Annotated in this window: 47 protein-coding genes; 17 read left to right on the top strand and 30 right to left on the bottom strand. The window is 63.8% G+C overall.

The window, feature by feature from the left end; all coding sequences use genetic code 11:
* Window positions 1-160: 160 nt before the first annotated feature.
* Both ACNFCI_RS21415 and ACNFCI_RS21410 read right to left on the bottom strand, forming a co-directional pair.
* The gene (locus ACNFCI_RS21415; RefSeq protein WP_084854559.1) at window positions 161-721 is read right to left on the bottom strand and encodes a response regulator transcription factor; all 561 of its coding nucleotides are present in this window, start codon (window positions 719-721) and stop codon (window positions 161-163) included.
* Window positions 718-1,977: an ATP-binding protein gene (locus ACNFCI_RS21410; protein WP_084854560.1), complete on the bottom strand. Its 1,260-nt coding sequence runs from the start codon at window positions 1,975-1,977 to the stop codon at window positions 718-720. The genes ACNFCI_RS21415 and ACNFCI_RS21410 overlap by 4 nt, the downstream gene beginning before the upstream one ends.
* 201 nt (window positions 1,978-2,178) lie before the next feature.
* Here ACNFCI_RS21410 and ACNFCI_RS21405 point away from each other — a divergent pair, with 201 nt between their 5' ends.
* The 13 genes from ACNFCI_RS21405 to ACNFCI_RS21345 all read left to right on the top strand — a co-directional run bounded on the left by ACNFCI_RS21405 (window position 2,179) and on the right by ACNFCI_RS21345 (window position 17,768).
* Window positions 2,179-2,895, top strand: coding sequence for an SIMPL domain-containing protein (locus ACNFCI_RS21405; RefSeq protein ID WP_224456821.1), 717 nt, complete (start codon window positions 2,179-2,181; stop codon window positions 2,893-2,895).
* Between the two features lie 336 nt (window positions 2,896-3,231).
* On the top strand, window positions 3,232-4,857 hold the full coding sequence (locus ACNFCI_RS21400; RefSeq protein WP_416768189.1) for an ABC transporter substrate-binding protein: 1,626 nt from the start codon (window positions 3,232-3,234) through the stop codon (window positions 4,855-4,857).
* Between the two features lie 160 nt (window positions 4,858-5,017).
* Window positions 5,018-6,610 carry an ABC transporter substrate-binding protein gene (locus tag ACNFCI_RS21395; protein ID WP_416768188.1) on the top strand — a complete coding sequence of 531 codons (1,593 nt, stop codon included), beginning with the start codon at window positions 5,018-5,020 and terminating at the stop codon, window positions 6,608-6,610.
* 233 nt (window positions 6,611-6,843) lie between these two features.
* Window positions 6,844-8,223 (top strand): OprD family porin, encoded by a 1,380-nt coding sequence (locus ACNFCI_RS21390; protein WP_084854564.1) that lies wholly within the window; start codon window positions 6,844-6,846, stop codon window positions 8,221-8,223.
* A gap of 68 nt (window positions 8,224-8,291) precedes the next feature.
* Window positions 8,292-9,887: an ABC transporter substrate-binding protein gene (locus ACNFCI_RS21385; protein ID WP_368829962.1), complete on the top strand. Its 1,596-nt coding sequence runs from the start codon at window positions 8,292-8,294 to the stop codon at window positions 9,885-9,887.
* Between the two features lie 74 nt (window positions 9,888-9,961).
* Window positions 9,962-10,972: an ABC transporter permease subunit gene (locus ACNFCI_RS21380; RefSeq protein ID WP_196143628.1), complete on the top strand. Its 1,011-nt coding sequence runs from the start codon at window positions 9,962-9,964 to the stop codon at window positions 10,970-10,972.
* A gap of 10 nt (window positions 10,973-10,982) precedes the next feature.
* The gene (locus ACNFCI_RS21375; protein ID WP_084854567.1) at window positions 10,983-11,909 is read left to right on the top strand and encodes an ABC transporter permease subunit; all 927 of its coding nucleotides are present in this window, start codon (window positions 10,983-10,985) and stop codon (window positions 11,907-11,909) included.
* A 10-nt stretch (window positions 11,910-11,919) separates the two neighbouring features.
* A complete protein-coding gene (locus ACNFCI_RS21370; protein ID WP_084854568.1) occupies window positions 11,920-12,888 on the top strand; it encodes an ABC transporter ATP-binding protein in 969 nt (322 codons plus the stop codon).
* Entirely contained in the window at window positions 12,888-13,856 is a 969-nt protein-coding gene (locus ACNFCI_RS21365; RefSeq protein ID WP_084854569.1) for a peptide ABC transporter ATP-binding protein, read from the top strand. The genes ACNFCI_RS21370 and ACNFCI_RS21365 overlap by 1 nt, the downstream gene beginning before the upstream one ends.
* A 131-nt stretch (window positions 13,857-13,987) precedes the next feature.
* A complete protein-coding gene (locus tag ACNFCI_RS21360; RefSeq protein WP_084854570.1) occupies window positions 13,988-14,788 on the top strand; it encodes an AraC family transcriptional regulator in 801 nt (266 codons plus the stop codon).
* A gap of 64 nt (window positions 14,789-14,852) precedes the next feature.
* On the top strand, window positions 14,853-16,259 hold the full coding sequence (locus tag ACNFCI_RS21355) for an NAD(P)/FAD-dependent oxidoreductase (RefSeq protein WP_416768185.1): 1,407 nt from the start codon (window positions 14,853-14,855) through the stop codon (window positions 16,257-16,259).
* Between the two features lie 31 nt (window positions 16,260-16,290).
* On the top strand, window positions 16,291-16,632 hold the full coding sequence (locus ACNFCI_RS21350) for a cupin domain-containing protein (RefSeq protein ID WP_084854572.1): 342 nt from the start codon (window positions 16,291-16,293) through the stop codon (window positions 16,630-16,632).
* A gap of 56 nt (window positions 16,633-16,688) precedes the next feature.
* Entirely contained in the window at window positions 16,689-17,768 is a 1,080-nt protein-coding gene (locus ACNFCI_RS21345) for a polyamine ABC transporter substrate-binding protein (RefSeq protein ID WP_084854573.1), read from the top strand.
* 117 nt (window positions 17,769-17,885) lie between these two features.
* Here ACNFCI_RS21345 and ACNFCI_RS21340 read toward each other — a convergent pair whose 3' ends face one another.
* From ACNFCI_RS21340 to ACNFCI_RS21325, 4 genes are all read right to left on the bottom strand, one after another.
* Complete coding sequence (locus ACNFCI_RS21340; RefSeq protein WP_084854574.1) at window positions 17,886-19,469, bottom strand: peptide chain release factor 3; 1,584 nt, start codon at window positions 19,467-19,469, stop codon at window positions 17,886-17,888.
* Between the two features lie 209 nt (window positions 19,470-19,678).
* Window positions 19,679-22,108 carry a TonB-dependent siderophore receptor gene (locus tag ACNFCI_RS21335; protein ID WP_416768184.1) on the bottom strand — a complete coding sequence of 810 codons (2,430 nt, stop codon included), beginning with the start codon at window positions 22,106-22,108 and terminating at the stop codon, window positions 19,679-19,681.
* A 108-nt stretch (window positions 22,109-22,216) separates the two neighbouring features.
* Window positions 22,217-23,176: a FecR family protein gene (locus tag ACNFCI_RS21330; RefSeq protein WP_416768182.1), complete on the bottom strand. Its 960-nt coding sequence runs from the start codon at window positions 23,174-23,176 to the stop codon at window positions 22,217-22,219.
* Window positions 23,177-23,193: 17 nt separating this feature from the next.
* Window positions 23,194-23,736, bottom strand: coding sequence for an RNA polymerase sigma factor (locus tag ACNFCI_RS21325; protein ID WP_416768181.1), 543 nt, complete (start codon window positions 23,734-23,736; stop codon window positions 23,194-23,196).
* A 534-nt stretch (window positions 23,737-24,270) separates the two neighbouring features.
* Between ACNFCI_RS21325 and ACNFCI_RS21320 the strand changes: the two genes are divergently transcribed.
* Window positions 24,271-25,434, top strand: coding sequence for a type III PLP-dependent enzyme (locus ACNFCI_RS21320; protein ID WP_416768180.1), 1,164 nt, complete (start codon window positions 24,271-24,273; stop codon window positions 25,432-25,434).
* 41 nt (window positions 25,435-25,475) lie between these two features.
* Here ACNFCI_RS21320 and ACNFCI_RS21315 read toward each other — a convergent pair whose 3' ends face one another.
* From ACNFCI_RS21315 to ACNFCI_RS21305, 3 genes are all read right to left on the bottom strand, one after another.
* Window positions 25,476-26,006 (bottom strand): hypothetical protein, encoded by a 531-nt coding sequence (locus ACNFCI_RS21315; protein ID WP_084854584.1) that lies wholly within the window; start codon window positions 26,004-26,006, stop codon window positions 25,476-25,478.
* 160 nt (window positions 26,007-26,166) lie between these two features.
* Window positions 26,167-26,916: a tetratricopeptide repeat protein gene (locus ACNFCI_RS21310; RefSeq protein WP_416768179.1), complete on the bottom strand. Its 750-nt coding sequence runs from the start codon at window positions 26,914-26,916 to the stop codon at window positions 26,167-26,169.
* A gap of 3 nt (window positions 26,917-26,919) precedes the next feature.
* The gene (locus ACNFCI_RS21305; RefSeq protein WP_084854586.1) at window positions 26,920-27,600 is read right to left on the bottom strand and encodes a Fe2+-dependent dioxygenase; all 681 of its coding nucleotides are present in this window, start codon (window positions 27,598-27,600) and stop codon (window positions 26,920-26,922) included.
* Window positions 27,601-27,819: 219 nt separating this feature from the next.
* Between ACNFCI_RS21305 and ACNFCI_RS21300 the strand changes: the two genes are divergently transcribed.
* Both ACNFCI_RS21300 and ACNFCI_RS21295 read left to right on the top strand, forming a co-directional pair.
* On the top strand, window positions 27,820-30,102 hold the full coding sequence (locus ACNFCI_RS21300) for a TonB-dependent siderophore receptor (RefSeq protein ID WP_324814663.1): 2,283 nt from the start codon (window positions 27,820-27,822) through the stop codon (window positions 30,100-30,102).
* Window positions 30,103-30,205: 103 nt separating this feature from the next.
* On the top strand, window positions 30,206-32,761 hold the full coding sequence (locus ACNFCI_RS21295) for a PepSY domain-containing protein (RefSeq protein WP_416768178.1): 2,556 nt from the start codon (window positions 30,206-30,208) through the stop codon (window positions 32,759-32,761).
* A 120-nt stretch (window positions 32,762-32,881) separates the two neighbouring features.
* On the opposite strand, the gene ACNFCI_RS21290 is transcribed toward ACNFCI_RS21295, so the two are convergent.
* The 21 genes from ACNFCI_RS21290 to trmJ form a co-directional block, all read right to left on the bottom strand.
* Window positions 32,882-33,673, bottom strand: a complete 792-nt coding sequence (locus ACNFCI_RS21290) for an amidohydrolase (protein WP_084854589.1) — start codon at window positions 33,671-33,673, stop codon at window positions 32,882-32,884.
* Window positions 33,661-34,809: a pyridoxal phosphate-dependent aminotransferase gene (locus ACNFCI_RS21285; protein ID WP_084854590.1), complete on the bottom strand. Its 1,149-nt coding sequence runs from the start codon at window positions 34,807-34,809 to the stop codon at window positions 33,661-33,663. Before ACNFCI_RS21285 ends, ACNFCI_RS21290 begins: the two co-directional genes overlap by 13 nt.
* A gap of 213 nt (window positions 34,810-35,022) precedes the next feature.
* Window positions 35,023-36,489 carry a ribosome biogenesis GTPase Der gene (gene der, locus ACNFCI_RS21280; protein ID WP_084854591.1) on the bottom strand — a complete coding sequence of 489 codons (1,467 nt, stop codon included), beginning with the start codon at window positions 36,487-36,489 and terminating at the stop codon, window positions 35,023-35,025.
* A gap of 117 nt (window positions 36,490-36,606) precedes the next feature.
* Window positions 36,607-37,749, bottom strand: coding sequence for an outer membrane protein assembly factor BamB (bamB, locus tag ACNFCI_RS21275; RefSeq protein WP_416768191.1), 1,143 nt, complete (start codon window positions 37,747-37,749; stop codon window positions 36,607-36,609).
* Between the two features lies 1 nt (window position 37,750).
* Window positions 37,751-38,392, bottom strand: coding sequence for a tetratricopeptide repeat protein (locus tag ACNFCI_RS21270; RefSeq protein ID WP_084854593.1), 642 nt, complete (start codon window positions 38,390-38,392; stop codon window positions 37,751-37,753).
* A 40-nt stretch (window positions 38,393-38,432) separates the two neighbouring features.
* Entirely contained in the window at window positions 38,433-39,722 is a 1,290-nt protein-coding gene (gene hisS, locus ACNFCI_RS21265) for a histidine--tRNA ligase (RefSeq protein WP_084854594.1), read from the bottom strand.
* 24 nt (window positions 39,723-39,746) lie between these two features.
* Window positions 39,747-40,856, bottom strand: coding sequence for a flavodoxin-dependent (E)-4-hydroxy-3-methylbut-2-enyl-diphosphate synthase (ispG, locus tag ACNFCI_RS21260; RefSeq protein WP_084854595.1), 1,110 nt, complete (start codon window positions 40,854-40,856; stop codon window positions 39,747-39,749).
* A 3-nt stretch (window positions 40,857-40,859) separates the two neighbouring features.
* Window positions 40,860-41,939, bottom strand: a complete 1,080-nt coding sequence (locus ACNFCI_RS21255) for a RodZ domain-containing protein (protein ID WP_416768176.1) — start codon at window positions 41,937-41,939, stop codon at window positions 40,860-40,862.
* Window positions 41,936-42,697 (bottom strand): type IV pilus biogenesis/stability protein PilW, encoded by a 762-nt coding sequence (gene pilW, locus ACNFCI_RS21250; protein WP_416768175.1) that lies wholly within the window; start codon window positions 42,695-42,697, stop codon window positions 41,936-41,938. Before pilW ends, ACNFCI_RS21255 begins: the two co-directional genes overlap by 4 nt.
* 12 nt (window positions 42,698-42,709) lie before the next feature.
* Window positions 42,710-43,855 (bottom strand): 23S rRNA (adenine(2503)-C(2))-methyltransferase RlmN, encoded by a 1,146-nt coding sequence (gene rlmN / locus ACNFCI_RS21245; RefSeq protein WP_084858484.1) that lies wholly within the window; start codon window positions 43,853-43,855, stop codon window positions 42,710-42,712.
* 24 nt (window positions 43,856-43,879) lie between these two features.
* On the bottom strand, window positions 43,880-44,311 hold the full coding sequence (gene ndk, locus ACNFCI_RS21240) for a nucleoside-diphosphate kinase (protein WP_023382208.1): 432 nt from the start codon (window positions 44,309-44,311) through the stop codon (window positions 43,880-43,882).
* Window positions 44,312-44,398: 87 nt separating this feature from the next.
* The gene (gene iscX / locus ACNFCI_RS21235; RefSeq protein ID WP_023382209.1) at window positions 44,399-44,599 is read right to left on the bottom strand and encodes a Fe-S cluster assembly protein IscX; all 201 of its coding nucleotides are present in this window, start codon (window positions 44,597-44,599) and stop codon (window positions 44,399-44,401) included.
* A 9-nt stretch (window positions 44,600-44,608) separates the two neighbouring features.
* Complete coding sequence (gene fdx / locus ACNFCI_RS21230) at window positions 44,609-44,950, bottom strand: ISC system 2Fe-2S type ferredoxin (RefSeq protein WP_084858485.1); 342 nt, start codon at window positions 44,948-44,950, stop codon at window positions 44,609-44,611.
* A gap of 3 nt (window positions 44,951-44,953) precedes the next feature.
* Entirely contained in the window at window positions 44,954-46,816 is a 1,863-nt protein-coding gene (gene hscA / locus ACNFCI_RS21225; protein WP_324814681.1) for a Fe-S protein assembly chaperone HscA, read from the bottom strand.
* 43 nt (window positions 46,817-46,859) lie between these two features.
* Entirely contained in the window at window positions 46,860-47,381 is a 522-nt protein-coding gene (gene hscB, locus ACNFCI_RS21220) for a co-chaperone HscB (RefSeq protein ID WP_084858487.1), read from the bottom strand.
* An 8-nt stretch (window positions 47,382-47,389) separates the two neighbouring features.
* Window positions 47,390-47,713: an iron-sulfur cluster assembly protein IscA gene (gene iscA, locus ACNFCI_RS21215; RefSeq protein WP_084858488.1), complete on the bottom strand. Its 324-nt coding sequence runs from the start codon at window positions 47,711-47,713 to the stop codon at window positions 47,390-47,392.
* A gap of 39 nt (window positions 47,714-47,752) precedes the next feature.
* The gene (gene iscU / locus ACNFCI_RS21210; protein ID WP_084858489.1) at window positions 47,753-48,139 is read right to left on the bottom strand and encodes a Fe-S cluster assembly scaffold IscU; all 387 of its coding nucleotides are present in this window, start codon (window positions 48,137-48,139) and stop codon (window positions 47,753-47,755) included.
* Window positions 48,140-48,185: 46 nt separating this feature from the next.
* Entirely contained in the window at window positions 48,186-49,400 is a 1,215-nt protein-coding gene (locus ACNFCI_RS21205; protein ID WP_084858490.1) for an IscS subfamily cysteine desulfurase, read from the bottom strand.
* Between the two features lie 42 nt (window positions 49,401-49,442).
* Window positions 49,443-49,934: a Fe-S cluster assembly transcriptional regulator IscR gene (iscR, locus tag ACNFCI_RS21200; protein WP_084858491.1), complete on the bottom strand. Its 492-nt coding sequence runs from the start codon at window positions 49,932-49,934 to the stop codon at window positions 49,443-49,445.
* A gap of 168 nt (window positions 49,935-50,102) precedes the next feature.
* Window positions 50,103-50,888, bottom strand: coding sequence for a serine O-acetyltransferase (gene cysE / locus ACNFCI_RS21195; protein ID WP_416768174.1), 786 nt, complete (start codon window positions 50,886-50,888; stop codon window positions 50,103-50,105).
* Window positions 50,889-50,894: 6 nt separating this feature from the next.
* Window positions 50,895-51,665 (bottom strand): tRNA (cytosine(32)/uridine(32)-2'-O)-methyltransferase TrmJ, encoded by a 771-nt coding sequence (trmJ, locus tag ACNFCI_RS21190; protein WP_084858493.1) that lies wholly within the window; start codon window positions 51,663-51,665, stop codon window positions 50,895-50,897.
* A 150-nt stretch (window positions 51,666-51,815) separates the two neighbouring features.
* On the opposite strand from trmJ, the gene suhB reads away from it, so the two are divergent.
* Window positions 51,816-52,634 (top strand): inositol-phosphate phosphatase, encoded by an 819-nt coding sequence (gene suhB, locus ACNFCI_RS21185; protein ID WP_416768173.1) that lies wholly within the window; start codon window positions 51,816-51,818, stop codon window positions 52,632-52,634.
* Window positions 52,635-52,801 lie beyond the last annotated feature (167 nt).

The raw sequence follows: 52,801 nt of genomic DNA, 5'->3' as shown, positions 1-52,801 counted from the left end.
TCCAGCAGCTCTTTGGGGATTTTAGGCAGGTCACGCAGGGGTTTCTTTTTGGTTGGCATACATGCACCTCTTACTCATGTTATGCCCGAACACAAAATTTCTGACACCCTCGAGCAGCCCCATCACCGCCCCCCAACCACTGAACGCCCCGGTGAGTCGATCAGCGCCGCACAGGCCGCTTCTGCAACTTGCGCTGCAGCGTACGCCGGTGCATCCCCAGCGCACGCGCCGTCGCCGAGATGTTTCCATCATGCTCGGCCAGTACCCGCTGGATGTGCTCCCACTGCAACCGATCCACCGACATCGGATTCTCCGGCACCAGCGAATCCAAGTCCGCATGCTCGGACAACAACGCCGCCAGGACATCGTCCGCGTCCGCCGGCTTGCACAGGTAGTTGCAGGCCCCGCGCTTGATCGCCTCGACCGCGGTGGCGATGCTGGAATACCCCGTCAGGATCAGCACACGCATCTCCGGGTCCAGCTCCAGCAGCTTGGGCAGCAGCACCAACCCCGAATCGCCATCCATCTTCAGGTCCAGGGTGGCGTAGTCAGGCACGTCCTGCTTGGCCAGCACCAAGCCCTCCTCGGCACTGGAAGCGGTGCTCACGCGGAAGCCGCGGCGGCTCATGGCCCGCGCCATGACACGGGTGAAGGTGGCGTCGTCGTCCACCAGCAACAGGTGCGGCAGCTCTTCGCCTTCGACCAGGTTTTCTTCGCTCATCGTTCATCTCCTCGCTTGCCATGGGGCAGGCGCAGCTCGGTGAGGGTGCCGCCCTGTTCATGACTATAGAGTTTCACCGAGCCGCCAGCACGGGTCACGCTGGCCTTGCTCAGGAACAGGCCCAGGCCGAAGCCTTTGCCCTTGGTGGTAAAGAAGGGTTTGCCGATCGCCTCGGCAATCGCCACGGGAATGCCTGGCCCGTGGTCACGAATGCTGATGATGATGTCCTGCTCGTCCCAGTCCAGCTGTACTTCCAGGTCGTCTGGGCAGGCATCGGCGGCATTGTTCAGCAGGTTCAACAGTGCCTGGGTCAGGTCCGGTGGTGGCGTCAGGCGTGGTACCGCGCCGTCGCGCAGGCGCTGGAAGCGGTACGTGGTCTCCGGCCGCATCAGGTGCCAACGGTTGAGCGCCTCGTCCAGCCAGGCGGTCACCTCCTGCTCCACCACGCTCATCCGGCGGTTGGCTTCGGCCGCGCGCACCAGCTGCTGCAAGGTCTCCTTGCACAGCTTGACCTGATCCTGGAGCACCTCCAAGTCTTCCTGCAATTGCGGGTCGGTATGGTCCTGGCGCATCTCGTTGAGCAGCACGCTCATGGTCGCCAGTGGCGTACCCAGCTCGTGGGCGGCGCCTGCCGCCTGGGTGGCCACCGCCAGCAGTTGTTCGTCGCGCAGGCTCTCTTCACGCCGGTCGGCGCGCAGCTTTTCCTGGCGGCGCAGCTCCTCGGCCATGCGCGCGGCGAAGAAGGTGATCACCCCGGCGGCCAGGGCGATGCTCAGCCACATGCCGTAGACCTGCATCTTGTCCCGCGCCATAGGCAAGGTCTCGAGCGGGTAGAACTGCACCAGCAGCAGGCTGTAGGCCACCAACGCGATGCCCGACAGCACCAGCGAGTAGATCCATGGCAAGGTCACCGCGGCAATCGCCAGCGGCACCAGGTAATAGGAAACGAAGGGGTTGGTCGAGCCCCCCGAGTAATACAGCAAGGCGCTGTGGATCAGCAGGTCGCAGGCCAGTTGGAAGGCATATTCCAGCTCGGTGACCGGCAACGACAGACGCAGGCGCAAGGCCGTGAACGCGCACAGCAGCGACGAAAGTGCCAGCGTCGCCGCCAGCGACAGCCAGGGCAACGGCAGCAGCTCGGTCCAGTAGGCCACGCCTACGGAACCGGCCTGGGCGGCCAGGACCAGGATGCGGATGAAGGTCAAGCGCCAGAGGTTCTGGCGGGTAGCGGACAGCGGGTGAACGGCAGCGAGCATGAGCTCTCCTGATGAGTGCTCCAGGACAATCGCCTGGAGTATACCGAAGCCAGGCACCGCACAGCAGCAATGCGGCAAAGCGCCACACTTTGTCACAGGTTCATGATGGCACTTAGGAACCCACTACACTGTTGCCGGTCTGATGGGCCATGCGTGGCAAGGACATCGCCCCCACGCTTTCTTTTTGCCAAGGAGTCAACCATGCAATTACCTCGTCGCAGCACTGCGCTGATCCTGTCCTGTGGCCTGTTGGCCAGCCTGCCGGCGCTGGCAGCCGAAGCGCCCCGCTACAACCAGGTATCGCTGCGCGCCGAAGTCAGCAAGGAAGTGGCACGCGACCTGATGGTCGTGACGCTCTACAGCGAAGCCCAGAACAGCGACCCCGGCAAGCTGGCCAAGGAAATCACCGAGACCATGAACAAGGCCGTGCAGCAGGCGCGCCAGGTCAAGGATGTGAAGATCAGTCAGGGCAGCCGCAACAGCTACCCGGTGTACGACAGCAAGGGCCAGAAGATCACCGGCTGGCGCGAGCGCGCGGAGCTGCGCCTGGAAAGCGCCGACTTCCCTGCCCTGTCCAAGCTCACCGGCGAACTGCTGCAGGACCTGAAGATGGGCGGCATGGATTTCTCCATCGCCCCGGCCACCCGCAAGGCCAGCGAAGACGCCCTGCTCAAGGACGCCGTCGATGCCTTCAAGGCCCGCGCACAGCTGGCCACCGAGGCATTGGGTGGCAAAGGCTACAAGGTGGTCAGCCTGAACCTCAACAGCAGCGGTTACCCACGCCCCTACCTGCGTAGTGCGCCGATGGCCATGAAAGCCATGGCGGCCGACGAAGCAGCCCCAGCGCCGGACATCGAGGCCGGCACCAGCGAAGTCAGCATGAATGCCGATGGCCTGATCGAAGTACAGATGCCCTGATCGGACCTATAGGCGAAGCGACAGGTGCAACGCTTGTCGCTTCTCTGTTTACCCACATTGCTGGAACTGTCAGTTCCAAAAGACCTTTCCCACAGCGTTTAAAGCACTTTCCTATTGACTTGCAAATCAACAAATAAACGGCAAATTGCTGGCAAAAAACCATCGCAAACGTACAACTTGCGGCAAAGTTACATGGATGCGACATCCATGTACGTTGGTCCCACTATTTTGACGCCAACTATCCTTCTGCCTGTTGCATTGGCAATCTCGCCTGCATAAGTATCCGCAAGTCGGCTCACGAGGCCACCTCAATCGAAAAAGAACAATGAGGCCACCATGCTAAAACACGCAGTCATTCCGTTTCTGGTCGGCGCAGGCTTGCTCGCCGGCGCACCTTCCGCACTCGCAGCCACCAACCTGGTGTTCTGCTCCGAAGGCAGCCCTGCCGGCTTCGACCCCGGCCAATACACCACCGGAACCGACTTCGATGCCTCGGCTGAGACCGTCTTCAACCGCCTGACCCAGTTCGAACGCGGCGGTACCGCCGTCATCCCGGGCCTGGCCACCAAATGGGACGTTTCCGAGGATGGCAAGACCTACACCTTCCACCTACGCGAAGGGGTCAAGTTCCACAGCACCGACTTCTTCAAGCCGACCCGCGAATTCAACGCCGACGACGTGCTGTTCACGTTCAACCGCATGCTCGACAAGAACCACCCGTTCCGCAAAGCCTACCCCACCGAATTCCCTTACTTCACCGACATGGGCATGGACAAGAACATCGCCAAGGTGGAGAAAATCGACGATCACACCGTCACGTTCAGCCTCAACCAGGTCGACGCCGCCTTCATCCAGAACCTGGCCATGAGCTTCGCCTCGATCCAGTCCGCCGAATACGCCGATCAGTTGCTCAAGCAGGGCAAGGCCGCCGACATCAACCAGAAGCCGATCGGCACCGGCCCGTTCGTGTTCAGCAAGTACCAGAAAGACGCCCAGATTCGCTTCAAGGGCAACAAGGACTACTGGAACCCCGACGACGTGAAGATCGACAACCTGATCTTCGCCATCAGCACCGACGCCTCGGTGCGCATGCAAAAGCTCAAGAAGAACGAGTGCCAGGTCACCCTCTTCCCACGCCCGGCGGACATCGAGCCGCTGAAGAAGGACCCGAAGCTGCAGATGCCTGAACAGGCCGGCTTCAACCTCGGCTACATCGCCTATAACGTGATGGACAAGGTCAAGGGCAGCAACGAGCCCAACCCCCTGGCCCAGCTGAAGGTGCGCCAGGCCCTGGACATGGCGGTGAACAAGCAGCAGATCATCGAGTCGGTGTATCAGGGCGCGGGCCAACTGGCGGTCAACGCCATGCCACCGACCCAGTGGTCCTACGACACCACCATCAAGGATGCCAAGTACGATCCAGAGAAGGCCAAGCAGTTGCTCAAGGAAGCCGGCATCAAGGAAGGCACCGAGATCACCCTGTGGGCCATGCCGGTGCAGCGCCCCTACAACCCCAACGCCAAGCTGATGGCTGAGATGCTCCAGTCCGACTGGGCCAAGGTCGGCATCAAGGCCAAGATCGTCAGCTACGAGTGGGGCGAGTACATCAAACGCTCCAAGGGCGGCGAACAAGGCGCCATGCTGATCGGCTGGAGCGGTGACAACGGCGACCCGGACAACTGGCTGGGCACCCTCTATGGCTGCGATGCCATGGACGGCAACAACTTCTCCAAGTGGTGCTACAAGCCCTACGACGACCTGATCAAGCAAGCCAAGGCCACCCCCGACCAGGCCAAGCGCACCGAGCTGTACCAAAAGGCACAGCACATCCTCAAGGAACAGGTACCGATCACGCCCATTGCCCACTCCACCGTCTACCAGCCGATGAGCGCCAAGGTGAAGGACTTCAAGATCAGCCCCTTCGGCCTGAACTCCTTCTACGGCGTGAGCGTGGAGAAATAGCGCCAGCCCCTGCGCCGCAGGCTTGACGGCCTGCGGCGAACCCAGCGCCACGAACGCAATCAGCAACCAGCGCCCTCCTGATGCCACCCGCATCGGGACAGGACCCCTGTTGCCGCGATTCAACCCATTGCGGCGAAAACAGACGGAAAAAGGACTCGCCATGCGCCACGCCACACTCCTCAGCACCCTGCTCGGCCTCGGCCTGATGACCCAAGCCCCTGCCCTGCTCGCCAAGAATCTGGTGTTCTGCTCCGAAGGCAGCCCCGCCGGCTTCGACACCGCCCAGTACACCAGCGCCACCGACAACGATGCCGCCGAACCGATCTACAACCGCCTGGTCGAGTTCGAACGTGGCGGCACCGCTGTCCAGCCCGGCCTGGCGACCCGTTGGGAGGTCTCCGAAGACGGCCTGCGCTATACCTTCCACCTGCGCGAAGGGGTGAAGTTCCACGGCAACAAGACCTTCACCCCAAGCCGCGACTTCAATGCCGATGATGTGCTGTTCACCTTCAACCGCATGCTCGACAAGAACCACCCGTTCCGCACGGCCTACCCGACCGAGTTTCCCTACTTCATCAGCATGGGCCTGGACAAGAACATCGCCAAGGTCGAGAAGACCGGCCCGCTGACCGTGGTATTCACCCTCAACAGCGTCGACGCCGCGTTCATCCAGAACCTGGCCATGAGCTTCGCCTCCATCCTCTCCGCTGAGTATGCCGACCACCTGCTGGCCCAGGGCCGCCCCAGCGACATCAACCAGAAACCAATCGGCACCGGTCCGTTCGTGTTCCAGCGTTACCAGAAGGACTCGCAGATCCGCTACAAAGGCAACAAGGACTACTGGGCGCCGGAGGACGTGAAACTCGACAACCTGGTGTTCTCCATCAACATCGACCCCTCGGTGCGTATCCAGAAGCTGCGCCGCAACGAATGCCAGGTCACCCTGCATCCGCGCCCGGCGGACCTGCCGTCGGTCAAGGCCGACGACAAGCTGCAGGTGTTGCAAAAGCCTGGCTTCAACCTCGGCTACATCGCCTACAACACTCAGCATCCGCCCTTCGACCGTCTTGAGGTGCGCCAAGCCATGGACATGGCCGTGAACAAGCAGGCGATCATCCAGGCCGTGTACCAGGAGGCCGGCCAAACGGCAGTCAATGCCATGCCGCCGACCCAATGGTCCTACGACACCAGCATCCAGGACGCCAAGTACGACCCGGAAAAAGCCAAGCAGTTGCTCAAGCAGGCCGGGGTCAAGGAAGGCACCGAGCTTACCCTGTGGGCCATGCCCGTGCAGCGGCCCTACAACCCCAATGCCAAGCTGATGGCCGAAATGCTCCAGGCCGACTGGAGCAAGCTCGGCTTCAAGGTGCGCATCGTCAGCTACGAATGGGGCGAATACCTCAAGCGCATGAAGAACGGCGAGCACGACATCGCCCTGATCGGCTGGACCGGCGACAACGGTGACCCGGACAACTGGCTGGGCACCCTGTACAGCTGCGATGCCATCGGCAGCAACAACTATTCCTTCTGGTGCGACCCGCAATACGACACGCTGGTCAAGAAAGCCAAGCAGGTCACTGACCGCGAGCAGCGCACCCAGCTCTACCAGCAAGCCCAGCAACGTCTCAAGCAACAGGTACCGATCACTCCGGTGGCCCACTCCACGGTCAACCAGCCGATCAGCGCCAAGGTCAACGACTTCCGGGTCAGCCCCTTCGGGCGTAACGACTTTTCCGGTGTGAGTGTCGACTGACCGGACCGCGACCCGCGAACCGGCCGAATCCATCAAAGCGCCGGCCTGGCGAGGGCTTCGCCCTCGATCGCGGGGGCGAGCCCGCTCCTACACGGTCTGCGCCAGCAGCCTGATCTACCGGTTCCCCGAATTTGCCCGGCGATCCCGCGGCAAACCTGGCAGTACCGCTGTACCGCAACATGCCCGGCCCACAAGGCACGGGAATAACTAGAAAACAGAAAGGGAGCTTCACCTTGAGACGTACAACCATCACCGCACTGGCCCTGGCCATAAGTGCAGTTTCCACCGCGGCACAAGCCGACCCTGTCAGCCAGGACTTCGTGCCCATCACCCTGAAGTCCAGCAGTGAGCAGGCCGAGGCCAGCGGCTTTCTCGAAGGCCAGAGCCTGACCGGCAGCACGCGCAACTGGTACGCCCGGGAACGCGCCACCCGCGCGCCGCTGTTCAAGTACTACAAGAGCGACGGCACCCGCCACGCCACCCACAGCCGCGACAACTGGGTGCAGGGCACCATCCTCAACTACAGCTCGGGCTTCACCCAGGGCACCGTGGGCTTCGCCGTGGAAGCCGCCGGTTACAATGCCATCGCCCTGGAACGTGGTCGCGCCGCCGTGGCCGGGCCGAACAACCGTACACTCACCCATAGCGACGGCGACGTGATCGGCCAGTGGAGCAAGATGGGCTTGGCCAACGTCAAGGCGCGGGTGTCCAACACCACCTTGACCGTCGGTCGCCAGACGGTCGATACCCCGATGATGGCCTACATCGGCAACCGTGCGCTGCCGTCGAGCTTCCAGGGTGCCTTCCTGCACAGCGCCGAATTCGACAACCTGTCGTTCGACCTGGGCACCTTCGACCGCGTCTCGCCACGTACCGAACAGAGCCTGAGCAAGTTCCGCAGCGAGTACAGCGCCACTGGCGTCGAAACCGACCGTGCCAGCACCATCGGGGTGAACTACCAGCCGTTCAAGAGCCTGAACACCAGCCTCTACGCCACCAAGGTCGAGGATTTCTGGAACCAGTACTACTTCGGCGCCAACCATGTGCTGGGCGACAGCGCGGTGCTGAGCCTGACCACGGGCCTGAACTACTACAAGACCGTGGACGCCGGCAGCCGGAAGATGGGCCAGATCGACAACGACACCTACAGCCTGTCGTTCGGCCTCACCCACCAGGCCCACACGCTGTCCGCCTCCTGGCAGCAAGTCAACGGCAACGAGTACTTCGACTACCTGCACGAGACCAACGGCATCTACCTGGCCAACTCGCTGCTGTCGGACTTCAACGGCCCCAACGAGAAATCCCTGCAGATCTCCTATGTGCTGAACATGGCGCCCTACGGCGTGCCGGGGCTCAAGTTCAACGTGTACAACGCGCGCGGCTGGGGCATCGACGGCACCCATTACCGGGGCACTGCGTATGACGTCAATGGCATGGACGGCGAGACCCATTATGAATGGGGCATCGGCACCAGCTACGCGGTACAGAGCGGGCCGCTGAAAGACACCAGCATCCGCGCCACCTACACCGCGCACCGTGCCAGCAAGGCCCAGGCCGATGGCAGCCTGGACGAGCTGCGTATCGTCACCACCATTCCGTTCAACATTCTCTGAGCCAGGATGCCCGGCCCGCCCCGTGCGGGCCGCGGCAACTATGCTGGAACAATTTGCAGGGAGGTTCCATGACATCGCTACCGCTACGTGCCGCCCTGGCGGCCGTCATCCTCGGCGCCGCGACTCACCTTGCGGCCAAGCCGCTGGTGGTATGCACCGAGGCCAGCCCGGAAGGCTTCGACATCGTCCAGTACACCACCGCGGTCACCGCCGATGCCGCGGCCGAGACGATCTTCAACCGCCTGGTCGACTTCAGGCCCGGCACCACCGAGATCCAGCCAGCCCTGGCCGAACGCTGGGACATCAGCCCGGATGGGCGGGTCTACACCTTCCACCTGCGCAAAGGCGTCAAGTTCCATACCACGCCCTACTTCACGCCGACCCGCGACTTCAACGCCGATGACGTGCTGTGGAGCCTGAACCGCCAGCTGGACCCGAACCACCCCTGGCACGACAAGACCAGCGTCGGCTTCCCCTACTTCGAGAGCATGGCCTTCAAGGACCTGCTCAAGTCGGTGGAAAAAACCGACGACCACACCGTGGTGATCACCCTGACCCGACCGGAAGCGCCCTTCCTGCGCGACATGGCCATGGCCTTCACTTCGATCTACTCCGCCGAATATGGCGATCAGTTGCTCAAGGCCGGCAAGACCGGCGAGTTGAACAGCAAGCCGGTAGGCACCGGGCCGTTCATCTTCCAGCGCTACAACAAGGACGCCCAGGTTCGCTACAAGCCCAACCCGGACTACTTCCGTGGCAAGCCCCCAGCCGATGCCCTGATCTTCGCCATTGCCACAGACAGCAACGTGCGCCTGCAGAAACTGCGCGCCAACGAATGCCAGATCGCCCTGTATCCCAAGCCGGACGACGTGCCGGCGATCAAGGCCGAACCAACGCTCAAGGTCGCCGAGATCGATTCGTTGGTGACCAGCTACATCGCCATGAACACCCAACACAAGTACCTGAGCGATGTTCGCGTACGCAAGGCGATCAACATGGCGCTCGATCGCCAGCACCATATCGACCAACTGTTCGGCAAGGGCAACGCGACCGAGGCAGTCAATCCATACCCGCATACCATGCTGGGCAACAACGTGATGATCCAGAACCCGCCGCGCGACCTCGACAAAGCCCGGGCGCTGTTGAAGGAGGCCGGTGTACCGGAAGGCACCGTGATGACCCTCTTCACCCGCAACGGCGGCGGGCCGACCAACCCCAACCCGCGGCTCTCCGCCGAGATGCTGCAGGCGGACCTGGCCCAGATCGGCATCAAGCTCGATATCCGGGTGATGGAGTGGGCCGAGATGCTGCGACGCGCCAAAGCCGGCGAGGCCGACATGGTCTCCACCGGATGGGCCAGCGACAACGGCGACCCGGACAACTTCCTCGGCCCCCTGCTCAGCTGCGAGGCGGCGAAGAACGGCGAGAACTATGCCCGTTGGTGCAACGAGAAGTTCCAGGAACTGATTACCCGCGCGCGCACCCTCAGCAGCGACGAAGAGCGTGGCTGGGTCTATGCCGAGGCCATGAAGGTGTACGATGACGACCAACCCTGGATCAATATGGCCCACCCGAAGACGTTTACCGCCCTGCGTGACAACGTGGAGGGCTATGTGATCAACCCGCTGACCAACAACAACTTCGCCACCACCAAGGTGAAGTAGAACAACAACGACCGCCGGCGCCCCACGAGGGACCCGGCGGCACCGCCTGACCGGCTGATGAGGTACACCCGACGATGTTGAGTTTTATTGCCCGGCGCCTGGGCCTGCTGATTCCGACCTTCTTCGGTATCACCTTGCTGACCTTCGCGCTCATACGCCTGATCCCCGGCGACCCGGTGGAAGTGATGATGGGCGAACGCAGGGTCGACCCCGAGATGCACGCCCAGGCCATGGAGCGCCTGGGCCTGAACAAGCCACTGCCGGTCCAGTACCTGGACTACATCGGCAAGCTCGCCCAGGGTGACCTGGGCGAGTCGTTGCGCACCCGCGAGAGCGTGTGGAACGAGTTCCTCACCCTGTTCCCCGCCACCCTGGAGCTGGCCTTCGCCGCCCTGCTGTTCGCCGGCATCGTCGGCCTGCTGGCCGGGGTGATCGCTGCGCTCAAGCGAGGTTCGCTGTTCGACCATGGGGTCATGGGTATTTCCCTGGCCGGCTATTCCATGCCGATCTTCTGGTGGGGCCTGATCCTGATCATGTTCTTCTCCGTGAGCCTGGGCTGGACGCCCGTCTCCGGGCGCATCGACCTGCTCTACGACATCGAGCCCAAGACCGGCTTCATGCTCATCGACACCCTGCTCAGCGAAGAGGAAGGCGCGTTCAAGGACGCGGTCATGCACCTGATCCTGCCGGCCATCGTACTGGGTACCATCCCGCTGGCGGTGATCGCCCGCATGACCCGCTCCTCGATGCTCGAGGTGCTGCGCGAGGACTACATCCGTACCGCCCGGGCCAAGGGCCTGTCGCCTTCGCGCGTGGTGTTCATCCATGGCCTGCGCAATGCGCTGATCCCGGTGCTGACCGTGTTCGGCCTGCAGGTCGGCACCTTGCTCGCCGGTGCCGTGCTCACCGAGACCATCTTTTCCTGGCCGGGCATCGGCAAGTGGTTGATCGAAGCCATCGGTGCCCGTGACTACCCCGTGGTCCAGAACGGCATCCTGTTGATCGCCTGCCTGGTGATCCTGGTCAACTTCGTCGTGGACATCCTCTACGGCCTGGCCAACCCACGCATCCGTCATCAGCGCTGAGGCCCAAGCCATGACTAGCTCGATTCCAAAATCCGTCACCCCGGCAAGCCCGGTGGACCAGAGCCTGCTCTACCCTTCCCCCTACAAGGAGTTCTGGCAGGCCTTCTCACGCAACAAAGGCGCCGTCGCGGGCCTGGCCTTCATGTGCCTGGTGGTGTTCTGCGCCGTGTTCGCCCCATGGGTCGCGCCGCACAACCCGAGCGAGCAGTACCGCGACTTCCTGCTGACCCCGCCGGTCTGGCTCGAAGGTGGAACCTGGCAGTTCATCCTCGGCACCGACGAGCTGGGCCGCGACCTGCTCTCGCGGTTGATCCAGGGCGCACGGCTGTCGCTGCTGATCGGCCTGTCGTCGGTGGTGATGTCGCTGATCCCCGGCATCCTGCTGGGCCTGCTGGCCGGGTTCTTCCCGCAGATCCTCGGCCCTTCGATCATGCGCCTGATGGACGTGATGCTGGCCCTGCCCTCACTGCTGCTGGCCGTCGCCATCGTCGCCATCCTCGGCCCAGGCCTGATCAACACGGTGATCGCCATCGCCATCGTCTCGCTGCCGTCCTACGTGCGCCTGACCCGCGCCGCGGTGATGGGCGAGCTGAACCGCGACTACGTCACCGCCGCGCGCCTGGCCGGCGCCGGCCTGCCACGCCTGATGTTCGTCACCGTGCTGCCCAACTGCATGGCTCCGCTGATCGTCCAGGCCACCCTGAGCTTCTCCTCGGCGATCCTCGACGCCGCCGCCCTGGGCTTCCTGGGCCTTGGCGTCCAGCCGCCCACCCCCGAGTGGGGCACCATGCTGGCCTCGGCCCGCGACTACATCGAACGCGCCTGGTGGGTGGTCAGCCTACCGGGCCTGACCATCCTGCTCAGCGTGCTGGCGATCAACCTGATGGGCGACGGGCTGCGTGATGCGCTGGACCCGAAACTCAAGAACGCCGCCTGAGGAGAACGCCATGTCACTGTTGCAGATCAACAACCTGAACGTGCGCTTCGGCGACGCCAACGCCGTGCCCGTGGTGGACGGCCTGGACCTTACCGTGGAGGCCGGCGAGATTCTCGCCATCGTCGGCGAGTCCGGCTCCGGCAAGTCGGTCACCATGATGGCCCTGATGGGCCTGATCGACGCCCCCGGGCGCATCACCGCCGACGTGCTCAACTTCGACGGCACCGATATGCTCAAGCTCAGCGGCCGGCAACGTCGCAAAGTGGTGGGCAAGGACATCGCCATGGTCTTCCAGGACCCGATGACCGCCCTGAACCCCAGCTACACCGTGGGCTACCAGATCGAGGAAGTGCTGCGCCAGCACCTCGGGCTCAAGGGCAAGGCTGCCCGCCAGCGTGCCCTGGAGCTGCTCAAGAAGGTCGAGATCCCGGCCGCCGAAAGCCGCCTGGACGCCTACCCCCACCAGCTTTCCGGCGGCATGAGCCAGCGCGTGGCGATCGCCATGGCCATCGCCGGCGAACCCAAGCTGCTGATCGCCGACGAGCCGACCACCGCCCTGGACGTGACCATCCAGGCGCAGATCATGGAGCTGCTGGTGAACTTGCAGAAGGAGCGCAACATGGCGCTCATTCTCATCACCCACGACCTGGCCGTGGTCGCCGAGACGGCCAGGCGGGTCTGCGTGATGTACGCAGGGCAGGCGGTGGAAGTGGGCCAGGTACCGGAACTGTTCGACATCCCCGCCCATCCCTACAGCGAAGCCTTGCTGGCGGCCATCCCCGAGCACAGCATCGGCGCCGAACGCCTGGCCACCCTGCCCGGCATCGTCCCCGGTCGCTACGACCGGCCCAAAGGCTGCCTGCTGTCACCGCGCTGCCCCTACGTGCAGGAAAACTGCCGCCAGCAGCGTCCGCCCCTCGATCCCCAGGCACACAGCCTGGTGCGTTGCTTCTATCCGCTGAACCAGGAGGTGGCGTGATGACCGTCGTCCTATCCGCCCGTGAACTGACCCGTCACTACGAAGTCTCCCGCGGCCTGTTCAAGGGCCATGCGCTGGTGCGCGCACTCAATGGCGTGTCGTTCGAGCTGGAGGCCGGCAAGACGCTGGCCGTGGTCGGCGAGTCCGGCTGTGGCAAGTCGACCCTGGCCCGCGCGCTCACCCTCATCGAGGAGCCGTCCTCCGGCTCCCTGCAGATCGCTGGCACCGAAGTGAAGGGGGCCAGCAAGGCCGAGCGCAAGCAGCTGCGCCGCGACGTGCAGATGGTCTTCCAGAGCCCCTATGCCTCGCTCAACCCGCGCCAGAAGATCGGCGACCAGTTGGCCGAGCCACTGCTGATCAACACCGCCCTGGGCAAGGCCGAGCGCCGTGAGAAGGTGCAGAAGATGATGGAGCAGGTCGGCCTGCGTCCCGAGCACTACCAGCGCTACCCGCACATGTTCTCCGGCGGCCAGCGCCAGCGCATCGCCCTGGCCCGGGCGATGATGCTGCAGCCGAAAGTGCTGGTAGCCGACGAGCCGACCTCGGCCCTGGACGTGTCGATCCAAGCCCAGGTGCTGAACCTGTTCATGGACCTGCAGAAGGAGTTCAACACCGCCTACGTGTTCATCTCCCACAACCTCGCAGTGGTGCGCCATGTAGCCGACCAGGTGTTGGTGATGTACCTGGGCCGCCCCGCGGAGATGGGCCCGAAGGAGGACATCTACGAAAAGCCCCTGCACCCGTACACCCAGGCCTTGCTGTCGGCGACCCCGGCCATCCACCCGGACCCGCTCAAGCCGAAGATCCGCATCGCCGGTGAATTGCCCAACCCGCTCAACCCACCGGATGGCTGCGCCTTCCACAAACGCTGCCCCTATGCCACCGAGCGCTGTACCAAGGAAGTGCCGGCACTGCGCCAGGTGGGTACACGGCAGGTGGCATGCCATTATGCCGAGCAGTTCCTCTAACCCCTGGATAACTGGGGCTGCTTTGCAGCCCTTTCGCGGCGCAAGGCCGCTCCTACACCCGCGATAGCGCTGGCACCGGCAGCGTCTGCCCTGGCCTTGTCACCCACGCCCCGCCAGGGCACTATCCCGCCATGACCCTCCCCGACACCCCCGAGCAAACGCCGCTCACCGCCGATACCGTGCTGCGCTACCACCTGTGTTGGAAGCACCGCGACCTCGACGGCGTCATGGCGCTCTATCATCCCGACATCCAGTACCACGACTTCTTCCAGAACCGCGTACTCGGCTTCGATGAGCTGCGCGACTATGTGCGCGCCAGCCTGCCCCATGCCGCCGGCGAGGACATCGTCCACAGCGACCGTATCCGCGTGGACGGCTGCACAGCTTTCATCCAGTACCAGGTCACGGTCCAGGGCGGCGACGGGCTGGTGGCGTTCCAGTCCAGCGAAGCGATCACCGTCAAGGACGGGCTGATCTGGCGCATCAACGAATACGCCACCCTGGTACGCCGCAACGCCAAGGGCAGCGACCGCAGCAGCCCACGACCGGCCACCAGCCGCCTTGGCCTGTCGCCCCGCCAGCTGTCCACCATGGCCCAGGACCTGGAGCATTACTTCCAGCGCCAGCGCCCCTATCTCGACCCGGAACTGGACCTGCAGCAGGTCGCCGAGGCCAGCGGCTACAGCCGCAACCAGATCTCCTACCTGCTCAACCAGGTGCTGGGGCAAAGCTTCTACCGCTACGTCAACCAGGCACGCCTGCAGCACCTGCTGGCCAGCCTGGACGACAGCTGTACACGCATGCCGGTCGATGACCTGGCCTTCGCCGCCGGCTTCAACTCGCTCTCGGCCTTCTACAAGTGCTTTCGCGAACACACAGGGCTGTCGCCCAAGGCCTATGTGAAGCAAATTTCCCTGCGTGCACGCACGTAAGACAGCCATCGCCCCGTCCCACTAGGATCGCCACAGACCTTTACGGATGTGGAGCCGCAGTACCATGCAACCCTGGCGCACGATCAGCCTCTGGCTGGACCAGCTCGACGAGCCCCCTTGCACCCGACCGGCCCTGGGCCAGGACCTGACGGTGGACGTGTGCATCATCGGTGCCGGCTACACCGGGCTGTGGACGGCCTACTACCTCAAGCGCCAGGCGCCGCACCTGAGCATCGCGGTGCTCGACGCCCATTTCGCAGGCTTCGGCGCCTCCGGACGCAACGGCGGGTGGTTGATGGGCAACCTGCTGGGCGAGGACCGGATGCTCGCCAGCCTTTCGCCGCAACAACGCCGCGCCAGCATCGAGCTGCTGCACGGTATTCCCGATGAAGTCCACGGCATCCTGCAACGCGAAGGCATCGACTGTAACTATCGCAAGGGCGGTGTGCTGTATTGCGCGGCCCGCTACCCCGAACAGGAGCGCAGCCAGCGCGCCTACCTGGACGATCTCTACCGCCAAGGCATGACCGAGGACGACTACCGCTGGCTGGGCCCAGAACAACTCGACGGCCAGTTGCGGGTGAGCAACGCCTATGGCGCGATCTACAGCCCACACACCGCGACCATCCAACCAGCCAAGCTCGTCCGGGGCCTGGCCCGTACGGTGGAGAACCTCGGCGTTGCCCTCTACGAGCACACGCCCGCCATCGACTGGCGCCCCGGTGAGGTACGCACGCCACAGGCCACGATCCGCAGCCATTGGGTGGTGCCGGCGGTGGAAGGCTACGCCGCCAGCCTGCCCCCATTGGGCCGCCACCAGCTACCGGTACAAAGCCTGCTGGTGGCGACCGAACCGTTGCCGCAATCGACCTGGGCCCGGATCGGCCTGGCCCAGGGCCAGGCTTTCAGCGAAAGCAGCCGCCAGGTCACCTATGGCCAGCGCACCGCCGACGACCGCCTGGTGTTCGGTGCCCGTGGCGGCTACCGCTTCGGCGGGCGACTGCGGGAAGACTTCAGCCTCACCGATGCCGAGATCGCCCTGCGCCGCTACCTATTCAGCGAGCTGTTCCCGCAGCTCAAGGACGTGCGCATCACCCACTCGTGGGGCGGCAACCTGGGCATGGCCCGACGCTTCCACCCGCACATGCTGTGCGACCGCCAGCGTGGCATCGCCCTGGCCGGCGGCTACGGCGGCGAAGGCGTCGGTGCCACCAACCTGGGCGGGCGTACCCTCGCGGCGTTGATCCTCGACCAGCACAACGCCCTCACCGCACAGCCCTGGGTGTACGACAACCGCCCGCTGTCGAGCCTGGCGACCTGGCCCCCCGAGCCGTGCCGCTGGCTGGGCTACAACGCGATCATCCAAAGCTTCGTGCACGAAGACCAGACCCTCGCCAACCCCGGCAGCGCCCCCTGGAGACGGCGCCTGGCCATCGCCCTTGCCGACTTCATGGAAGGCTTCATGCGCTGATTTCCCAAAACCGCCACACAGGATCCACGGTATGAGCATCACCCAGTTCAAACACACCGCCAGCGTCCCCCTGGCACACAGCAACCCTGTCGCCGCCCCGCTCGGTGAACCGGTCGCGGTCACCTCGGTGACCTGCGTCGAGCGCAACGATGGCGTCGAAACCGGGATCTGGGAGTGCACACCCGGACGCTGGCGTCGGCAGATCGTGCAGCAGGAGTTCTGCCACTTCGTCAAAGGCCGCTGCACCTTCACCCCCGATGGGGGCGAGCCTTTGCACATCGAAGCTGGCGACGCCCTGATGCTACCGGCCAACAGCACCGGCACCTGGGACATCCAGGAGACGGTGCGCAAGACCTACGTACTGATTTTCTGATTCACCAATCGCCTGCCGCCCTTCGATAACAACAAACCAAGCAAGGTATACCGGACATGCGCACGCTTCTTCTCGCCCCCCTGATGCTCGCCGCCTGCGCGGCCAATGCCACCGACTCGGTGAAGATCTACAACTGGTCCAGCTACATCGCCCCCGATACGCTCAAGCAGTTCCAGCACGCCACCGGCATCGTCCCCACCTACGATGTGTTCGACAGCAACGAGACCCTCGACGGCAAGTTGATGACCGGTAATTCCGGCTACGACGTGGTGTTTCCCTCCAACCATTTCATGGCCCGGCAGATCCAGGGCAAGGCGCTGAAGAAGCTCGACAGAAGCCAGCTGCCCAACTGGCACAACCTCAACCCAGTGCTGCTCAAGGCCCTGGAAGTCAACGACCCGGGCAACCAGTACGGCTTCCCATACCTGTGGGGCAGCACCGGCATCGGCTACAACATCGACAAGGTCAAGGCCGTGCTTGGCGACAACGCGCCGATCGACTCCTGGGACCTGATCTTCAAGCCCGAATACATTGCCAAGCTCAAAAGCTGCGGCGTCGCTGTGCTCGACAACGGCCCCGAACTGCTGCCGATCGCACTGCACTACCTGGGCCTGCCGCACCACAGCCGCAACCCGGCCGACTACGACAAAGCCAAGGCGCTGTTGATGCAGGTACGCCCCTACATCAGCTACTTCCATTCGTCCAAGTACACAGGCGACCTGGCCAATGGCGATGTGTGCGTGGTGGTGGGGTTCTCGGGGGATGTGCTGCAGGCGAAGAACCGTGCCGAAGAGGCACAGAACGGGGTGAAGGTGGGTTATTCGATACCTAAGGAAGGTGCACCGCTGTGGTTCGACATGGTGGCCATGCCGGCCGATGCGCCAGACGAGAAAGCCGGCTATGCCTACATGAACTACCTGCTGCAGCCAGAGGTGATGGCCGCGATCAGCGACCATGTGCAATATGCCAATGGCAACCTCAAGGCTGACGCCTTGGTGGCCCCGCAGCTCAAGGCCAACGGCATGATCTACCCCAGTGACGAGGTGCTGGGCAAGCTCTATGCCCTGGAGGCGATGCCGGCGAAGATCGACCGGATCAGGACGCGGATCTGGACCAGTATCAAAGCGGGGAATTGAATCAGAAGGGGCCGCTTTGCGGCCCATTCGCGGCACAAGGCCGCTCCTACAAGGGCATGCGGTCTCCTGTAGGAGCGGCCTTGTGCCGCGAATGGAGGGCAATGCCCTCCCCTGCAATCAATGATGCTCGCGGGTAGCGCGGAAGGTCACATCCGGCCAGCGCTCTTCCATCAGCGACAGGTTGACCCGGGTCGGGGCCAGGTAGGTCAGGTGACCGCCACCGTCGATGGCCAGGTTCTCCATGGCCTTGTTCTGGAATTCCTCGAGCTTCTTCTTGTCGTCGCAGCTGATCCAACGTGCCGACCAGACGGTGATCGGCTCGTAGGCACACTCGACCTTGTACTCTTCCTTCAGGCGGCTGGCGACCACATCGAACTGCAGCACACCGACCGCACCGAGGATGATGTCGTTGCTACGCTCGGGGAAGAACACCTGGGTCGCCCCCTCCTCGGCCAGCTGCTGCAGGCCCTGGCGCAGTTGCTTGGACTTGAGCGGGTCCTTCAGGCGCACGCGGCGGAACAGTTCCGGAGCGAAGTGCGGAATGCCGGTGAAGCCCAGCGCCTCGCCTTCGGTGAAGGTGTCACCGATCTGGATAGTGCCGTGGTTGTGCAGGCCGATGATATCGCCGGCATAGGCTTCCTCGAGCTGTTCACGCTCGGAGGAGAAGAAGGTCAAGGCGTCGCCGATGCGCAGGTCCTTGCCCAGGCGCACATGACGCATCTTCATCCCCTTCTCGTACTTGCCCGAGCAGATGCGCATGAAGGCGATACGGTCGCGGTGCTTGGGGTCCATGTTCGCCTGGATCTTGAACACGAAGCCGGTGAATTTTTCTTCCACGGGCTCGACGGTCCGCTCGTGGGCGACGCGGCCCAGCGGGCGCGGCGCCCAGTCGACGACAGCATCGAGCACATGGTCGACACCGAAGTTGCCAAGCGCGGTACCGAAGAACACCGGGGTCAGTTGGCCATTGATGAACTCTTCCTGGTTGAATTCATGGCAGGCGCCCTGTACCAGCTCCAGCTGCTCGACGAACGACTCGTACTGGTCGCCCAGGTGCGCGCGAGCTTCGTCGGAGTCGAGCTTCTGGATGATCTTGGCTTCGGTGCGCTCGTGGCCGTGGCCCGGGGTGTAGACCACGATGTAGTCGCCGGTCAGGTGGTACACGCCCTTGAAGTCGCGGTAGCAACCGATCGGCCAAGTGATCGGCGCGGCCTTGATCTTCAGGACCGCCTCGATCTCGTCGAGCAGTTCGATCGGGTCGCGGATGTCCCGGTCGAGTTTGTTGATGAAGCTGACGATGGGCGTGTCACGCAGGCGGCACACGTCCATCAGGGCGATGGTGCGCGGCTCTACGCCCTTACCGCCGTCGAGCACCATCAACGCCGAGTCCACCGCGGTCAGGGTGCGGTAGGTGTCTTCGGAGAAGTCCTCGTGGCCCGGGGTGTCGAGCAGGTTGATCATGTGTTCGCGATAGGGGAACTGCATCACCGAGGTGGTGATGGAGATGCCACGCTGCTTCTCCATTTCCATCCAGTCGGAGGTGGCGTGGCGGTCGGACTTGCGCGACTTCACGGTACCGGCAACGGCAATCGCCTTGCCCATCAGCAAGAGCTTCTCGGTGATGGTCGTCTTACCGGCGTCGGGGTGGGAAATGATTGCGAAAGTGCGGCGCTTCGCGACTTCGGCGGCCTGGTTGGTCATGGGAAATCGCCTGACTGGGGATCAAAAAGGGGCAGTATCATACCTGAAGTCGGGCCGCCGGCCAAAATCCGGCGAATGAGCGGCAGCCCTGGAAGGCACTGCTGGCCCAATCGCGGGACAAGCCCCCCACAGGGATTGGTCAGGGGCCGTGCAGGCCTGTAGGAGTGGCCTTGTGCCGCGAAAGGGCCGCAAAGCGGCCCCGCTCGACATCAGAACCCTACACTGGCCTGCACATAGAACGTACGCGGCTCGCCCACATAGAGCCCGGCGTTGTTGTCGCTGGAGCGGGTGTAGTACTGCTTGTCGAAGAGGTTCTTCACCCCCGCGGCCACTTTGAGGTTCGACGCCTGCGGCCCGAAGTCGTAACCACCCCGCACATGCCAGGTCACGTAGCCCGGGATGTCGCCGTATTGCCCGTCGGCACTCGGCTCGGTGATGTAGTCGCCGTTGAAGCTGCCATCGGAATTGATCCCGGTTCCCGGCGCGCGCTGCTTCGATTGGGCATAGGCGTCGAGGTTCCAGGTCCAGCGGTTGATCTCGTAGCGCAGGCCGGCGGTGGCAACCTGGCGCGAGTAGAACGGCAGGTCGCGCCCCTTGAAGCCTGGGATCTCGCCCTCGTAGGTCGCACGGGTATAGGTGTAGCCGGCATTGGCCGACAGCCCTTGCAGGCGCGGGTCGAGGCCCGACAGGTCGTAGCGCACCGAAGCCTCGATACCCTGGTGCTTGGTGGCGCCCAGGTTGGTCCAGCCCACGTCGTTGCTGATGTACTGCAGTTCGTCGTCGAAGTCGATGTAGAACGCCGTCAGCTCACCGGCCCAGTCGCCGTTGTCATAGCGTGTACCGATCTCGTAGGTCTTGGCCTTTTCCGGCTCCAGGCCATTGGCCGTGCTGTTGCCCGTCCCGCCCTGGCCGAGCTGGAAGTACTGCAGGCTGCCGAAGGAGGTCTCGTAGTTGGCGAACAGCTTCCAGGCATCGGAGAGGTGGTACATCACGCTCAGCGCCGGCAACGGCTCGTTGCTGGTGATGCTGCGCTTCTTCTCCGCCACCGGGCGGCCGTTGGCACCGATCACCGGGCGATCGCGCCAGTCAGTATTGATATGCTCGAAGCGGATGCCCGGCGTGATGGTCCAGTTGCCGACATCGATCTTGTCGTCGATGTAGTAGGCGCTGGCCTCGGTGCCACCGCTGCGGTCCTGGAACACATGGCCGTCGGAGCCGGGTACCGGCGTCGGTACGTTGTCGACCAGCCCCAGGCGGGTCGACTGCTCGCGCATGGCTTCCTTCAGGTAGCGGTAGCCGACGCTGACTTCCTGGGTGGTGGGGCCGGCGAAGAAGATCCGCGACACCCGCGGCTCGATGGCGAAGGTGTGGTAGTTGCGCGGGTAGGTCGACAGGGTCTTCATGTCCCGCGAGGCGATGGCGCTGCCGCGGAAGCTGTCGGTGTAGTAGGTCAGCACCTCGAACTGGGTGGCATCGTCGATCTGGCGCAACCACTTGAACGACACATCCTTGCGTCGACCGCTGAAATAGTCGTAGTCACGCAGCGACTGGAACGGGTTCTGGTCGAACTGGGCCTGGGTCAGCCCGCCGGGCATGTCGGCGCGGCCATCGTAGTAATGGAAGTTGAGCCAGAACTCGTCGCTGTCGGTAGGCGCCCAGTGGGTCTTGAGCATGACATCGTCGATATCGTTGTCGTTGTTGCTGCTGCGGTAGCCGTCGCCATTGACGCCGGTGTACAGCAGCGCCACGCCCATGCCGTTGTCGGCGGTGCCGCCGACGAAGGCCGACTCGGTGTGCTTCCAACCGCCATGTTGGGAAGTTTCCAGGGTGGTGGACAATTCACCGGTGGCCTTCTCGGGGATCGCCCGGGTGACGAAGTTGATCACCCCGCCGACGTTCTGCGGGCCATAGCGCACAGAGCCTGCACCGCGCACCACGTCGATGCTGTCCAGGTTGCCCGAGGAAATCGGCGCCATGGACAGCTGCGGCTGGCCATAGGGCGCGAAAGCTGCGGGAATGCCGTCGATCAACACGGTCGAGCGTGGCGACAGGCGCGAGGTCAGGCCCCGCACACCGACGTTGAGCGACAGGTCGCTGCCGCCGGTGCCGTTGGAATCCTGCACCTGCACGCCGGGGATGCCACGCAACACGTCGCGCACGTTCATCGCGCCCTTCTCCACCATGGCCTCACGACGCACCACGGTGCGCGCGCCAGGGTGGTTCTGCACCACGCTCTGCTCGGCATCGCCCAGCCAGTCGCCCACCACCTTGATATCGGTGGGCGCCAGCTCCAGGCTGCCGGTGGTGAGCGTACCGGCGGCCGGGGCCGGCTTGACCACCACGGTATCCTGGGACATCTCATACGTCAGCCCGCTGCCCTGCAGCAATTGCTGCAGGGCCTGTTCCGGCGCCAGCTCGCCCGACACCGCCGGGGCCTGCTTGCCCGCCACCAGTTCGGGGCTGTAGAACAGTTGCAGGCGGGTTTGCTGGCCGAGCTGGCTCAAGGCCGAAGCCAACGGCTGGGCCTGGATCTGGATGGCCGCCGGAGCTTGTTCGGCGTACGCATTGGCAGTGGCGGCGCTGACCGCCAGGGCCAGGGCAAGAATGCGAAAACGCAGGAAGGGCTTGTTGTTGTTCACGTCGTCGAAAGATCCTGAAAACCGGGATAAACGCCAACCGCACGCAAATGGAAATGCTTGGCAGTTGCAGCTGGCGAGGAAGACGAACGAGCGGAAAAAAACCTGAATCTATTTCGAAATAATTTCGCTGGAGCCGTCAGGGTGGGCCTTGATCGCCACCGGCAGGATGCTTGGCAGGGCCCGCAGCAAGGCGTCGGTGTCATCGATATTGAAGGTGCTGGACAGCCTGAGCCCTGCCACTTTGCCCGGAGCCACGCGCAACGGCCGGGCCCGGTAGCGGGACACTTCGGCGACCACCTCGGCCAGGGTGGCATCGTCGAACACCAGCTTGCCCTGGCGCCAGGCGGTCAGGGCCGCCGCATTCACCGGATAGGGTTCGGCCACCTGCCCCTGCGCGCCGATGTGCGAGCCCAGGCCCGCCGTCAGTTGCGCCAACGAACCCGAAGTACCCTGCACCCGCACGGCGCCCTGCTCGACCGCCACCCGGGTCTGGCCAGGGTCCAGGCGTACATCGAAGCGGGTACCGGTCACGGTGACCGTGCCCTGGGCGGTTTCGACCACGAATGGCCGCGTGCTGTCGTGGGCGACGTTGAACATCACCTCGCCAGCCTCGAGCACGACCTGACGCTGGTCCGCGCCGAAACGCACGCCCAGGCGGGTACCGCCATTGAGTTCGAGCCGCGAGCCATCCGGCAGCTCGAGCTGGCGGCGCTCGCCCAGTGCCGTCTGCAGGTCCTGCCGGTGATACTCACGCTGGTAGTGCCAGCGCCAGCCCAGCCCCAGGGCGGCAACGCCCACACTGGCCGCCAGGGCCTGTTGCAGAAAGCGCCGGCGCGGCAGCTGCCTGGCCGGGGCAGGCTCGCACAGCGCTCGCAATCGCGCGTGCGGAACCTGGCCTGCGGCCTGCCATAATCGGCCAAGCAGATCGTATTCCTCGCGGTGACGCGGGTCGGCGTCGAGCCATTGCTGCAACTGCGCCTGCAGCCGGCTGTCTGTGGGCGCATCGTTGATGCGGGCGAACCATTCGGCGGCCTGTTCGCGCACGTCCTCGGCGCCGGGCTGTTTCATGCAAAGGGTCTCCTGACTCATCTGGTCGACACATCCAGGTGCTCACGCAGATGCCGGAGCGTGCGGATCATATACTTTTCGACCATGTTCTTGCTCAACCCCATGCGCTCGGCGATCTCGGCCTGGCTCAGCCCCTCGAGCTTCTGCCAGACGAATACCCGCCGGCAGTTGAGCGGCAGTTCGGCCAGGGCCCGCTCGACGCAGTCGGCCAACTCCAGGGCATGCACATAGGCTTCAGGGTCGCCATTGCCTGGGTGGCCGGCGTCGAGCATCCCTTCCTCCAAGGCTTGGCGCCGGTCATCACGACGGTAACCGTCCACTGCGATATTGCGAGCCGTCTGGTGCAGGTAGGCGCGCGGCTGCTCGACGGCCTGGTGTGGGTTTTCCAACACCCGCACGAAGGCATCATGGGCGAGGTCCTCGGCCTGGGGGCGACTGCGCAGCTTGCGCGTCCAGGTGCCGATCAGCTCGTGGTAGTGGTCGAGGAAGCCTTTGGGTCCAGACACAGTCGGGGGGTCATCAGGGAGGCGGAGAAGGCTGCGAATAGTAATGTTTCTCATCAAGCACAGCAAATCCGTCAGTCGGCAACAAAAAATTTATGCGTCGATACAGGCACCGACGTACCAGATGGATGTGGCCATAAATATGAACACCTCTGGCTTTTTCGCGGGTGAACCCGCTCCCACAGGGAACTTGAAAACCCTGTGAGATCGGGTTTACCCACGAACAGACGATCACCCTGCATTCCACAATTTTTTACGCCTTCCAACCCTTGGGGAACATCAGCCGGTCACATGAGTCGGTTATTCCATGAGCTGGTCGTCGATCCGCGGCCAACACGCCGGGATTGCCTGTTGATCTTGCTTTGTTCACGCCCTAAAGTGCGCGCCGAACGTCCATGCTGGAAACGATCCATCCGGCTCAAGTACTGACGACGAGACAGCAAGGTCACCCGCCGCTCCGCTTCACGGGCACGGTTGACCTTTTTGCTTTCGGCGACATGCCTTGGGAAGTAGGCGAACCAAAGTGGGGATACGGAGGACGTTCAGTTTGCTGCCACTTACCTTTTCAGTTTGCCCATGGAGTCCCTCAGCATGTCGATCCAGGTCGAAGACTATTTCGCGCGCGAAACCTTCCAGAAGATGAAGGCGTTCGCCGACAAGCAGGAAACCCCGTTCGTACTCATCGATACCCAGATCATCAGCCAGGCCTACGATGACCTGCGCGCCGGTTTCGAGTTCGCCAAGGTGTACTACGCCGTCAAGGCCAACCCGGCGGTCGAGATCATCGACCTGCTCAAGGACAAGGGCTCGAACTTCGACATCGCCTCGATCTACGAGCTGGACAAGGTGATGAACCAGGGTGTCAGCGCCGACCGCATCAGCTACGGCAACACCATCAAGAAGTCCAAGGACATCCGCTACTTCTACGAGAAGGGCGTGCGCCTGTACGCCACCGACTCCGAAGCGGACCTGCGCAACATCGCCAAGGCTGCCCCGGGCTCGAAGGTCTATGTCCGTATCCTGACCGAAGGCTCGACCACCGCCGACTGGCCGCTGTCGCGCAAGTTCGGCTGCCAGACCGACATGGCCATGGACCTGTTGATCCTCGCCCGTGACCTGGGCCTGGTGCCCTACGGCGTGTCGTTCCACGTGGGCTCCCAGCAGCGCGACATCAGCGTCTGGGACGCGGCCATCGCCAAGGTGAAGGTAATCTTCGAGCGCCTTAAGGATGAAGACGGCATCGAGCTGAAGATGATCAACATGGGCGGCGGCTTCCCGGCCAACTACATCACCCGCACCAACAGCCTGGAAACCTACGCCGAAGAAATCATCCGCTTCCTCAAGGAAGACTTCGGCGACGACCTGCCGGAAATCATCCTCGAGCCAGGCCGCTCGCTGATCGCCAACGCCGGCATCCTGGTCAGCGAAGTGGTGCTGGTGGCGCGCAAGTCGCGTACCTCGGTGGAGCGCTGGGTCTACACCGACGTGGGCAAGTTCTCCGGCCTGATTGAAACCATGGACGAAGCCATCAAGTTCCCGATCTGGACCGAGAAGAAAGGCGAGATGGAAGAAGTGGTCATCGCCGGCCCCACCTGCGACAGTGCCGACATCATGTACGAGCACTACAAGTACGGCCTGCCGCTGAACCTGGCCATCGGCGACCGCCTGTACTGGCTGTCCACCGGTGCCTACACCACCAGCTACAGCGCGGTGGAGTTCAACGGCTTCCCGCCGCTGAAGGCGTACTACCTGTAAAACAGAACGGGGCCGCAAGGCCCCGTTTTTCATTGTGCCGCTTAACGGCGTCGGTATTGGTCGAAGTTCACGAACTCCGGCACGTTCGTTTCCTGGACATCCATCCTGAAGTACAGCGTGTTCGGCCTGCCGATCCCAACATAGTGTTCATCCCATGGCGCCCGGTTGGCCACGCTCATCATCGCCTGCCCAGGCATGGCCAGCGTGACATCTTCGTAGATGCGAACTTCAGGCATCTGCAGCTTCGCCCCCTCGACCCGCACCCGCCACAGGACTGGCTTGTCACTCTTTTGGTAGTACCCTACCGACTTGTTGAAGCTCAGGTCCCAGATAGTGCGATGGGCGCTATCGTCCCCGGACATCACTGTCCGCACCTGGTATCCCGCGTCCTGCCCCTCGTAATACCCGAACCAGAAACGCTGCTGCTCTTTGACACAGCTAGGGGAGCCAATGGTCAGCCAGGCATTCTTGCGCTCCCCGGGAGTACCCTCGACCGAATCGAGTATGCCCAGATAGCCAGGCGTCACGGAGGTGAAGGTTGCGATAAAGGAGCGTTCTTGTATGAAGCGCATGGTCGTTTTCCTCAGTTGCCATGTAGGAGCGGCAACGATCCATGCTTCCCGGCAGCGGATTAAGCCTGAGCTGCTTCCCTGCATGGCAAGTGCGGCCGCAGAACAGATGGATTGCACCGCCCCTGTGGGAGCGGGCTTGTCCCGCGATTGGGCCGGCCAGTCACGCTTTGCGCGTTTCCAACTCAGCGGCATAGGCTGCCGCATGCTCAGCCAGCAAGGGCCCGGCACCGTGCAAGGTGGCCACGGCGCTGCGCAAAAAGTTGTGATTGCCCTCGACACGCGCACGCTCCAGCCAAGGGCCGGCTTCATGCATCTGCCCTCGCTCGATGAGGACCATCGCCAGGCTGAACATGCCCCGGAAATCCCCCGCCTCGGCCGACCGGCGATACCAGCGAACCGCCCGTGCCGGGCTGGCTGCGGTGGCAATGCCCTGTTCCAGGTAGCGCCCATAAAGGTTCATCGACTTGGCATGCCCCAGCTGCGCGGCCTTCTCGTAACAGGCCAATGCCTGGGCCTGGTCGGCCGGCACCCCGCGCCCGGTGGCCAGCAGGTTGCCCAGGTTGTAGAGGCCCCAATCCAACCCGGCATCGGCTGCCTGGGCATAATGAATGGCCGCCTGCGCCAGGTTGCTCGCCCCACCCCAGCCATGCTCCAGACATCGTCCCAGCATGTTGTGCGCCATGGCACTGCCGGCCTGGGCGGCGATACCAAACCATTGACGAGCCAGGGCAGGGTCACGTTCGATGCCCCGCCCATCGAGCAGGATCTGCCCCAACAACAATTGGGCCTGCACCACGCCCTGCCCTGCTGCCGCCAGGATCGCCTGGGCAGCCTTGCCGGGGCTGTCTTCGAGCATGGCCTGCAGGCTCGCGACATCCACCACTTCCTCACGGCGCAACGGGTAGGACACCGCTCAGACCTCGGCCCAACGACGCAGCAGGTTATGGTAGGTGCCTGTCAGCTGCAGCAGCGAGGGGTGGTCGGGCACGTCGGCGGTCAATTGCTGGATGGCATTGTCCATCTCGAACAGCAGCGCCCGCTGGCTGTCCTCGCGCACCAGGCTCTGGGTCCAGAAGAACGCCGCATAGCGGGCCCCTCGTGTCACCGGGTTGACCTTGTGCAGGCTGGTACCGGGGTACAGCACCATGTCCCCGGCCGCCAGCTTGACCTGCTGCGTGCCGAAGGTGTCCTGGATCACCAGCTCACCGCCGTCGTAGCTGCCGGGGTCGCTGAGAAACAAGGTCGAGGACAGGTCGGTGCGCACCCGCTCTGGGCTGCCCTTGGGCTGACGCAGGGCGTTGTCGATGTGGAAGTCGAAATTGCCGCCTTCGCGGTAGCAATTGATCAGCGGCGGGAACACCTTGTGCGGCAAGGCCGCGGACATGAACCGCGGGTTGCGCCACAGGCGCTCGATCAGGGCACTGCCGATCTCCTTGGCCAGCGCATGCCCCTCGGGCAATTGCAGGTTGTGCTTGGCCTTGGCCGACTGGTAGCCCGCCGTGACCTTGCCGTCGGCCCAGTCGGCCTGCTCCAGCGCCTCGCGGATGCGAGACAGCTCGTCGGCGTCGAACAGACCGGGGATGTGAAGCAGCATGGCGGCGGCACCTGGCAGGAGGAAGTCGCCAATGATATTGATTACCTTTTACTCCCCACAAGCCCCACTCGCCGCTTCCGACGTTTCAGCTGCTTAAAACCGTAAAGAGAAATTGTAAAGATTGTAAATTCCTCACGAATGTTAACTGTTCTCAATTGTTAGTCACAATTGCTTACATTAAGATCCGCGCAGTTCATACCTTGGGGAAGGTTCATCGAAATGCGTCACGTGCCATCTGCTGTGAGTTCACCTCGTCTGCTTGCCTCTGCCATTGGCGTGGCGATCAGCGCCACCTCCGCCTATGCGGCAGACCCTGCTGCCAGCAATGCCATCACCCTGGACGCCACCAGCATCAACGGCAAGGCAGAACAGGCCAATACGGAGTACAAGGTCGACAAAGCTTCCTCGCAGAAGTACACCGCTCCGCTGGTGGACACTCCCCGCTCGATCACCGTGATTCCACAGCAAGTCATCAAGGACACCAATGCCCTGACCTTGCAAGATGCCCTGCGTACTGTCCCAGGCATCACCTTCGGCGCAGGTGAAGGTGGTAACCCCCAGGGCGACCGCCCATTTATTCGTGGTTTCGATGCCCAGGGTGACACCTACCTGGACGGTGTACGCGACACCGGTGCACAAACCCGCGAGATCTTTGCCATCGAATCGGTGGAAGTGGCCAAGGGCCCGAATTCTGCCATCGGCGGCCGTGGTGCTGCAGGCGGCACGATCAACCTGGTCAGCAAGCGCGCGCACCTGGGCAACTCGCTTGATGGCGCCTGGACCTGGGGCAGCGACCAGACCCAGCGCTACACCTTCGATGGCAACTACCAGTTCAGCGACACCGTCGCCGGTCGTCTCAACCTGATGACCCACGAAAGCAACGTCGCCGGCCGCGACAAGGTCAACTATGACCGCTGGGGTATCGCACCTTCGCTGGCCTTCGGCCTCGGCACACCGACCCGGTTGAACCTCGACTACTACCACATGGAAAGCGACGACCTGCCGGATTCTGGCATCCCATACAGCATTCCACGCGCAGGCAGCAACGCACGCACATCGGCGCACCCAAGCAAGCCCACCGACGGCGGTGACAGCGATAATTTCTATGGCCTGACCGACCGCGACTTCCGTAAGACCCGCACTGATATCGCCACCATCGCCATCGAGCACGACCTGACCGACTCGCTGACGATCAAGAACACCCTGCGCCATGGCAACAGCATGCAGGACTATGTCTTGACCCAGCCTGACGACAGCGTGGGCAACGTCAACAACAATGGTGTCTGGCGTCGCGCCAATACCCGGGTAGGCAATACCGCTACCACAACCAACCAGACCGACCTGTTCGGCGAGTTCTACGTCGGCGGCTTCAAGAACAGTTTCTCTACTGGTGTCGAGTTCACCAAGGAAGAATCCGACCGCCAAAGCTACACGGTTTCGCCGAACAGCAAGATCACCGACTGCACCGGGCCGAGCCATGGTGGCAGCTGCACATCGCTGAGCGATCCGAACCCGGACGATGCCTGGGACGGCACTGTCACGCGCAACTATGCAGGCACCAAGACCAGCAGCAAGACCCGTGCGATTTATGTATTCGACACCCTGGAACTGACACCCCAATGGTTGCTGAACATGGGCTTGCGCTACGACCATTTCGACACCAAGTTCCGCGGCTATGACGCCTCCGGCGCCACTGCCGTGAACAAGGACGGTACGCTCAACAAAGGCCGGGACACGAGCGAATTCTTCACCGGCCAGCTGGGCCTGGTCTGGAAACCGGCCGAAAACGGCAGCATCTATGTCTCCTACGCCACCTCCGCGACCCCACCGGGCGCCATGCTGGGCGAAGGTACCGAAGCCAACCCGTTGCCAGGCACCCCAGACCGTGGCGGTAACATTTTGAGCAGCGACCTGGAGCCGGAAGAGACCACCAACTACGAGATCGGCACCAAATGGGACCTGCTTGACGAGCGCCTGTCCCTGGCAGCAGCCCTGTTCCGGACCGAAAAGGAAAACGCCCGCGTCCAGGTCGACACCACCAGTTACGAGAACGTTGGCGAAACCCGCGTCGAGGGTATCGAGCTGTCGGCCAGCGGCAAGCTCACCGACAAGTGGCAAGTATTCGCGGGCTACACCTACATGGAAGCCCGACAGATCGATGGTGGCCCACGTGGCAAGGCCAATGATGGCAACCAGTTGCCAAACACCCCGAACAACAGCGCCAGCCTGTGGACCACCTACGCGGTCACGCCAAAGCTGACAATCGGTGGCGGTGCCTTCTATGTGGATGACGTGTACGGCAGCGTTGCCAACACCACCATGGTCGACAGCTACGTGCGCTACGACGCGATGGCGGCCTACAAGCTGACCAAGAACATCGACCTGCAACTGAACGTGCAGAACCTCACCAACGAGGTCTACTACGACAAGGCGTACTCCACCCACTTCGCCAACCAGGCAGCAGGTCGCACTGCCCTGCTGACCACCAGCGTCCACTTCTGAGGAAGCTGACCGAAAGCCCCGCCCATTCCGGTGTGCGGGGCTTTCGCGTACCAAGGCATAATGCACGCCGCGCCCTGCCCGGCGCCAAGACAAGGTGATCGATGTGGTGAAGAAGTCGCTGTTCCAATTGCACTGGTTCTTTGGCATCACCGCCGGCCTCGTGCTGGCGCTGATGGGCATCACCGGCGCGCTCTATTCGTTCCAGGACGAACTGCTGCGCCTGCTCAACCCGCACGCATTGAGGGTAGAGGTGCGCAAGGAAGGCGTGCTGCCACCGGCCGAGCTGGTACGCCGGGTCGAGGCGGCCCAGGGCGACAAGGTGGCGATGCTGTGGGTCGATACCCGCGACGGCAATGCCGCACGCATCGTCTTCACGCCCCCGCCAGGGGAGCGCCGCGGCGAACTGCGCTATGCCGACCCATACACAGGTGAGCTCAAGGGCGAAGTGACCGGGCTGGGCTTTTTCAACCTGATGTTGCAGCTGCACCGTTTCCTGGCCATGGGTGACACCGGGCGGCAGATCACCGGCGCCTGCACCTTGATGCTGATCTTCTTCTGCCTCTCCGGCCTGTACCTGCGCTGGCCGCGCCAGGCTTTGAACTGGCGCACCTGGCTGACCTTCGACTGGGCCAAGAAAGGCCGCGCCTTCAATTGGGACCTGCACGCAGTGGCCGGCACCTGGTGTTTGCTGTTCTACCTGCTGTTCGCCCTCACCGGCCTGTTCTGGTCCTACGAGTGGTACCGCGAGGGCCTGAACAAGCTGTTGGCCGATGCGCCGGCCGCCGGGCAGCAGCAAAAACGTGGCGAAGGCCGCGGGCGTCACGGCCCACCAAAAGTGGACAAGAACGCTCCGCCATTGGTGGTCGACTACGACGCGATCTGGGCCAACCTCAAGGATGCCGCAGGCCCCGGCCTGGCCATGTACAACCTTCGCCTGCCCCCGGCGGGCGGCCAGCCGGCCAATCTGTTCTACCTGCTGGAAGATGCCGACCACCCGCGTGCGTTCAACACGCTGGTGCTGGACCCTGCCACCGGCCAGGTAAAGCGCCACGACCGCTACACCGACAAATCCTTCAAGGCCCAGCTGCTGCAGAGCGTCTATGCCCTGCATGTCGGCGAATACTTCGGCCTGCCAGGGCGCATCATCGCCACCCTTGCCAGCCTCACCATGCCGCTGTTCTTCGTCACCGGCTGGCTGTTGTACCTCGACCGTCGCCGCAAGAAACGCCAGGTCCTGGCCGCCCGCGGCAGCGTCACGCCCACTGCCACGACCACTGACAGCTGGCTGATCGGCTTCGCCAGCCAAAGCGGTTTCGCCGAGCAGCTGGCCTGGCAGAGCGCCGGGCAACTGCAGGCGGCCGGCCTGCCGGTGCAAGTGCGCCCGCTGGCCGAGCTGGGCGAGGCCGAGCTGCGCCAGGCCAGGCGAGCGTTGTTCGTGGTCAGCACCTTCGGCGACGGCGAAGCGCCCGACAGTGCGCGCGCCTTCGAGCGCAAGGCCCTGGGCCAGCCGTGGGCGCTGGACAACCTCAGCTATGCGGTACTCGCCCTGGGCGACCGCCAGTATCCGCACTTCTGCGGCTTCGGCCGCAGGCTCCAGGCCTGGCTGGCCGAACGCGGCGCCACCCGCGCCTTCAGCCCGGTGGAAGTGGACAACGCCGATCAAGGCGCACTGCAACAATGGCAGCGGGAGCTGGCACAACTGACCGGCGCCCAGCCGATCGATGCCTGGCAACCGCCGAGCTTCAGCAACTGGACCCTGCGCCACCGAACGTTGCTCAACCCTGGCAGCCAGGGCGCGCCGGTCTACCTGCTCGGCCTGCAACCACAGGCACCTCAGCCCTGGGAAGCCGGCGACCTGGTGGAAGTGCTGCCACGCAATGGCCAGCCGCGCGTTGACGCCCTGCTCGCCGGCCTGGGCCTGGATGCCGCTACCCCCGTCCAGCTCGACGGCTTGACCGAACCCCTCGGGCAGGCCCTGGCCAGCCGGCAATTGCCCAGAAGCCGCGAACACCTGGTAGGCCTGCATGCCCAGGCCTTGGTCGATGCCCTGATCCCTATCACGGCCCGGGAATACTCCATTGCCTCGATTGCCAGCGACGGTGTGCTGGAACTGATCGTACGCCAGGAACTGCACCCTGACGGCACATTGGGCCTGGGCTCGGGGTGGCTGACCGAATACCTGCCTGTGCATGGCAACGTCAGCGCGCGCCTACGGCGCAACAGCGGCTTCCGCCTGCCTGATGCGCCAGCGCCGATGATCCTGATCGGCAACGGCACGGGCCTGGCCGGCCTGCGCAGCTTGCTCAAGGCACGCATCGCCGAGGGCGAACAACGCAACTGGCTGCTGTTCGGCGAGCGCAACCGGGCCTACGACCTGTTGTGCGGTGACCAGCTGCAAGCATGGCTGGCCAAGGGTGACCTGCAGCGGCTGGACCTGGCGTTCTCGCGGGACCAGGCGCAGAAGGTCTATGTGCAGGATGTAGTGCTGCAGCAGGCCGAGACGCTCAAGCGCTGGGTCGCCGACGGGGCATGCATCTATGTATGCGGCAGCTTGAAGGGCATGGCGGCCGGTGTGGACGCGGCGCTCAACGGCATTCTCGGGAGCGAAGTGGTCCAGCAGCTGATCGAGGATGGGCGGTATCGGCGCGATGTGTACTGATATAGGCCGTACTGGCCCTGTCGCGGGACAAGCCCGCTCCTACAGGTACAACGCAGTCCATGGCGGCAGCGCGATACCTGTAGGAGCGGGCTTGTCCCGCGACAGGGCCGGTATTGTCGGTCAATGCAACTCGAAGGTATCGGCATCCAGGTTGGCCGGGAACCGCGCCCGGTAAGCGGCCAACTCCGCCGCTCGCAACACCACGGTGAACACCCCGTCGGCCTCGCCCGCGCTGAGCAGGCTCTCACCCTGGAAGTCCAGCACCTGGCTGTCGCCCGAATAGGCAAAGCCCTTGCCGTCGGTGCCCACCCGGTTCACCGCCGCCACGAAGCACAGGTTCTCGATGCCCCGCGCCGGCAACAGCCGGTTCCAGTGCTGACGACGCGCGGCTGGCCAGTTGGCGGTATACAGCAGCAGGTCGGTATCCTGGGCGTCGCGGCTCCATACCGGGAAACGCAGGTCGTAGCAGATCAACGGGCGCACCCGCCAGCCCTTGAGCTCGAACTGCACTTGGCGCTCGCCCGGGGTGTAGTGTTTGTGCTCGCCGGCCATGCGGAACAGGTGGCGCTTGTCGTAGTGCAGGATCTCACCATCGGGCCGGGCCCAGAGCAGGCGGTTGCGGTGGCTGCCATCGGCCGCCTGGATGATCACACTCCCGGTGATCACGGTATCGTGCTTCTTGGCCTGGGCCTTGAGCCATTTATAGGTCGGCCCGTTCTCCGGCTCGGCGAGACGCTCGGACTCCATGGAAAAGCCGGTGGTGAACATTTCAGGGAGGATCACCAGGTCCGCATCGCCGGCCTGCGCCAGCAGTTCCTCGAAGTGGGCATAGTTAGCCTCGCGGTCGTGCCAGGCCAAGGTCGTCTGCACCAGGGCGATTTTCAGGTTGGGCAGTGCACTCAGATCGCGCATAGTCTTTCCGCTGCCTGACGCAGCGTCTCCTCGCGTTTGGCAAAGCACAGGCGTACCAGGCGTTGCTCGGGAATGGGTTGCTGGTAGAACACCGAGACCGGAATGGCGGCTACGCCATGCTCACGGGTCAGCCACAGGGACATCTCGACGTCGCCCAGGTCCGGGCGGATCTGCGAATAGTCCACCAATTGGAAATAGGTGCCCGGCGTGCGGGTGAAATTGAAACGCGAGCCCTGCAACAAATCGCAGAACAGGTCGCGCTTGGCTTGGTAGAAGCCTGGCAGTTCGTCGATGTGCGCCGGGTGCTCGGCCATGAAGTCGGCCAGGGCGCACTGCAAAGGCGTCACACCACAGAAGTTGACGTACTGGTGGACCTTGCGCAGCTCGGCGCTCAACGCCGGGGGCGCCACCACGTAGCCGGTCTTCCAGCCGGTGACATGGTAGGTCTTGCCGAACGAGCTGATCACGAACGCCCGCGAGTACAGCTGCTCATGGGCCAGCACGCTGGCATGGCGCACCCCGTCGTAGACCAGGTGCTCATACACCTCATCGCTGACCAGGTAGATATCCCGGCCTTCGATCAGCCGCGCCAGCTGGTCCAAGTCCTCGCGGCTGATCAGCGCGCCGCTGGGGTTGTGCGGGGAGTTGAGGATGACCATGCGGGTGCGCGGGGTCAGGGCATCGCTGAATTTCTGCCAGTCGATACGAAAATCGCCGTCGGTGAGCTGCACATGCACGCAGCGGCCACCGGCCAGCTCCACGGACGGCTCGTAGCTGTCATAGGACGGGTCGAAGACGATCACCTCGTCGCCGGCCTGGATTACCGCCTGGATGGCGCAGAAAATCGCCTCGGTGGCCCCCGGAGTGATGGTCACTTCCTGGTCGGCATCGACCTTGGCGCCATAGAGCCGGGCGATCTTGGCCGCCACCTGCTGGCGCAACGCCGGCAGGCCGGTCATCGGCGAATACTGGTTGTGCCCTGCCAGCACATGGCGGCAGACGGCATCGAGCAGCGCCTGGGGCGCGTCGAAGTCGGGGAAGCCCTGGGAGAGGTTGAGCGCACCGGTCTGCACGGCCAACTGCGACATGGTGGTGAAGATGGTCGTGCCGACGTTCGGCAATTTGCTGCGGATCATGACGCCCTCTTTCCTGGACACTGCATTCGGCACGGGGTAGAGGCCGAGCATAGCGGATCGGGCGGTCAGGAAAAAGGTTGAAACAAGATGGGGCTGCTACGTAGCCCAATCGCGGGACAAGCCCGCTCCCACAGACTTACCGCGGCTTGAGCGCGACGGTGAACCTGTGGGAGCGGGCTTGTCCCGCGATTGGTCTGTAGCAGAGCGCTGGGTTTACTTGCGCTTGTCCTTGCGCTTCTTCTCGGCCTTCTTGTGGTGCGACATCAGGCGGCGCTTCTTGTTGACCTGGCGGTCGGTGAGGGTGTTCTTCTTGCCCTCGAACGGGTTGTCGCTGCCCTTGTACTCGATGCGGATCGGCGTGCCGACCAGCTTGAGCACCCGGCGGTAGGTGTTTTCCAGGTAGCGCGAGTAGGAACGTGGGATCTTGTCGGTCTGGTTGCCGTGGATCACGATCAGTGGCGGGTTCGCACCACCGAGGTGGGCGTAGCGCAGCTTGATCCGGCGACCGTTGACCATTGGCGGCTGGTGCTCGCTGATGGCGTCCTCGAGGATCTGGGTCAGGCGGCTGGTCGGCCAGCGGGTGACGGCCGATTTGAATGCAGCCTGCACCGACTTGTACAGGTGACCCACGCCCGTACCATGCAGGGCGGAGATGAAATGGATGTCGGCGAAGTCGACGAAGAACAGCCGGCGTTCCAGCTCGGTCTTGACGTAGTCGCGCTCGCTCGGCTCCATGCCGTCCCACTTGTTCAAGGCGATGACGATGGCACGGCCGGCTTCCAGGGCAAAGCCCAGCAGGTTCAGGTCATGGTCGACCACGCCTTCGCGGGCGTCCATGACGAAGATCACCACGTTGGCGTCCTTGATCGCCTGCAGCGTCTTGACCACCGAGAACTTCTCGACTTCCTCGTGGATCTTGCCGCGCTTGCGCACCCCGGCGGTGTCGATGAAGGTGTACTTCTCGTCGTCACGTTCGAACGGGATATAGATGCTGTCGCGGGTGGTACCCGGCTGGTCGTACACCACCACGCGCTCTTCGCCGAGCATGCGGTTGACCAGGGTCGACTTGCCGACGTTGGGGCGGCCGATGATGGCGATCTTGATGCCATCCTTCTCGCTCGGGCCGGGGATGCGCGTGGCCTCCTCGCCTTCGGCGACTTCCTCGTCCAGGGCTTCCTCGACCTTGTCGCGCGGGATATGACCGAGCACGGCCTCCATCAGCGCATTGATGCCGCGCCCCTGGGAGCCGGCCACCGGAATGGCGTTGCCCATGCCCAAGGGCGAGAACTCGGCGCGGGCGACGTCCGCATCGATGTTGTCGATCTTGTTGGCGACCAGGATGGCTTCCTTGTTCCGCTTGCGCAGGTGCTCGGCGATCATCTGGTCGGCAGCGGTCATGCCGGCGCGGGCGTCTACCAGGAACAGGACATAGTCGGCTTCCTCGATAGCCATCAGCGACTGCTCGGCCATTTTCTCGTCCATGCCCACTTCGTCGCCGGTGATACCGCCGGTGTCGATCAGGATGTAGGAGCGACCCTGCCAGGTGGCATCGCCATACTGGCGGTCACGGGTCAGGCCCGACAGGTCGCCGACGATGGCATCGCGGGTCTTGGTCAGGCGGTTGAACATGGTGGATTTGCCGACGTTCGGCCGTCCCACCAGGGCGATTACGGGAACCATGCGGCTCTCCACTCTTGAATTCTTGAAAATGCAAAGGCCGCTGCAAGGCAGCGGCCGGAGTTCGTGCGGCGCATCATGCGCCGCCGCTCGGGACCGAATGCGACCCCAAGCTTAGCTTCAGCGTAGGGTCAATGCCTCGAGCTTGCCGCTGTTGCCGAAGACGTAGATGGTGTCGCCGACCACCAGGGGCCGGGCGCGCAGTCCATCGCTGTCGATCTTCTCACGGCCGACGAAACGGCCATCGACCTGGCTGAGCAGGTGCAGGTAGCCTTCGAAGTCGCCCACGGCCACATAGCTGGAAAACACCTCCGGGGCCGACAACTGGCGGCGCGCCATGCTGTCGTTGCTCCACAGCGCGGTGGACGAACGCTCGTCGATGCTCTCGACGGTGCCCGACGCCTCGCTGACATAGACGTTGCCGAAGCCCTGGGCGACACCCACGTAGCTCGAAGCATCGCGCTGCCACAGCACGCGGCCGCTTTCCAGGTCCAGGCCAGCGACGCGGCCCTGGTAGGTGCTCACGTAGAGAGTGCCACCGGACAGCAGCAGGCCGCCGTCGATATCGACCACGCGATCCAGCTCGGACCGGCCCTGGGGGATGGCCACACGGCTTTCCCACACCGGTACGCCGTTGCGGATATCCACGGCGATCACCTTGCCCGAAGACAGGCCGGCAACGGCCAGGCGGTTGGTCACGACCGGCGCGCCGGTGCCACGCAGGGTCAGTACGGCCGGGGTGTTCTCGTAGATCCACAGGCGGTCGCCGGTCGCGGCATCCAGGCCGATCAGGCGATCGTCCTGGGTCTGTACCACGACTACGTCGCCATTGTTGGCCGGCGGTGCCAGCACCTCGCTGGTCACCTGCGAACGCCAGCGCTCTTCACCGGTGTTGGCATCCAGGGCGATCACCTCACCCTTGAGGGTGCCGAGCATGACCAGGCCGTAGCCAACGCCCACAGCGCCGGAAACCGGCAGGTCCAGGTCCTGCTTCCACACCACGTCGCCGTTGATGCGGTCCAGGGCCATGACCCGGCCGTTGACGTCCGAGGCATAGATGCGGTCGTTCTCGATGGCCGGTACCAGGGTGTTGTAGGTCTCGCCCTGGCCGTCACCGATCGAGCGGCTCCATTGCTTCTTGAGCACCACTTCCTCGGTGAACTTGGTCAGTTCGGCCGGGGGCAGTTCCTTCTTGCTGTTGCTGCTGCAACCTGCCGCCAGTACGGCCAGGGTCAACACTGCTGCTTGTTTCCAACCGATCACGTCAGGCGTCCCCTTTGGCCAGGTCATCCAGCTTCAGTTGCAGGCCACCGATCGCGGCGTCGTCAGACAGCGCGGCCTTGGCTTTTTCATAGGCGCCGTGGGCATCGTCGGCGCGACCCAGCTGGACCAGCAGGTCGCCTTTGAGCTCTTCGCGGCTGGCCTGGAAGGCCTTGTCGGTATCGCCATCGAGCAGCTTCAGGGCTTCCTCGGCCTTGTCCTGGGCAGCCAGGACGCGGGCCAGGCGCTGGCGCGAGATCTCGCCCAGGGTGGCATCGGCCGGCTTGTCCATCACGCCCTTGAGCTCAGCAGCGGCGTCGTCCAGCTTGCCGCTCTCGACCGCGACCTTGGCCACGAAGAGGCTGCCGTACTGGGCGTAGGCCGAACCACCGAACTCGCTCTTGAGCTTGCCGGACAGCTCCGCGACCTTGGCCGCGTCGGGCTGGCCGTTCGGCGTCAGGCTGGTTTCCAACAGGGCCTGGTACAAGGCCGAGGCGCCCTGGGACTGGTTGGTCTGGTATTTCTGCCAGGTCTGCCAGCCCATCACCACCGCGGCGGCCAGCAGGGCACCGGTCAGCAGCGGCTTGCCGTTGCGGTTCCACCAGTCCTTGGCTGCGGCCAGGCCTTCATCATCGGTACTCGACACCCCAATACTCCTTTTCAGCAATTCGGCTGGTTGGTCCGCTTCACGCCGGGGCGAAAGCGGCTTGCAGATGCTCGGCCAGAGCATCCCAGGCAATGTTCTGTTGTTCGCCCTGGCCACGCAGGGGCTTGACGCCAATCACGCGCTGCGCGAGCTCGTCGTCGCCGAGGATCAGGGCGAACAGCGCCCCACTCTTGTCGGCCTTCTTGAATTGGCTCTTGAAGCTGCCGCCACCAGCGTTGACCGCCAGGCGCAGGCCCGGCAGGCGATCGCGCAGGGTCTCGGACAGGCGCAGGCCTGCGAGCTCGGCCTGCTCGCCGAAGGCGCACAGGTACACATCGATCTGGCGGCTGATGGACTCAGGCACCTTGCCCAGGGTCTCGAGCAGCAGGATCAGACGCTCGATGCCCATGGCGAAGCCCACGCCCGGAGTCGGCTTGCCGCCCATCTGCTCGACCAGGCCATCGTAGCGGCCACCGGCGCAGACGGTGCCCTGGGCCCCGAGCTTGTCGGTGACCCACTCGAACACGGTCTTGCTGTAGTAGTCCAGGCCACGAACCAGCTTGGTGTTGATCACGAACGGAATGCCGGCGGCATCCAGGCGGGCCTTGAGGCCCTCGAAGTGCACGCGGGATTCTTCGTCCAGGTAGTCCTCGAGCTTCGGTGCGTCGACCAGCACCGCCTGGGTGCCCTGGTCCTTGCTGTCGAGGATGCGCAGCGGGTTGCTCTTGAGGCGGCGCTGGCTGTCTTCGTCCAGTTGCTCGAGGCGAGCCGAGAGGAACTCGACCAGCGCGTCACGGTAGCGCGCGCGGGCTTCGCTGGTGCCCAGGCTGTTGAGCTCGAGCTTGACCGCGTCCTGGATGCCGAGCAAGCCCCACAGACGCCAGGTCAGCATGATCAGCTCGGCATCGACATCGGGCCCTTCCAGGTTGAACACTTCCACGCCGATCTGGTGGAACTGGCGGTAGCGGCCCTTCTGCGGGCGCTCGTGGCGGAACATCTGGCCGATGTACCAGAGCTTCTGCACCTGGCCGTTGCCGGTGATGCCATGCTCGAGCACGGCGCGCACGCAGGCGGCGGTGCCTTCGGGGCGCAGGGTCAGCGAGTCTCCGTTGCGGTCCTCGAAGGTGTACATCTCTTTTTCGACGATGTCGGTGACTTCACCGATGGAGCGCTTGAACAGCTCGGTGAACTCGACGATCGGCGTGCGGATCTGGCTGTAGCCGTAGGTGTCCAGCAGGCCGGCCACGGTGCCCTCGAAGTAGCGCCACAAGGGCGACTGCTCGGGCAGGATGTCGTTCATGCCACGGATGGCTTGCAGCGATTTGCTCACGAAAAATCCTTACGAATCTGGGTATCAGCCACGGGCGATCAGCGCCGCGTCGGCCTCGGCCTTTTCGGCCGCTTTCTGGCGGATGAGTTTTTCCAGCTCATCGACCAGGTTGTCATTGGTCAGCTTCTGCGACGGCTTGCCATCGATGTAGACCAGGTTCGGCGTACCGCCGGTCAGCCCCACGTGGGACTCCTTGGCTTCGCCCGGCCCGTTGACCACGCAGCCGATCACGGCCACGTCCATCGGCACCAGCAGGTCTTCCAGGCGCCCTTCCAGCTCGTTCATGGTCTTGACCACATCGAAGTTCTGCCGCGAGCAGCTGGGGCAGGCGATGAAGTTGATGCCACGTGAGCGCAGGTGCAGCGACTTGAGAATGTCGTAGCCGACCTTCACTTCCTCGACCGGGTCGGCGGCCAGGGAAATGCGGATGGTATCGCCGATGCCTTCGGCCAGCAGCATACCGAGGCCGACGGCGGATTTCACCGTCCCCGAACGCAGGCCACCGGCTTCGGTGATGCCCAGGTGCAACGGCTGGACGATCTGCTTGGCCAGCAGACGGTAGGCTTCGACAGCCATGAATACGTCGGAGGCCTTGACGCTGACCTTGAAGTCCTGGAAGTCCAGGCGGTCGAGATGCTCGACGTGGCGCAGGGCCGACTCGACCAGTGCCGCCGGGGTCGGCTCGCCGTATTTCTTCTGCAGGTCCTTTTCCAGGGAGCCGGCGTTGACGCCGATGCGGATCGGGATGCCGCGGTCACGGGCGGCATCGACCACCGCGCGCACACGGTCTTCGCGGCCGATGTTGCCCGGGTTGATACGCAGGCAGTCGACCCCCAGCTCGGCCACGCGCAGGGCAATGCGGTAGTCGAAATGGATGTCGGCGACCAGTGGCACGCTGACCTGCTGCTTGATGCGGCCGAACGCCTCGGCGGCGTCCATGTCCGGCACCGAGACACGGACGATATCGACGCCGGCATCGACCAGGCGCTGGATCTGCGCCACGGTGGCCGCGACATCGTTGGTGTCGGTGTTGGTCATGCTCTGCACCGCGATGGGCGCATCGCCGCCCACCGGTACATTGCCGACCCAGATCTTCCGGGATTCGCGACGTTTGATCGGAGATTCGCCGTGCATGACTTACTGTCCCAACTTCAGGCGAGCGGTCTCGCCACTGGTGAACGGAGCTACATCGACCGCTTGGCCGTTGTAGCTGACCTGTGCGCCACGGGCGAAGCCCAGGCGCACTGCGAACGGAGGCTTGCCGCTCAGGTCGAGGCTGTCGCCCTTGCGCTTGATCGCGCTGAAGAGCACCTTGCCGTTGCCGTCGGTGACCTGGGTCCAGCAATCGGCGGTGAACTGGATCTGTACCTTGCCGCTGCCGGCCGGGATTTCGGCCGGGGCAGCCTGGGGCGTGGTTGCAGCCGCAACAACGGGGGCAACCGGGGTGGCCGGGGCAGTTGGCGCGGTGGCGGCAGCAGCGGGCGCACTGGGGGCCGGCGCGACCGGGGTGGCTGGTGGCGTCGAGGCCGCCGGGGCTGCGGCTTCGGCCGGTGCCGGGGCTACCGCCGGCGCGGCGGGCGCAGGCGTGGCAGCCGGCTCGGCCGGCGTCGCGCTGGCGCTGCCGGCCTCTGGCGCCGCAGCGCTTTCGGCTTGGTCCAGCGGCAGCGGTGCAGCTTCAGGTTGTTGGCCCGCGGTCACCGCCTGGTCTTCAGGCTCGTCCAGTGGGTGGATCTGGGTGGTGCCGTCGGCGCTTTCGACTTCGACATGTTCCAGGGCCATCTTGGCCAGGTCCTTGCCGCGCAGGCTGCTCTGGTCCTGCCACCAGAAGAAGCCACCGCCGACCACGACCACCAGCAGCAACAGGCTGACACCGCGCAGGATATTGTGCGAAAGGCGCACCGGCTCTTCGATACGGCCCAGCGAATGAACCTCGCTGCCCTTGGCATGGGTGCCGGTGTATTGGTCGAAGGCCTCGACCAGCGGCGCCTGGTCCATGTCCATCAGCTTGGCATAGGCACGGATATAGCCGCGGGCGAAGGTATGCCCCGGCAGCTTGTCGAAGGCGCCGTTTTCCAGATTGTTCAACGAACTTACCGTGAGGTTGAGCTTGCGGGCCACCTCGGCTTGCGACCACGCCCGGTTCTCGCGGGCCTGGCGCAAGACCTCACCGGGATTCTGGCGAGTCGCTGCTGCTACTTCGGGGTGCGCGGCTTTCATCGTTGCTCCGACAGGTATTGCTGATATTCCGGCGTACCGGGATAAAGTCGTTGTAGTTGCTGGCCCAGCTCTGCCACGGTGCCCGGCTCATCGAAGGCCCTGGCAAGGCGGCTGCCCAACAGCAGGCTTCGGGCATTCGCGTCGCTCAGCTGGCTGAAACGATCGTAGTAGTCCCGGGCCGGCACATAATGCCTGTTTTCGTAGGACAACTCAGCCATTTCCAGCAACGCTTTCGGTTGCCGAGGGTCGAGTTGCAGGGCCTTGCCCAGGTATTCGCGTGCCTGATCGCGATGCTCGAGCTTCAGGGCTACCAGGCCTAGGTTCTCATAGACCCGCGAGCGCTCAGGATACAGGGTATCGGCCGCGGCTTGGCGAAACATCTGCTGGGCCTGGCGAAATTGCCCCTGAGCATAAAGGAAACTGCCGTAGTTGTTGCGAATTCGTGTGTCGCCCGGGCGGGCCGACAGGGCCTTGCGAAAGTGCGTCTCGGCCAAGGCCGGCTCGCCTTCGGCCTGGAACACCAGGGCCAGGGCGGCGTGGGCATCGGCGTCATTGCCGTCGAGCGCCAGGGCCTTGACCAGCGGCGCCTTGGCCTGCCCGGTCAAACCTTGTTGCAAATAACCCAGGCCCAACTGCACGTAGGCCCGCCCTGCTTCCACCCGCCCCTGGCGACTGGCCAGGGGGTCGCCCGCGCCACCGGACACGCAGCCGGCCAGCAGCGAAAGCGTCAGGATCGACAGCGCGGCGCGCAGGGTCATGGCCGGGTCCTGTCAGTGGCGCACGGCGTTGTCTTGGAGCTCCGCGTCGGCGCTCAGCTGGCGCACGGCGATGTAGCGCTCGCTACGACGGGTGCGGTCCATGACCTGGCCCACCAGCTGGCCACAGGCAGCGTCGATGTCCTCGCCGCGGGTGGTACGGGTGGTGACGTTGAAGCCGCCGTGGTGCAGCAGGTCCTGGAAGCGGCGGATGGCGTTGTTGCTCGGCCGCTCGTAGCCCGAATGCGGGAACGGGTTGAACGGGATCAGGTTGATCTTGCACGGCACGTCGCGCAGCAGCTCGATCATCTGCGCCGCATGCTCGGGCTGGTCGTTGACGTCCTTGAGCAGGGTGTACTCGACGGTCAGCACGCGCTTGCCACCCAGGGTGGACATGTAGCGCATGCACGAGTCCAGCAGGACCTTGAGCGGGTACTTCTTGTTGATCGGAACCAGCTGGTTGCGCAGTTCGTCGTTCGGCGCATGCAGCGACAGCGCAAGCGACACGTCGATGTGCTTGGCCAGTTCGTCGATCATTGGCACCACGCCCGAGGTGGACAGCGTGACGCGGCGCTTGGAAATGCCATAGCCCAGATCTTCCATCATGATCTTCATGGCGGCGATGACATTGTCGAAATTCAGCAGCGGTTCGCCCATGCCCATCATGACCACGTTGGTGATGGCGCGGTCGATCTTGGCCGGGACGGTACCGAAGGATTTGTTGGCAAGCCACACCTGGCCGATCACTTCGGCGGCGGTGAGGTTGCTGTTGAAGCCCTGCTTGCCGGTGGAGCAGAAACTGCAGTCCAGGGCGCAGCCGGCTTGCGACGAGACACACAGGGTGCCGCGGTCGTCGGTGGGGATGTAGACGGTCTCGACGCAGCTGCCGGAGGCAACGCGGACCACCCACTTGCGGGTACCGTCGGCGGAAATGTCTTCGCTGACCACCTCTGGCCCCCGAATCTCGGCAACGGCCTCGAGCTTTTCGCGCAAGGCCTTGCCGACATTGGTCATGGCGGCGAAATCATCGACGCCGAAGTGGTGAATCCATTTCATGACCTGACCGGCACGAAAACGCTTCTCTCCGATGGACTCGAAGAATTTTTCCATTTCCTGAAGGGTCAGGCCCAACAGGTTGATCTTGCCAGTCATGTCACTCATGGAATCACCCAAGACCTGCTTCGCTTAGCGAATGCGGTCGCACAGCTCGGTAGCGGAGAAGAAGTAAGCGATTTCGCGGGCAGCCGAAGCTTCCGAGTCGGAACCGTGAACAGCGTTCTCGTCGATGGAAACGGCGAAGTCGGCGCGGATGGTGCCGGCAGCAGCTTCTTTCGGGTTGGTGGCGCCCATCAGTTCGCGGTTGGCCAGGACGGCGTTTTCGCCTTCCAGAACCTGAACGATGACAGGGCCCGAAGTCATGAAGGCAACCAGGTCGGCGAAGAAGCCGCGCTCTTTGTGCTCAGCGTAGAAGCCTTCGGCCTCGGCCTTGGACAGTTGCTTCATCTTCGAAGCGACGACGCGCAGGCCGGCTTTTTCGAAGCGAGTGGTGATCTCGCCGATGACGTTCTTGGCAACGGCGTCAGGCTTGATGATGGAGAAGGTACGTTGAACAGCCATGGATAACTCCAAAATTGAGTGTTGCGAAAAATTAAACCCGCGAATTATACGCGGGTTCCAGGGGATTGCCTAACCTGCAGGTGACGCTCAGTCAGCTTCTTCGATCCAGGCCGCCTGGATGGCCTCGAGCACTTTCTCACCGCCGCGTGACGGATCGTCGCTGAATTCTGGCAAGGCCAGTACCCAGCGGTGCAGATCGACGAAATTCACATAACGAGGATCGACGTCCGGCTTGCTTTCCGCAAGCTGGATGGCGATCTCAAGTACATCAATCCATTTCAGGCTCATGCTGGAACCTCAGTGCGGCGCTTCGGCGGCGTGGTTGAGCGAATATTTGGGGATCTCGATCGTCAGGTCTTCGTCGCCGACGATCACCTGGCAGGCCAGGCGCGATTGCGCTTCCAGGCCCCAGGCCTTGTCCAGCATATCCTCTTCCAGCTCATCGGCTTCTTCCAGCGAGTCGAAACCCTCGCGGACGATGCAGTGGCAGGTGGTGCAGGCGCAAACGCCACCGCAGGCGCTTTCCATCTCGATGTGATGCTCATGGGCCAGCTCCAGGATGTTGGTGCCTGGCTCCACCTCTACCACCAGCCCCTCCGGGCAGAACTTCTCGTGCGGCAGGAAAATCACCTGGGGCATCGGTTACTCCTCGATCTCATTCAGGTTGCGCCCGGCCAGTGCGGCTTTGACCGTCGAATCAAGGCGACGGGCGGCAAAAGCATCGGTCACCTGCGACAGACGCTTGGTCTGCTGCTCGATGGCCGCGCCATCGGTGCCGGTGAGCAAATCACGCAATTCTTGCATCTGGTACTCGATCGCCTCGCGCTCCTCGGCGCTGAGCAACCGCTCGCCGTCGGCATCCAGGGCGCCCTGCACCGCCTCGAGCAGGCGCTCGCCGTCAACCTGGTGCTCACGCAGCTGGCGCGCCTGCTTGTCGGAGCCGGCGTGCTCGAAGGAATCTTTGAGCATGCGGGCGATCTCGCCATCGGTCAGGCCATAGGACGGCTTGACCTGGATGCTCGATTCCACGCCAGAGCCCAGTTCGCGGGCCGAGACGCTGAGCAGGCCGTCGGCATCGACCTGGAAGGTGACGCGGATCTTCGCCGCGCCGGCGACCATGGCCGGAATGCCGCGCAGTTCGAAGCGCGCCAGGGAGCGGCAGTCGCTGATCAGCTCGCGCTCGCCCTGCAGGACGTGGATCATCATGGCCGACTGGCCATCTTTATAGGTGGTGAACTCCTGGGCGCGGGCCACCGGGATGGTGGTATTGCGCGGAATCACCTTTTCCATCAACCCGCCCATGGTCTCCAGGCCCAGGGACAGCGGGATGACGTCCAGCAGCAACAGCTCGCCACCCTCACGACGGTTGCCGGCCAGGGTGTCGGCCTGGATCGCGGCGCCGATGGCCACCACCTGGTCCGGGTCGATCGACGTCAGCGGGGTACGGCCGAACAGCCCACCTACGGCCTCGCGCACGCGCGGGACGCGGGTCGAACCGCCCACCATCACCACGGCCCCCACCTCTTCGAGCTCGACACCGCTGTCGCGCACGGCGCGGCGGCAGGCCTTGAGGCTGCGGGCGACCAGTGGTTCGATCAGGGCTTCGAAAGCGGCGCGGGTCAGCTCACCCTGCCAGGTGCCGTGGCGTACGCTGACCACGTCGGCGTCGGTCAAGGCTTCCTTGGCGGCACAGGCGGCTTGCAGCAGCTGGCGCTGGGCGCTGGGGTCGAGGTCGGACGACAACCCGGCCTGCTCGACGATCCAGCCAGCGATGGCGTGGTCGAAGTCATCGCCCCCCAGGGCGGTGTCGCCACCGGTGGCCAGCACTTCGAAGACGCCCGCAGTCAGGCGCAGGATGGAAATGTCGAAGGTACCGCCACCCAGGTCATAGATAGCCACCACGCCCTCGGCCTTCTCATCCAGGCCATAGGCCACGGCAGCAGCGGTCGGCTCGTTGAGCAGGCGCAGTACGTTGAGGCCGGCCAGGCGTGCGGCATCCTTGGTGGCCTGGCGCTGGGCGTCATCGAAATAGGCCGGCACGGTGATCACTGCGCCCACCAGTTCGCCGCCGAGGGTTTGCTCGGCACGCTGGCGCAACACCTTGAGAATGTCGGCGGACACCTCCACCGGGCTCTTCGGCCCCTGGACGGTGTCGATGAACGGCATGTGCGACTCGCCACCGACGAAGCGGTACGGCAGCTGTTCGCCCAGCTGCTTGACGTCGGCCAGGCCGCGTCCCATCAGGCGCTTGACCGACAAGATGGTGTTCAGCGGGTCGCTGGAAGCCGCTTCGCGGGCCGCCAGGCCTACGTCGATGCCGCCGTCGAGGTAACGTACCGCCGAGGGCAGGATGACATTACCCTGCGCATCGGGCAGCGGTTCGCTGCGACCGCTGCGTACGGCGGCGACCAGGGAATTGGTGGTGCCCAGGTCAATCCCCACCGCCAGGCGGCGCTGGTGCGGTTGGGGGCTTTGACCGGGTTCGGCGATCTGCAGTAGGGCCATGCTTATCTGAGTACCTTAGGCGTTGTCACGTGCAACGCCGGGGTTAATCGTCGAGGCGCTCTTCGAGTTGGCGCACTTCCTGGGCGAGCTTGTCGAGGAACTGCATGCGGCGCATCAGGCGCTCTGCCCTGTCACGCTCGGCAGCCACATCCCAGCAGGCGGCGAAATCCTCGTTCAACGCCTCCTGGGCGGCCTTCAGGCGCTTCTTGAAGACAGCGACACCGTCGAGGTCGGCTTCGTCCTGCAGCTCTTCGAGTTCTTCGCGCCACTGCATCTGCTGCAGCAGGAAGTCCGGGTCGTGGACCGTGACTTCCTGGGGCACTTCGTGGCCGCCGATGGCCAGCAGGTAGCGGGCACGCCGTGGGGCGCTGCGCAGGGTCTGGTAGGCCTCGTTGAGGGCCGCGGACTTCTCCAGCGCGACACGCTGCTCGCGTTCGGAGGCATCGGCGAAGCGGTCCGGGTGGACCTCGCGGGCCAGCTCGCGATAGCGCGTGGCCAGCTTGTCGAGGTCCAGACGGAAGCCGGGTTGCAGGTCAAACAGGGCGAAATGGCAAGGAGTACCCACGTCAAGCCTCAGACATTGAAGCTTTCGCCGCAGCCACATTCACCGCGCACGTTGGGGTTGTTGAACTTGAAGCCTTCGTTCAACCCTTCCTTGACGAAGTCCAGCTCGGTGCCGTCGAGGTAGACCAGGCTCTTGGGGTCGATGATGACCTTCACGCCATGGTTCTCGAAGACCTGGTCTTCGGCCGCCACTTCATCGACGAACTCCAGCACATAGGCCAGGCCCGAGCAGCCGGTGGTGCGCACGCCCAGGCGGATGCCCTCGCCCTTGCCGCGCCCTTCGAGGGAACGCCGCACGTGGTTGGCGGCGGCTTCTGTCATGCTGATAGCCATCGGAACTCTTTCCTCAACTTCAGTTAGCGCACACGCGTCTTAGACCAAGCCTTTCTTCTGCTTGTAGTCGCGAACAGCGGCCTTGATGGCATCTTCCGCGAGTACCGAGCAGTGGATCTTGACCGGCGGCAACGCCAGCTCTTCGGCCAACTGGGTGTTCTTGATGGTCTCGGCTTCGTCCAGGGTCTTGCCCTTCATCCACTCGGTGGCCAGGGAGCTGGAGGCGATGGCCGAGCCACAACCGTAGGTCTTGAACTTGGCATCTTCGATGATGCCCTGCTCGTTGACCTTGATCTGCAGGCGCATGACGTCGCCGCAGGCCGGCGCGCCGACCATGCCGGTACCGACATCCGGGTCGTCGGCGTTCATCTTGCCGACGTTGCGCGGGTTTTCGTAGTGGTCGATGACCTTTTCACTGTATGCCATGGTGCAATTCCTTCCTCATCAGGGAGCCGCTCTTGCCGGCGACTGCTTAGTGGGCGGCCCACTCGATCTTGGAGATGTCGACGCCGTCTTTGTACATGTCCCACAGCGGCGACAATTCGCGCAGTTTGTTCACTGCCTCGCAGACTTTCTGCGCGGCGTAGTCGACTTCTTCCTCGGTGGTGAAGCGACCGAAGGAGAAGCGGATCGAGCTGTGCGCCAGCTCGTCGTTGCGGCCCAAGGCGCGCAGCACGTAGGACGGCTCGAGCGAAGCGGAGGTGCAGGCCGAGCCGGACGATACGGCGATGTCCTTGAGCGACATCAGCAGCGACTCGCCTTCGACGTAGTTGAAGCTCAGGTTCAGGTTGTGCGGCACGCGAGCAGTGCGGCTGCCGTTGACGTACAGTTCCTCGAGGTTGGAAACCTGCTCGAAGAAGCGGTCGCTCAGGGCCTTGATGCGCACGTTCTCGGCGGCCATTTCCTGCTTGGCGATGGCGAAGGCCTCGCCCATGCCGACGATCTGGTGGGTCGGCAGGGTACCCGAACGCATGCCGCGCTCATGGCCACCGCCATGGATGATGGCTTCCAGGCGTACGCGCGGCTTACGGCTGACGTACAGCGCGCCGATACCTTTCGGGCCATAGACCTTGTGCGCCGAGAACGACATCAGGTCGACCTTCAGCTTCTGCAGGTCGATCTCGACCTTGCCAGCGGACTGGGCGGCATCGACGTGGAACAGCACACCGCGCGAGCGGGTCAGTTCACCGATGGCGGCGATGTCATTGATCGAGCCGACCTCGTTGTTCACGTGCATCAGCGAGACCAGGATGGTGTCTTCACGCAGGGCCGCCTCGACCATGGCCGGGGTGACGATGCCGTCTTCACCGGGCTCGAGGTAGGTGACTTCGAAACCTTCGCGCTCGAGCTGGCGAGCGGTATCCAGGACCGCCTTGTGCTCGATCTTGGAGGTGATGATGTGCTTGCCCTTGGTCTGATAGAAGTGCGCCACGCCCTTGAGGGCGAGGTTGTCGGACTCGGTGGCACCGCTGGTCCAGACGATCTCGCGCGGGTCGGCGTTGATCAGCTCGGCAACCTGGCGACGGCCGTTCTCGACGGCTTCCTCGGCCTTCCAGCCGAACACGTGGGAACGGGAGGCCGGGTTACCGAAGTTCCCGTCGACCAGCAGGCAGTCGGCCATCTTCTGGGCGACGCGCGGATCGACCGGAGTGGTCGCGGAGTAATCGAGGTAGATCGGCAACTTCATTGGGTATCTCCTATCAGGCGGTGGCGTCGCTCGTCGCTGCGATCAGTCGACGGCGGACGTCTCAATCTTGTCCATCCGGGCGGTACGGCCCGAGACGCGGCGCAGGTCCTGGCGGTGGGCGACTTCCTGCACCTCACGGCGCTCGACCAGGTCGGCCAGGCTGATGCCGCTGAGGAACTCATGGATCTGCTGGCTGAGGTCGCACCACAGGTGGTGGGTCAGGCAGGTGTCGCCGGCGTGACAGTCCCCCAGGCCCTGGCAACGGGTGGCATCGACCGATTCGTTGACCGCGTCGATGACCTGGGCCACCTGGATGGTTTCCATGCCCCGCGACAGCTGGTAGCCGCCGCCCGGGCCGCGCACGCTGGAAACCAGGCTGCCGCGGCGCAGCTTGGCGAACAGCTGTTCCAGATAAGAAAGGGAAATGCCCTGGCGCTCGGAAATGTCGGCCAAAGACACCGGCCCATGCTGCGCATGCAACGCCAGGTCAAGCATGGCGGTCACGGCATATCGGCCTTTGGTAGTCAGTCGCATGGCTAATGGGTACCACGGGAGTTACAGGATGTGTGCGAGTATGCGATTCCCGAGCATTTAAGTCAACTATTAGACCTAGTGCTTTAGTCGGGTATGCATCGGGGAGGCGGGCGCGAGTCTAACAGACCAGGGGCGTGAGCACACGCCCCATATCTCATCACGCCGTAATCAATGCGCCTGGGTGTCGCTCTGCGCGGTCTGCTTGACCTCGACGAAATCTTCCTCGGGCAGTGCGGGCAGTTCCTTGCCGCAATAGTCGCTGCCCAGCTTGGTCAACGCACCGCACATGCCTTCGAGCCGTTCGTCGACCGCCTGCAGGTGATCGAGCATCTGGCCGATGGCGCGGGCCACCGGGTCGGGCATGTCGCCACTGACACCGTAGGCATCGAAGCCGATCTTCTCGGCCATGGCCTTGCGCTTGGCCTCGACCTCGCTGTCTTCGGTCTTGACGATGATCCGCCCCGGAATCCCCACCGCCGTGGCCCCGGCAGGCACCGCCTTGGTCACCACGGCATTGGAGCCGATCTTGGCCCCGGCACCGACGGTGAACGGGCCGAGCACCTTGGCCCCCGCCCCGACCACCACGCCGTTCTCCAGGGTCGGGTGGCGCTTGCCCTTGTTCCAGCTGGTGCCGCCCAGGGTCACGCCCTGGTACAGGGTGACATCGTCACCGATCTCGGCGGTCTCGCCGATGACGATGCCCATGCCGTGGTCGATGAAGAAACGCCGGCCGATGGTGGCACCGGGGTGGATTTCGATACCGGTCAGCCAGCGGCCGAAGTTCGACACCAGGCGCGCCAGCCACTTGAACTCGCGCACCCACAAGGCATGGCCCAGGCGGTGCAGCCAGATGGCATGCATGCCCGGGTAGCAGGTCAGCACCTCGAAGGCATTGCGCGCCGCCGGGTCACGATGGAATACGCTCTGGATATCTTCGCGCAGACGTTCGAACATCTTTTTCTAGTCCTTCCGCTTATGCGGCTCGCCCCGTGCGACTTTCTGGGTCTCGGTGAGGATGCCGCGCAAAATGCTCATTTCCGAACGATTGACCGAACTGCGCCCATAGAGCCGGCGCAGGCGCGGCATCAGGTGCTTGGGCTTCTCCGGGTCAAGGAAGCCGATCTGCACCAGGGTTTTTTCCAGGTGCTCGTAGAACAGCTCCATCTCGTCCATGGTCGCCAGCTCGCCGCTGCGCAGCGAGTTGGCTTCGAACTTCTCGACCTTCGTCGGCGCGCCCTGGGCCGCCAGCCAGGCCATGCGCACCTCGTAGGAGAGCACCTGGACCGCCGCGGCGAGGTTCAGCGAACTGAAGTCGGGGTTCGAGGGAATGTGCACGTGGAAGTGACATCGCTGCAGCTCTTCGTTGGTCAGGCCGGCGTGCTCGCGACCGAACACAAGGGCGATTTCCTCACCGACGCCGGCATGCTCGACGACCTTGGCACCGCATTCGCGGGGGTCGAGCAACGGCCAGGGGATGCTGCGCTCGCGGGCACTGGTGCCGATCGCCAGGCTGCAGCCGACCAATGCTTCTTCGAGGCTGTCGACGACCTGGGCGTTGTCCAGCACATCATCGGCGCCGGACGCGCGCGCCGTGGCATCCACGGCAGGGAAATCCAGAGGCTGGACCAGCACCAGGCGCGACAGGCCCATGTTTTTCATGGCACGTGCAGCGCCGCCGATATTGCCGGGGTGGCTGGTATTGACCAGAACAACACGAATATTCTGCAACAAGGTGTTGAGCTCACGGATGTGGATAACAGGGCAAACGATCTTACAGAAGCGACGGACGTAACGCCACGAAAGCACATGTCACCCTTCTGCCGAAGCAGATTTCTGATAGACTATGCGGCTTTCCTCTTTAACATCCCAGGTGAAACGCCCATGCAGCCTATGCTGAATATCGCCCTGCGCGCCGCTCGCAGCGCCAGTGAATTGATTTTCCGCTCCATCGAACGCCTGGACAGCATCAAAGTCGACGAGAAAGAAGCCAAGGACTACGTGTCCGAGGTTGACCGCGCCGCCGAGCAGACCATCGTCAACGCCCTGCGCAAGGCCTACCCGAACCACTCCATCCAGGGTGAAGAAACCGGCCTGCACGCCGGTACCGGTGAAGAAGGCAAGGACTACCTGTGGATCATCGACCCACTGGACGGCACCACCAACTTCCTGCGTGGCGTTCCTCACTTTGCGGTCAGCATCGCCTGCAAATACCGCGGCCGCCTCGAGCATGCCGTCATCGTCGACCCGGTTCGCCAGGAAGAATTCACCGCCAGCCGCGGTCGCGGCGCCCAGCTCAACGGTCGTCGCCTGCGCGTCAGCTCGCGCACCAGCCTGGAAGGCGCCCTGCTGGGTACCGGTTTCCCGTTCCGTGACAACCAGATGGCCGACCTGGACAACTACCTGGGCATGTTCCGCGCGCTGACCGGCCAGACCGCCGGCATCCGCCGCGCCGGTTCCGCCAGCCTGGACCTGGCCTACGTGGCTGCCGGCCGCTTCGACGCCTTCTGGGAGTCGGGCCTGTCCGAGTGGGACATGGCTGCAGGCGTGCTGCTGATCCAGGAAGCCGGTGGCCTGGTGAGCGACTTCAATGGTGGCCACAACTTCCTTGAGAAGGGCCACATCGTCGCGGGCAACATCAAGTGCTTCAAGGCTGTGTTGACGGCGATCCAGCCGCACCTGCCCGAGTACATGAAGCGCTAATCGCTGCGTACCTGCCACAAAAAAGCCCGCAGCGATGCGGGCTTTTTTGTGGCCGTTGTCCCGTCCTGAATAAGGTTTACACCTCCTATCCCGATTTTCCGGAGAGCTAGATGGAGCAAGGTGTAAAGCGCACGCAGCGAGATTACTCGCTGTCTTTTAAATTGGCT

Origin of the sequence: Pseudomonas sp. NY15356 (assembly GCF_048068175.1) — a bacterium.
GTDB lineage: Bacteria > Pseudomonadota > Gammaproteobacteria > Pseudomonadales > Pseudomonadaceae > Aquipseudomonas > Aquipseudomonas putida_K.
The sequence above is the reverse complement of the archived record's forward strand: the minus strand, read 5'-3'. Positions and strand labels throughout refer to the sequence as shown.

Excerpts from the sequence above, each read along its gene's own strand:
- ACNFCI_RS21325 (WP_416768181.1), bottom strand. The coding sequence starts at position 23,736 with ATGAGAAACATTACTATTCGCAGCCTTCTCCGCCTCCCTGATGACCCC.
- ACNFCI_RS21385 (WP_368829962.1), top strand. The coding sequence starts at position 8,292 with ATGACATCGCTACCGCTACGTGCCGCCCTGGCGGCCGTCATCCTCGGC.
- iscX (WP_023382209.1), bottom strand. The coding sequence starts at position 44,599 with ATGAGCCTGAAATGGATTGATGTACTTGAGATCGCCATCCAGCTTGCG.
- der (WP_084854591.1), bottom strand. The coding sequence starts at position 36,489 with ATGGTTCCCGTAATCGCCCTGGTGGGACGGCCGAACGTCGGCAAATCC.
- ACNFCI_RS21360 (WP_084854570.1), top strand. The coding sequence starts at position 13,988 with ATGACCCTCCCCGACACCCCCGAGCAAACGCCGCTCACCGCCGATACC.
- ACNFCI_RS21350 (WP_084854572.1), top strand. The coding sequence starts at position 16,291 with ATGAGCATCACCCAGTTCAAACACACCGCCAGCGTCCCCCTGGCACAC.
- ACNFCI_RS21255 (WP_416768176.1), bottom strand. The coding sequence starts at position 41,939 with ATGAAAGCCGCGCACCCCGAAGTAGCAGCAGCGACTCGCCAGAATCCC.
- ACNFCI_RS21345 (WP_084854573.1), top strand. The coding sequence starts at position 16,689 with ATGCGCACGCTTCTTCTCGCCCCCCTGATGCTCGCCGCCTGCGCGGCC.
- ACNFCI_RS21330 (WP_416768182.1), bottom strand. The coding sequence starts at position 23,176 with ATGAAACAGCCCGGCGCCGAGGACGTGCGCGAACAGGCCGCCGAATGG.
- ACNFCI_RS21305 (WP_084854586.1), bottom strand. The coding sequence starts at position 27,600 with ATGCTGCTTCACATCCCCGGTCTGTTCGACGCCGACGAGCTGTCTCGC.
- ACNFCI_RS21300 (WP_324814663.1), top strand. The coding sequence starts at position 27,820 with ATGCGTCACGTGCCATCTGCTGTGAGTTCACCTCGTCTGCTTGCCTCT.
- iscR (WP_084858491.1), bottom strand. The coding sequence starts at position 49,934 with ATGCGACTGACTACCAAAGGCCGATATGCCGTGACCGCCATGCTTGAC.
- ACNFCI_RS21415 (WP_084854559.1), bottom strand. The coding sequence starts at position 721 with ATGAGCGAAGAAAACCTGGTCGAAGGCGAAGAGCTGCCGCACCTGTTG.
- hscA (WP_324814681.1), bottom strand. The coding sequence starts at position 46,816 with ATGGCCCTACTGCAGATCGCCGAACCCGGTCAAAGCCCCCAACCGCAC.
- pilW (WP_416768175.1), bottom strand. The coding sequence starts at position 42,697 with ATGACCCTGCGCGCCGCGCTGTCGATCCTGACGCTTTCGCTGCTGGCC.
- ACNFCI_RS21400 (WP_416768189.1), top strand. The coding sequence starts at position 3,232 with ATGCTAAAACACGCAGTCATTCCGTTTCTGGTCGGCGCAGGCTTGCTC.
- suhB (WP_416768173.1), top strand. The coding sequence starts at position 51,816 with ATGCAGCCTATGCTGAATATCGCCCTGCGCGCCGCTCGCAGCGCCAGT.
- cysE (WP_416768174.1), bottom strand. The coding sequence starts at position 50,888 with ATGTTCGAACGTCTGCGCGAAGATATCCAGAGCGTATTCCATCGTGAC.
- ACNFCI_RS21405 (WP_224456821.1), top strand. The coding sequence starts at position 2,179 with ATGCAATTACCTCGTCGCAGCACTGCGCTGATCCTGTCCTGTGGCCTG.
- iscU (WP_084858489.1), bottom strand. The coding sequence starts at position 48,139 with ATGGCATACAGTGAAAAGGTCATCGACCACTACGAAAACCCGCGCAAC.
- fdx (WP_084858485.1), bottom strand. The coding sequence starts at position 44,950 with ATGCCCCAGGTGATTTTCCTGCCGCACGAGAAGTTCTGCCCGGAGGGG.
- ACNFCI_RS21370 (WP_084854568.1), top strand. The coding sequence starts at position 11,920 with ATGTCACTGTTGCAGATCAACAACCTGAACGTGCGCTTCGGCGACGCC.
- ACNFCI_RS21315 (WP_084854584.1), bottom strand. The coding sequence starts at position 26,006 with ATGCGCTTCATACAAGAACGCTCCTTTATCGCAACCTTCACCTCCGTG.
- ndk (WP_023382208.1), bottom strand. The coding sequence starts at position 44,311 with ATGGCTGTTCAACGTACCTTCTCCATCATCAAGCCTGACGCCGTTGCC.
- rlmN (WP_084858484.1), bottom strand. The coding sequence starts at position 43,855 with ATGAGTGACATGACTGGCAAGATCAACCTGTTGGGCCTGACCCTTCAG.
- ACNFCI_RS21285 (WP_084854590.1), bottom strand. The coding sequence starts at position 34,809 with ATGATCCGCAGCAAATTGCCGAACGTCGGCACGACCATCTTCACCACC.
- ACNFCI_RS21365 (WP_084854569.1), top strand. The coding sequence starts at position 12,888 with ATGACCGTCGTCCTATCCGCCCGTGAACTGACCCGTCACTACGAAGTC.
- iscA (WP_084858488.1), bottom strand. The coding sequence starts at position 47,713 with ATGGCTATCAGCATGACAGAAGCCGCCGCCAACCACGTGCGGCGTTCC.
- ACNFCI_RS21290 (WP_084854589.1), bottom strand. The coding sequence starts at position 33,673 with ATGCGCGATCTGAGTGCACTGCCCAACCTGAAAATCGCCCTGGTGCAG.
- ACNFCI_RS21375 (WP_084854567.1), top strand. The coding sequence starts at position 10,983 with ATGACTAGCTCGATTCCAAAATCCGTCACCCCGGCAAGCCCGGTGGAC.
- ACNFCI_RS21340 (WP_084854574.1), bottom strand. The coding sequence starts at position 19,469 with ATGACCAACCAGGCCGCCGAAGTCGCGAAGCGCCGCACTTTCGCAATC.
- ACNFCI_RS21410 (WP_084854560.1), bottom strand. The coding sequence starts at position 1,977 with ATGCTCGCTGCCGTTCACCCGCTGTCCGCTACCCGCCAGAACCTCTGG.
- ispG (WP_084854595.1), bottom strand. The coding sequence starts at position 40,856 with ATGCACGGCGAATCTCCGATCAAACGTCGCGAATCCCGGAAGATCTGG.
- ACNFCI_RS21380 (WP_196143628.1), top strand. The coding sequence starts at position 9,962 with ATGTTGAGTTTTATTGCCCGGCGCCTGGGCCTGCTGATTCCGACCTTC.
- ACNFCI_RS21395 (WP_416768188.1), top strand. The coding sequence starts at position 5,018 with ATGCGCCACGCCACACTCCTCAGCACCCTGCTCGGCCTCGGCCTGATG.
- ACNFCI_RS21320 (WP_416768180.1), top strand. The coding sequence starts at position 24,271 with ATGTCGATCCAGGTCGAAGACTATTTCGCGCGCGAAACCTTCCAGAAG.
- ACNFCI_RS21205 (WP_084858490.1), bottom strand. The coding sequence starts at position 49,400 with ATGAAGTTGCCGATCTACCTCGATTACTCCGCGACCACTCCGGTCGAT.
- ACNFCI_RS21355 (WP_416768185.1), top strand. The coding sequence starts at position 14,853 with ATGCAACCCTGGCGCACGATCAGCCTCTGGCTGGACCAGCTCGACGAG.